Source organism: Lacrimispora struthionigena (assembly GCF_048627165.1).
Taxonomy (GTDB): Bacteria; Bacillota; Clostridia; order Lachnospirales; family Lachnospiraceae; genus Lacrimispora.
In genome coordinates, this window is sequence record NZ_JBMBWP010000002.1 from 2,817,501 (window position 1) to 2,875,171 (window position 57,671).

51 protein-coding genes, 3 tRNA genes, 1 rRNA gene and 2 pseudogenes (2 of these 57 cut by a window edge) are annotated in these 57,671 nt (G+C 36.9%); 49 read left to right on the top strand and 8 right to left on the bottom strand.

Annotation, left to right across the window (positions count from 1 at the left end; genetic code table 11):
• From ACOAOT_RS22165 to ACOAOT_RS22180, 4 genes are all read left to right on the top strand, one after another.
• A 23S ribosomal RNA gene (locus ACOAOT_RS22165) occupies positions 1-2,459 on the top strand (it extends 433 nt beyond the left edge of the window).
• Positions 2,460-2,551: 92 nt separating this feature from the next.
• Positions 2,552-2,624, top strand: a tRNA-Asn gene (locus ACOAOT_RS22170).
• Between the two features lie 48 nt (positions 2,625-2,672).
• Positions 2,673-2,744 (top strand) — tRNA-Glu (locus ACOAOT_RS22175).
• A 33-nt stretch (positions 2,745-2,777) separates the two neighbouring features.
• Positions 2,778-2,848: transfer RNA gene (locus tag ACOAOT_RS22180), tRNA-Cys, on the top strand.
• Positions 2,849-2,960: 112 nt separating this feature from the next.
• Here the strand turns inward: ACOAOT_RS22180 and ACOAOT_RS22185 are convergent.
• The gene (locus tag ACOAOT_RS22185) at positions 2,961-4,067 is read right to left on the bottom strand and encodes a tyrosine-type recombinase/integrase (protein WP_420218926.1); all 1,107 of its coding nucleotides are present in this window, start codon (positions 4,065-4,067) and stop codon (positions 2,961-2,963) included.
• 305 nt (positions 4,068-4,372) lie between these two features.
• Between ACOAOT_RS22185 and ACOAOT_RS22190 the strand changes: the two genes are divergently transcribed.
• On the top strand, positions 4,373-4,636 hold the full coding sequence (locus tag ACOAOT_RS22190; protein ID WP_420218927.1) for a hypothetical protein: 264 nt from the start codon (positions 4,373-4,375) through the stop codon (positions 4,634-4,636).
• Positions 4,637-5,061: 425 nt separating this feature from the next.
• Here ACOAOT_RS22190 and ACOAOT_RS22195 read toward each other — a convergent pair whose 3' ends face one another.
• Positions 5,062-6,267 (bottom strand): ATP-binding protein, encoded by a 1,206-nt coding sequence (locus ACOAOT_RS22195; protein WP_420218928.1) that lies wholly within the window; start codon positions 6,265-6,267, stop codon positions 5,062-5,064.
• A 902-nt stretch (positions 6,268-7,169) separates the two neighbouring features.
• Here ACOAOT_RS22195 and ACOAOT_RS22200 point away from each other — a divergent pair.
• The 3 genes and pseudogenes from ACOAOT_RS22200 to ACOAOT_RS22210 all read left to right on the top strand — a co-directional run bounded on the left by ACOAOT_RS22200 (position 7,170) and on the right by ACOAOT_RS22210 (position 9,441).
• Positions 7,170-7,577 (top strand): annotated as a pseudogene (locus ACOAOT_RS22200) (DUF4865 family protein).
• A gap of 545 nt (positions 7,578-8,122) precedes the next feature.
• Complete coding sequence (locus ACOAOT_RS22205; protein ID WP_420218929.1) at positions 8,123-8,983, top strand: ParA family protein; 861 nt, start codon at positions 8,123-8,125, stop codon at positions 8,981-8,983.
• Between the two features lie 2 nt (positions 8,984-8,985).
• A complete protein-coding gene (locus ACOAOT_RS22210) occupies positions 8,986-9,441 on the top strand; it encodes a hypothetical protein (RefSeq protein WP_420218930.1) in 456 nt (151 codons plus the stop codon).
• A 413-nt stretch (positions 9,442-9,854) separates the two neighbouring features.
• Here ACOAOT_RS22210 and ACOAOT_RS22215 read toward each other — a convergent pair whose 3' ends face one another.
• Positions 9,855-11,105, bottom strand: a complete 1,251-nt coding sequence (locus ACOAOT_RS22215) for a tyrosine-type recombinase/integrase (protein WP_420218932.1) — start codon at positions 11,103-11,105, stop codon at positions 9,855-9,857.
• A 189-nt stretch (positions 11,106-11,294) separates the two neighbouring features.
• Between ACOAOT_RS22215 and ACOAOT_RS22220 the strand changes: the two genes are divergently transcribed.
• Complete coding sequence (locus tag ACOAOT_RS22220) at positions 11,295-12,842, top strand: hypothetical protein (protein WP_420218933.1); 1,548 nt, start codon at positions 11,295-11,297, stop codon at positions 12,840-12,842.
• Positions 12,843-12,937: 95 nt separating this feature from the next.
• On the opposite strand, the gene ACOAOT_RS22225 is transcribed toward ACOAOT_RS22220, so the two are convergent.
• Entirely contained in the window at positions 12,938-15,097 is a 2,160-nt protein-coding gene (locus ACOAOT_RS22225) for a hypothetical protein (RefSeq protein ID WP_420218934.1), read from the bottom strand.
• A gap of 1,053 nt (positions 15,098-16,150) precedes the next feature.
• Positions 16,151-16,486 (bottom strand): helix-turn-helix domain-containing protein, encoded by a 336-nt coding sequence (locus ACOAOT_RS22230; RefSeq protein ID WP_420218935.1) that lies wholly within the window; start codon positions 16,484-16,486, stop codon positions 16,151-16,153.
• Between the two features lie 135 nt (positions 16,487-16,621).
• On the opposite strand from ACOAOT_RS22230, the gene ACOAOT_RS22235 reads away from it, so the two are divergent.
• The 24 genes and pseudogenes from ACOAOT_RS22235 to ACOAOT_RS22350 all read left to right on the top strand — a co-directional run bounded on the left by ACOAOT_RS22235 (position 16,622) and on the right by ACOAOT_RS22350 (position 38,684).
• A complete protein-coding gene (locus tag ACOAOT_RS22235; protein WP_420218936.1) occupies positions 16,622-16,942 on the top strand; it encodes a hypothetical protein in 321 nt (106 codons plus the stop codon).
• Positions 16,943-17,213: 271 nt separating this feature from the next.
• A complete protein-coding gene (locus ACOAOT_RS22240) occupies positions 17,214-18,431 on the top strand; it encodes a hypothetical protein (RefSeq protein ID WP_420218937.1) in 1,218 nt (405 codons plus the stop codon).
• Between the two features lie 249 nt (positions 18,432-18,680).
• On the top strand, positions 18,681-19,613 hold the full coding sequence (locus ACOAOT_RS22245; RefSeq protein WP_420218938.1) for a DUF932 domain-containing protein: 933 nt from the start codon (positions 18,681-18,683) through the stop codon (positions 19,611-19,613).
• A gap of 76 nt (positions 19,614-19,689) precedes the next feature.
• The gene (locus tag ACOAOT_RS22250) at positions 19,690-20,061 is read left to right on the top strand and encodes a hypothetical protein (protein ID WP_420218939.1); all 372 of its coding nucleotides are present in this window, start codon (positions 19,690-19,692) and stop codon (positions 20,059-20,061) included.
• Between the two features lie 69 nt (positions 20,062-20,130).
• Entirely contained in the window at positions 20,131-20,652 is a 522-nt protein-coding gene (locus tag ACOAOT_RS22255) for a JAB domain-containing protein (protein ID WP_420218940.1), read from the top strand.
• Positions 20,649-20,900: a hypothetical protein gene (locus ACOAOT_RS22260; protein WP_420218942.1), complete on the top strand. Its 252-nt coding sequence runs from the start codon at positions 20,649-20,651 to the stop codon at positions 20,898-20,900. Before ACOAOT_RS22255 ends, ACOAOT_RS22260 begins: the two co-directional genes overlap by 4 nt.
• Before the next feature lie 85 nt (positions 20,901-20,985).
• The gene (locus tag ACOAOT_RS22265) at positions 20,986-21,402 is read left to right on the top strand and encodes a nucleotidyltransferase family protein (RefSeq protein ID WP_420218943.1); all 417 of its coding nucleotides are present in this window, start codon (positions 20,986-20,988) and stop codon (positions 21,400-21,402) included.
• A gap of 315 nt (positions 21,403-21,717) precedes the next feature.
• Positions 21,718-22,107, top strand: coding sequence for a hypothetical protein (locus ACOAOT_RS22270; RefSeq protein ID WP_420218944.1), 390 nt, complete (start codon positions 21,718-21,720; stop codon positions 22,105-22,107).
• A 248-nt stretch (positions 22,108-22,355) separates the two neighbouring features.
• Entirely contained in the window at positions 22,356-23,201 is an 846-nt protein-coding gene (locus ACOAOT_RS22275; protein ID WP_420218945.1) for a MerR family transcriptional regulator, read from the top strand.
• A 188-nt stretch (positions 23,202-23,389) separates the two neighbouring features.
• Positions 23,390-23,575, top strand: a pseudogene (locus tag ACOAOT_RS22280) (JAB domain-containing protein); the annotation flags it as partial.
• A gap of 148 nt (positions 23,576-23,723) precedes the next feature.
• Positions 23,724-24,062 (top strand): nucleotidyltransferase domain-containing protein, encoded by a 339-nt coding sequence (locus ACOAOT_RS22285; RefSeq protein ID WP_054741259.1) that lies wholly within the window; start codon positions 23,724-23,726, stop codon positions 24,060-24,062.
• 348 nt (positions 24,063-24,410) lie between these two features.
• A complete protein-coding gene (locus tag ACOAOT_RS22290; protein ID WP_420218946.1) occupies positions 24,411-25,340 on the top strand; it encodes a YqaJ viral recombinase family nuclease in 930 nt (309 codons plus the stop codon).
• Between the two features lie 141 nt (positions 25,341-25,481).
• Positions 25,482-25,703, top strand: a complete 222-nt coding sequence (locus ACOAOT_RS22295; RefSeq protein WP_420218947.1) for a hypothetical protein — start codon at positions 25,482-25,484, stop codon at positions 25,701-25,703.
• Between the two features lie 274 nt (positions 25,704-25,977).
• Positions 25,978-26,787 carry a recombinase RecT gene (locus ACOAOT_RS22300; RefSeq protein ID WP_420218948.1) on the top strand — a complete coding sequence of 270 codons (810 nt, stop codon included), beginning with the start codon at positions 25,978-25,980 and terminating at the stop codon, positions 26,785-26,787.
• Between the two features lie 123 nt (positions 26,788-26,910).
• Positions 26,911-27,090: a hypothetical protein gene (locus tag ACOAOT_RS22305; RefSeq protein ID WP_420218949.1), complete on the top strand. Its 180-nt coding sequence runs from the start codon at positions 26,911-26,913 to the stop codon at positions 27,088-27,090.
• Positions 27,091-27,358: 268 nt separating this feature from the next.
• The gene (locus ACOAOT_RS22310) at positions 27,359-28,285 is read left to right on the top strand and encodes a DUF5688 family protein (RefSeq protein ID WP_420218950.1); all 927 of its coding nucleotides are present in this window, start codon (positions 27,359-27,361) and stop codon (positions 28,283-28,285) included.
• A gap of 193 nt (positions 28,286-28,478) precedes the next feature.
• Positions 28,479-30,032: a hypothetical protein gene (locus ACOAOT_RS22315; RefSeq protein WP_420218951.1), complete on the top strand. Its 1,554-nt coding sequence runs from the start codon at positions 28,479-28,481 to the stop codon at positions 30,030-30,032.
• A gap of 533 nt (positions 30,033-30,565) precedes the next feature.
• Entirely contained in the window at positions 30,566-30,775 is a 210-nt protein-coding gene (locus ACOAOT_RS22320; RefSeq protein ID WP_420218952.1) for a helix-turn-helix domain-containing protein, read from the top strand.
• Positions 30,776-30,789: 14 nt separating this feature from the next.
• Positions 30,790-31,983: a DNA cytosine methyltransferase gene (locus ACOAOT_RS22325; RefSeq protein WP_420218953.1), complete on the top strand. Its 1,194-nt coding sequence runs from the start codon at positions 30,790-30,792 to the stop codon at positions 31,981-31,983.
• Positions 31,973-32,710, top strand: coding sequence for a PmeII family type II restriction endonuclease (locus ACOAOT_RS22330; RefSeq protein ID WP_420218954.1), 738 nt, complete (start codon positions 31,973-31,975; stop codon positions 32,708-32,710). Before ACOAOT_RS22325 ends, ACOAOT_RS22330 begins: the two co-directional genes overlap by 11 nt.
• A 17-nt stretch (positions 32,711-32,727) precedes the next feature.
• Entirely contained in the window at positions 32,728-33,633 is a 906-nt protein-coding gene (locus tag ACOAOT_RS22335) for a HamA C-terminal domain-containing protein (RefSeq protein ID WP_420218955.1), read from the top strand.
• Entirely contained in the window at positions 33,603-35,903 is a 2,301-nt protein-coding gene (locus tag ACOAOT_RS22340; RefSeq protein ID WP_420218956.1) for a helicase-related protein, read from the top strand. The genes ACOAOT_RS22335 and ACOAOT_RS22340 overlap by 31 nt, the downstream gene beginning before the upstream one ends.
• A 79-nt stretch (positions 35,904-35,982) precedes the next feature.
• Positions 35,983-37,530, top strand: coding sequence for an ATP-binding protein (locus tag ACOAOT_RS22345; protein WP_420218957.1), 1,548 nt, complete (start codon positions 35,983-35,985; stop codon positions 37,528-37,530).
• Positions 37,531-37,901: 371 nt separating this feature from the next.
• Positions 37,902-38,684, top strand: coding sequence for a PHP domain-containing protein (locus tag ACOAOT_RS22350; RefSeq protein ID WP_420218958.1), 783 nt, complete (start codon positions 37,902-37,904; stop codon positions 38,682-38,684).
• A gap of 121 nt (positions 38,685-38,805) precedes the next feature.
• Here the strand turns inward: ACOAOT_RS22350 and ACOAOT_RS22355 are convergent, their stop codons facing one another.
• From ACOAOT_RS22355 to ACOAOT_RS22365, 3 genes are all read right to left on the bottom strand, one after another.
• Positions 38,806-39,354: an NADPH-dependent FMN reductase gene (locus tag ACOAOT_RS22355; RefSeq protein WP_420218959.1), complete on the bottom strand. Its 549-nt coding sequence runs from the start codon at positions 39,352-39,354 to the stop codon at positions 38,806-38,808.
• Positions 39,355-39,387: 33 nt separating this feature from the next.
• Positions 39,388-40,029: an NAD(P)-dependent oxidoreductase gene (locus ACOAOT_RS22360; RefSeq protein ID WP_420218960.1), complete on the bottom strand. Its 642-nt coding sequence runs from the start codon at positions 40,027-40,029 to the stop codon at positions 39,388-39,390.
• Between the two features lie 63 nt (positions 40,030-40,092).
• Positions 40,093-40,500 carry an Rrf2 family transcriptional regulator gene (locus ACOAOT_RS22365; RefSeq protein ID WP_420218961.1) on the bottom strand — a complete coding sequence of 136 codons (408 nt, stop codon included), beginning with the start codon at positions 40,498-40,500 and terminating at the stop codon, positions 40,093-40,095.
• A gap of 187 nt (positions 40,501-40,687) precedes the next feature.
• Between ACOAOT_RS22365 and ACOAOT_RS22370 the strand changes: the two genes are divergently transcribed.
• From ACOAOT_RS22370 to ACOAOT_RS22445, 16 genes are all read left to right on the top strand, one after another.
• Complete coding sequence (locus ACOAOT_RS22370; protein ID WP_420218962.1) at positions 40,688-41,389, top strand: hypothetical protein; 702 nt, start codon at positions 40,688-40,690, stop codon at positions 41,387-41,389.
• A 273-nt stretch (positions 41,390-41,662) separates the two neighbouring features.
• Entirely contained in the window at positions 41,663-42,772 is a 1,110-nt protein-coding gene (locus ACOAOT_RS22375; RefSeq protein WP_420218963.1) for a class I SAM-dependent methyltransferase, read from the top strand.
• Between the two features lie 79 nt (positions 42,773-42,851).
• Positions 42,852-43,043 (top strand): hypothetical protein, encoded by a 192-nt coding sequence (locus ACOAOT_RS22380; RefSeq protein WP_420218964.1) that lies wholly within the window; start codon positions 42,852-42,854, stop codon positions 43,041-43,043.
• Between the two features lie 285 nt (positions 43,044-43,328).
• Complete coding sequence (locus ACOAOT_RS22385; protein WP_420218965.1) at positions 43,329-45,005, top strand: peptide ABC transporter substrate-binding protein; 1,677 nt, start codon at positions 43,329-43,331, stop codon at positions 45,003-45,005.
• Between the two features lie 135 nt (positions 45,006-45,140).
• Complete coding sequence (locus tag ACOAOT_RS22390) at positions 45,141-46,079, top strand: ABC transporter permease (RefSeq protein WP_420218966.1); 939 nt, start codon at positions 45,141-45,143, stop codon at positions 46,077-46,079.
• A 2-nt stretch (positions 46,080-46,081) separates the two neighbouring features.
• The gene (locus ACOAOT_RS22395; protein ID WP_104437921.1) at positions 46,082-46,987 is read left to right on the top strand and encodes an ABC transporter permease; all 906 of its coding nucleotides are present in this window, start codon (positions 46,082-46,084) and stop codon (positions 46,985-46,987) included.
• 11 nt (positions 46,988-46,998) lie between these two features.
• Positions 46,999-47,988: an ABC transporter ATP-binding protein gene (locus ACOAOT_RS22400; protein ID WP_420218967.1), complete on the top strand. Its 990-nt coding sequence runs from the start codon at positions 46,999-47,001 to the stop codon at positions 47,986-47,988.
• A 12-nt stretch (positions 47,989-48,000) separates the two neighbouring features.
• The gene (locus ACOAOT_RS22405) at positions 48,001-48,969 is read left to right on the top strand and encodes an ABC transporter ATP-binding protein (protein WP_420218968.1); all 969 of its coding nucleotides are present in this window, start codon (positions 48,001-48,003) and stop codon (positions 48,967-48,969) included.
• Between the two features lie 38 nt (positions 48,970-49,007).
• A complete protein-coding gene (locus ACOAOT_RS22410; protein WP_420218969.1) occupies positions 49,008-49,775 on the top strand; it encodes a copper homeostasis protein CutC in 768 nt (255 codons plus the stop codon).
• Positions 49,754-50,515 (top strand): DeoR/GlpR family DNA-binding transcription regulator, encoded by a 762-nt coding sequence (locus tag ACOAOT_RS22415; RefSeq protein WP_420218970.1) that lies wholly within the window; start codon positions 49,754-49,756, stop codon positions 50,513-50,515. Before ACOAOT_RS22410 ends, ACOAOT_RS22415 begins: the two co-directional genes overlap by 22 nt.
• A 61-nt stretch (positions 50,516-50,576) precedes the next feature.
• Complete coding sequence (locus ACOAOT_RS22420; RefSeq protein WP_420218971.1) at positions 50,577-53,141, top strand: transglutaminase-like domain-containing protein; 2,565 nt, start codon at positions 50,577-50,579, stop codon at positions 53,139-53,141.
• A 189-nt stretch (positions 53,142-53,330) separates the two neighbouring features.
• Positions 53,331-53,639, top strand: coding sequence for a PTS fructose transporter subunit IIB (locus tag ACOAOT_RS22425; protein WP_104437915.1), 309 nt, complete (start codon positions 53,331-53,333; stop codon positions 53,637-53,639).
• 21 nt (positions 53,640-53,660) lie between these two features.
• Positions 53,661-54,767: a PTS fructose transporter subunit IIC gene (locus ACOAOT_RS22430; RefSeq protein WP_420218973.1), complete on the top strand. Its 1,107-nt coding sequence runs from the start codon at positions 53,661-53,663 to the stop codon at positions 54,765-54,767.
• 30 nt (positions 54,768-54,797) lie between these two features.
• On the top strand, positions 54,798-55,682 hold the full coding sequence (locus ACOAOT_RS22435; RefSeq protein ID WP_420218974.1) for a class II fructose-bisphosphate aldolase: 885 nt from the start codon (positions 54,798-54,800) through the stop codon (positions 55,680-55,682).
• Between the two features lie 16 nt (positions 55,683-55,698).
• On the top strand, positions 55,699-57,645 hold the full coding sequence (locus tag ACOAOT_RS22440; RefSeq protein ID WP_420218975.1) for a BglG family transcription antiterminator: 1,947 nt from the start codon (positions 55,699-55,701) through the stop codon (positions 57,643-57,645).
• A gap of 12 nt (positions 57,646-57,657) precedes the next feature.
• Positions 57,658-57,671 carry the beginning of a PTS sugar transporter subunit IIA gene (locus tag ACOAOT_RS22445; RefSeq protein ID WP_420218976.1) on the top strand. It continues 436 nt past the right edge of the window, so only the first 14 of its 450 coding nucleotides appear in the window; it begins with the start codon at positions 57,658-57,660; the stop codon falls past the right edge of the window.

Sequence of the window (57,671 nt, forward strand, 5' to 3'; positions counted from 1 at the left end):
GGAATTCGGGGGGACCACCCCCCAAGGCTAAATACTACTTAGTGACCGATAGCGCATAGTACTGTGAAGGAAAGGTGAAAAGGACCCCGGGAGGGGAGTGAAAGAGAACCTGAAACCTTGTGTTTACAAGCTGTGGAACCACGTTTAAAGTGGAACCGCGTACTTTTTGTAGAACGGTCCGGCGAGTTACCGTTACTGGCAAGGTTAAGCACTGAATGTGCGGAGCCGAAGGGAAACCAAGTCTTAATAGGGCGTTAAGTCAGTAAAGGTAGACCCGAAACCGGGTGATCTACCCATGTCCAGGTTGAAGCTGCCGTAAAAGGCGGTGGAGGACCGAACGCACATCCGTTGAAAAGGGTGGCGATGAGGTGTGGGTAGGGGAGAAATTCCAATCGAACCCGGAGATAGCTGGTTCTCCTCGAAATAGCTTTAGGGCTAGCCTCGTATTAGTCTGCCGGAGGTAGAGCACTGAATTTCCTAGGGGGCGTCAAAGCTTACCAAAGAATATCAAACTCCGAATGCCGGTCAGATGATGTACGGGAGTCAGACTGCACGAGATAAGTTGGGCAGTCAAAAGGGAAAGAGCCCAGACCACCAGCTAAGGTCCCAAAGTGCGTGTTAAGTGGAAAAGGATGTGAGATTTCAGAGACAACTAGGATGTTGGCTTAGAAGCAGCCACACATTCAAAGAGTGCGTAATAGCTCACTAGTCGAGAGGTCTTGCGCCGAAAATGTCCGGGGCTAAAACACGACACCGAAGCTGTGGAATGTATCGTATGATACATTGGTAGAGGAGCATTCTTAATGCGCAGAAGCATTACCGTAAGGAGATGTGGAGCGTTAAGAAGAGAGAATGCCGGAATGAGTAGCGAGATGGAAGTGAGAATCTTCCAGGCCGAATATCTAAGGTTTCCAGAGTAAAGCTGATCTGCTCTGGGTAAGTCGGGACCTAAGGCGAGGTCGAAAGACGTAGTCGATGGACAACAGGTTGAAATTCCTGTACCGCATATTATCAGAACTGTGGGGACACAGAACCGAGAGAGAACCCGGGAATGAAAAGACCGGGGCAAGCATTGGACTGGCTAAGATGGAAAATCCGCTTAGCAACAGGAAGGTGTGACGCGTACCGAACAAAAGTAGGGAAGTCTCTGTAGGGGCTGTCAAGAAAAGCCGCTATTGTGTAATATGTGCCCGTACCGTAAACCGACACAGGTGGATGAGGAGAGAATCCTAAGGCCGGCGGGAGAAGCATTGTTAAGGAACTCGGCAAAATGACCCCGTAACTTCGGGATAAGGGGTGCCTGAGAAATCAGGCCGCAGAGAATAGGCTCAAGCAACTGTTTAGCAAAAACACAGGTCTATGCAAAACCGAAAGGTGAGGTATATGGGCTGACGCCTGCCCGGTGCTGGAAGGTTACGAGGAGGGGTTAGCGGCAACGCGAAGCTCTGAATTTAAGCCCCAGTAAACGGCGGCCGTAACTATAACGGTCCTAAGGTAGCGAAATTCCTTGTCGGGTAAGTTCCGACCCGCACGAAAGGCGTAATGATTTGAGCGCTGTCTCGACAATGCACCCGGTGAAATTGAAATACCAGTGAAGATGCTGGTTACCTGCGCCAGGACGGAAAGACCCCATGGAGCTTTACTCCAGCTTGATACTGGGATTCGGTGCTGCATGTACAGGATAGGTGGGAGGCAATGAAGATAGGACGCCAGTCTTATCAGAGCCGATGTTGGGATACCACCCTTGCGGTATTGGATTTCTAACCTGCAGCCATAACCTGGCTGGGGGACAATGTCAGGCGGGGAGTTTGACTGGGGCGGTCGCCTCCGAAAGAGTATCGGAGGCGCTCAAAGGTTCCCTCAGAATGGTCGGAAACCATTCGAAGAGTGCAAAGGCATAAGGGAGCTTGACTGCGACACCGACGGGTGGAGCAGGTAGGAAACTAGGACTTAGTGATCCGGTGGTATAAAGTGGGATTGCCATCGCTCAACGGATAAAAGCTACCCTGGGGATAACAGGCTTATCACTCCCAAGAGTTCACATCGACGGAGTGGTTTGGCACCTCGATGTCGGCTCATCGCATCCTGGGGCTGTAGTAGGTCCCAAGGGTTGGGCTGTTCGCCCATTAAAGCGGTACGCGAGCTGGGTTCAGAACGTCGTGAGACAGTTCGGTCCCTATCCGGCGTGGGCGTAGGATATTTGAGAGGAGCTGTCCTTAGTACGAGAGGACCGGGATGGACTGACCTCTGGTGTATCTGTTGGTGATCAACACCATGGCAGAGTAGCCAAGTCGGGAAGGGATAAACGCTGAAGGCATCTAAGCGTGAAGCCCCCCTCAAGATGAGATATCCCATCGCAAGAGTAAGACCCCTTGAAGACGACGAGGTAGATAGGGCAGAGGTGGAAGCATGGTAACATGTGCAGCTGACTGTCACTAATAGGTCGAGGGCTTAACCAGGTTGGTTTAGGTAAGAGGAAGAACGGATGAATGATATATAACAATGTGTGGTTTTGAGGGTATATGCCTCAAGGATTGCAGCAATGCAATATTCCTCGATAGCTCAGTCGGTAGAGCAAACGGCTGTTAACCGTTGGGTCGTAGGTTCAAGTCCTACTCGGGGAGTTCGTGATACTCAGCTAGATAGACTATGAGGAAACGAAATTTAAGTAAGGCCCCATGGTCAAGCGGTTAAGACATCGCCCTTTCACGGCGGTAACACGAGTTCGAATCTCGTTGGGGTCACTGAATGTAAGTAGTTCAGTTTTATAATTTAATGGCGACATAGCCAAGTGGTAAGGCGTGGGTCTGCAACACCCTGATCACCAGTTCAAATCTGGTTGTCGCCTCTATAATTAAAGCCTCAGAAACCTGATAAAATAAGGGTTTCTGGGGTTTTTACTTTGTGTATTTGGTGTTTGCGCTTGTTTGCGTGGGCATTTTTGGTACTTTTGAGGGCTGTTAATCCAGGATTGCCCTCATTTTTGATGCTGTTTCTTCCTGGGAAGTAATGTTGCGGAGATAGTGGTGGGTCATGGTGAGGTTGGTGTGACCCAGGAGCTTCTGGAGTTCCGTGTCTTCCATTCCGTTTTTGTACATGATGGAAGCGGTGGAGAAACGGAGTTTGTGGGAGGAGCGGTATTCTATGCCTAATTCTTCACAGCATTTCTTTAAGCGGCGGTTAAAGGTTACAGTTGCCAGAGGTTGGTCGTTGCGGATGAAGATGTATTCGCTGTCCGGATTCAACGTTCGAATTTGTAAAAGTATTTCTTTGGCCTTTGGTGTTAATGGCATGTAACGCTTCCCCTCGCCAGCATGGCCTTTTATATCGTCGATTATCTCATTTCTGTCATCTACAAAGCGCTGGACATGTAGGGAATCTCCTGAAATGTCATCCCATCTTAACCCTTTCAATTCGCCTATGCGCAGAATGAGATAAAAATCCAGCTTTATTGCTAATGAATAAAAATCATTGCCCAAGTGATTTATAATTTGTAGACGTTCTTCCTCGGTGTATGGGGTGATTTTAGTATTTTCTGCCTTATAGCTGAATTGTTTATAGTTGATATCTCGAAGACAATTTCGCTCTATAATATCGTTTTCTACTGCAAGATACAGGATTCCATTCATAATACTTTTTAGGTCATTAAAACGCTTTCTCGTAATCTGCCGACCTTTTGTTATATTCCGAAAATAGATAATCAGATCCTTTGCTGACAGATCCTTTAAGGGAATTAAAGTGATATCCTGATCCTTCAATAAAGAAGTCCACATAAAGCGGTTTTCTTTGATTGTCTTTTTACTTACACTTGTCTCATTCTCTCTCCACTCCATCCAGGTTTCAAAGTATGTGCCCATGGTGGCAGCATTATCCCCAAAGAAATAATTATATAGCTTATCAATTAATCCTTCGTAGGAGTTGCTACTTATTGATTTTCTGTTGATGATAAAATACATTCGTCCATCATCAGGCCGGGTTTTGATTTTTGATAATTCACAAACTCTTTTTAACTGCTTTTCTTTTGTTTTTATATTTATAATAATTATGGGTGCCGGTGAAATTATCATAGCACCGCGCTTTAAAATGTGCAATCCGCTTTTTATAAGTAAAAATAAATATTTGGTAAAGAGTCTTTGCTTAATAACTGTTTACATTGTAAAATTTGTGCATTTTAAAGCAAATTAGTTGCTCATCTTACAGAAGGTCTTGATAAAGGATACAAGGAGTTTAGAAATGGAGAGACAAGATACGGGTATGATATTTATGATTCGACTATTACGTTATATTATCCTGAAGGATATAGATTCACCTATAATCCGCGTACAGATGATTTTGCTATTTTTTATGGGTACACGAAGATGAGTATTTGGAGATGAAAGAAAAATATGCTGGTCTGGATGAGTTGATCAAAATTCTTCAGTCACAGCCTAAGCATGAAGGCGCTTTGGGATTTATGGGAATGATGATTGCTGGAATAGGGCTTATAACTTATTTTTATCCTGATATGTTTTACGCTATTCGTTCAAGACGAAAGTTTTATATTCCCTCTGAGAGAGAATATCCAGTCATAAAAAATATGTCTATACTTTTTGTTATAGCTAACTTTATTTTACTGATTTTATATATGATTGGTTAATTCCTTTGAAAAAGGAGCTAATATCAGACCGTATTCAATACAGGTTCTTGTCGCAATATCATTGATCAAAAATTAGTACCAGCTGGTTCGTAAAGAGAAATGTCGGTCAAAATGTCGGTTAAGGAGTCTGTCAAGAGAAAGTGGTTTTACACGAGTTGATTAGGAAACTGATAGATGAGAATAATGAAGTTAAAAAACAGCGTTGATTTAAAAAAAATTCCTTGTGAAATTGTTGGAAAGATATTTCAGGGTAAATGACTCAGTTCATGACGTAGAATTACGGGAAGCATATTATTACCTATTTCACAGCAATGTTCTAAATATATTTTTTATGTCAAGAAAAATGGTTAATAATGCATTTTTCTTGACATAAAAATTTAAAACTTATAGAGTGTTGTTTTTTTATATTTTTAAATGGTAAAGTCTTATCGAAGAAGCCAATCCAGAACATTAATTTGCTTGATTCCATTATGGGAAGTAAGTGGGGTAAAATCCATAGTTAAAAGATATTTTGGATTGTGATCCCTTATAGCATCTAATGGGGATAGCTCACGCTCCAGTGTGGAGCCGCCGGCGTCGATTACGGTGTAAGCTACCTGATAATATTCTTCTCCTTGACTTCCAAATGCAATAAAGTCGACTTCTGCCTGATTAACTTTACCTACATGAACCTCGAAGCCTCGCCGCAGTAATTCCAAATAAACAATATTCTCAAGAATATGTCCGACATCTGCTCGTTTGGTACCTAAGAGATAATATCTTAAGCCAATGTCTGATAAATAGTATTTAGCCCCTGTAGCAAGATGCTGTTTCCCTTTTACATCATATCGGTTTGCTTTGTACAAAATGAAGCTGTCAACTAATGCAGTCAGATATGTTTCAATAGTATGGACTGATATTTTACGGCCTGCAGAAGTCATGGTATTGCTTATTTTTGTGTAAGAGCATAAGTTTCCAATATTATTGAACATATAGCGGATCACGTTATCCAGCATATTTACATCTGAAATACGGCAACGGGCAACAATGTCTTTCAATACAACGGAGGTGTAAACACCTTCCAGATAAGAACGGATTTCCTGTCTGCTGTTTAGATTCAGAATATAGGGAAAAGAACCGTTTTGGATATAGTTTTGGTATTTTATAATCAAGTCTGTTTTATCGTCAAAAGCAGACAAGTATTCTTTAAAGGAAAGTGGGAGCATTTTTATTTCTACATACCGACCTGAAAGTAAGGTTGCTAGTTCGCCTGAAAGCAGAAAGGCATTTGATCCAGTGATATACACATCGCAATTTTTTATAATAAATAAACCAACCACTGCTTTTTGGAACTCAGGAACATTTTGTACCTCATCGATGAAGATATAATTCATATGGTCCGGTGCCAACTGCTGTTTGATCAACTGGTATAGCTGCATGTAGTCTTTTATATCATGGTAATCGGGGCCCTCTAAGTTCAAGCGTATAATCTGGTTTTCTGACACGCCATTTTGCATTAAATAGCTGCAGTATAAATCAAACAGGGTTGATTTTCCACAGCGTCGAATACCAGTCACTACTTTAATCAACTGTTTTTCGCGAAAGTTGATTAGCTGGTTTATATATTCGGGGCGTTCTATGGTTTCTTGCATGCTCAATACCTCCAATCTACTAAATTGTATATCATAAATTGCAGAGAATAACAAGTTTGTGAAATACATTGCACAAAAAATAAAAAAATATATAAAATGTGTAGTTAAAATTTTGTACAGGTTTTAAATATGTACTCGTAGTATTGATTTTGCTGTATCTTTTATATTTACGTAGATTCACATATCTGGGTAATGGAGAAAATGTATCATAAGAGACTTTAGGCATACAAGAAGATTGGTTATTAAATTTGTCTGACTCTGATGGGTAAAAATCAGAGTACAAATGCGATATATGACTATGAATCCTATGGGGCAACCTATGAAAGAGATATTTTTATTGGTGTAATAGCTTTTCTAAACTATTTTTTTCTTTTTTACTTCTACAGTATCCGTAAACAGAAAGACTGGTAGGTGTAAGAGAGGAGAGGGCTTCCAGACGGTGGTTTTCTTTAATCAGCGTCTCCGGAAGCAGAGCAAGTGCTCTTTTGATAAAAGTAGTGATATCATTAAGTCCCGAGTATCTACCTCGATTATTGATATTTTATTTTCTTCCTGGTTTAAGAGTTGAAGGGTTAAGATACGAAGGGGACAGAGTTTATCCCAGTTTACAATTACTGGTAAATTTTCAGGTGAAGTGAAATCGAAACTGGAAGATCCGGTCCATATGAGGGACACTGAGTTTCGAATTTCAAAGACTCCTTTTTCAGGAATAAGTCTGGTATGAGTAATGATTGCTTCATAGGTCTGATTGTTAAACTACCGGTTTAATTTTTTAATAGGATCTGTATGCATCGTATACTGGCTGTTTATTTCATATAGCTGGGGAAAGTACAAGCGGGAAAGAAGTTGCGTAGAACCAATATGAATATCTGTATTTTCTGACTGAAATTCCTGGTATAGAAATTCAAGAAAAAGGGGTTGATGGTTTTGAACATGTCTATGCACCTCTGTATTTATGGGAGCAGGAAGAGAGCATAAATAAGTTCCTGTTTGTAGGGCTTTATGACCATATTATAGAATCCTTTGGTTGGCAGCATGTCAATATCGGAATTCCATTATTTACGGATTATTGAGTTAATTTCTTGAATTCACGCTATGTATTGGAAAAGACAGGAAATATTGAGCCAGAATTGTCTTTAGGTAATATGCAGGATACAATCAAAAGAGTTGCAGAGGAGGAAAGGGAGATTACAGGACAGGTCTGTATTTATAATCCGGATAAATGGAGATATAGTTTGTTTTCATTCCGGAAAGAACGCCCTCAATATCTAGGAAATCAGAGTATTTATCAGATCCTTCATATCTCATAAGGTGGAAGTATTAGAGAGGAAATATTAAAAAAGGATTAATTAGACATAACAAATGTTTTCATTAAAACTTTAAGTAAATAAAAAAACTACAATTAAATGACAGTTCTCTTAATATCAGGCATTGTTTATTTATTATATAATGTACTGGCAATTCTAACGGATTTAAATAAGATGCTTTGCTGCTTATGGATTTTCTTTATATAATAAAATTCTTATTTTCAACATCAAGTCTAGATTTAATATTCGTTAAATCGAAGATTCTTTTTAATTGTTTTTTTTTAGTCTTATATTCATGGTATATAAGTAAGTATGCCGGTGAACCTATCATATAATTTGTCTTTTTAATAGGCGAATTGCAATATGGATATAAAGTAGAATAATGGCTGAAAAAAGGGTTACCTTTTTCTACTTCCTCTTATAGATTTTGAGGTAGTTTTATGATGTACAGCCAAATTGACCCGATCCTGTTGAAATAATCTTGTCTTTCATAATAATTACCTGTATAATACTTTATATATTAAAATTTTATACAGGGGGATAAAGTTATGGGTTATAAAGTATTTTTTGGAAACTACAAAGGTGGTGTGGGAAAAACAACCAGTACATATAATATAGCTGTTGAACTAGCAAAAAATTTTAATAAAAAAATTCTTCTTATTGACCTTGATCCACAATCATCATTAAGCGAGGTATGCATGACGGCGTTTGGAATGCAGTTGGATGAATTGGACAGAAGTGAAACGTTAAATTTTATTTATATGGTATACATGCAAGCGAAAAAAATTGGGAATATTAATTTTACTGTAAATAGTGCTGATATAATTAAAACAGCTAATTCTATTGACTTTATACCTAATAGTCTATTCTCCAAACTGGGTGGTTTAGATAAAATAAGTATGGAAATAGGTAAGAGCATAGAGAACTTGTTAGTTTTACGTGATTTCATAGAAGAAAATAGCCTAAATGAAAAGTATGATTTTATATTCTTTGATTGCCCTCCAAGTAATAATGTAATAACCCAAAGTGCTTTTTTATATTCTGATTATTATATTATACCAACTATAATGGATCCTTTGAGTTCAAAGGGAGTTAAGCATTACATTTCTGTCATAAAAAATATATACAAAAGTTACTGTGAGGATAGTGAGTTTGCAGATGTCTTATCACTTCTTTTTGGAAAGCAACCTCAATTAATTGGTATATTTGAAACTATGCGCAAAGGGAATACGAATACAACTGCACATAGAAATTCTATGAAATCAGCTGGTTATTTATTTAAAGCTGAAATCAAAGACAGAAGAGATGTAGCTGATACAATGGGTAATGGTGATGAGACAAATTATTATGAGTATATTCATCTGGCAAGAGAATTTTTAGAGCGTGTTAAAGAATTGGAGGATAAGTAATTATGGATAGGTTACAAGCAGTAAAAGTTTTAGAGAAATATAAAGGAGTTAGCCGCCTTCTTGGTTTACAAGAAGATGAATCAGTTTTAGATGATTTAGTGAATTTTATCACAGAGAATTATACTAAGTCATTTACCAGTGATAATGATATGAAAAAAAGCAAATTTGGTGATAAAGATTTCCAAGCTATCACAGCAAATGATGATATAGATTTATCAATTTACGATATTGATGAGCAGATATTATTGAATAGAGAAAACCTTTGGGATTTCTGGTATTCGCTTGATGATGACAAGAAGAATAAGTTTACGATTTTTGAATTAAATATTATTTTATATTTTATTTCAAATCAGTATAACAAATACCAGAAGAAGGACAAGAAAAGAATAATATCAATAATTAACAATGTGGTTAAAGATAAAAGAATGGATAATTCCTATAGTAATATCATAGTTTAGAAAAATGCATATTCATAGCTATTTCTTTATATTGAAGATCGGTGGTACATTCTCATTCTGACATTGTTGTTTGTTTTTGATATGCTGAAAGTATTAAATCAGAGACAATGGAAAACTTATGTTAACGCAGAATTCAGATATATCATTTGCAGATATTTAAGATGAGTGGCTTAGTACTTCAAGATTATCTTTTAAGGTTAATTATATATATGCTGGGAGACTTAACATAGGTTCGGTTCATGGCAATTTGACCCAGGATAGACTGTTTTTGGGTAGGTGTAATGGAAGGGCTGGATCTGCGACTTATCATGCTCTGCATGACAAGCCTCTGTGGTTTTATTAGCCATATAATAAATATATTGTGTTTTGTATTGTAAGATTATGGGAGAAATCCCAAATTGGAGTGAGGACTATTAGCCGAGAATAGTCCTCATTTTTTCAGCTGTATTATCGATTTCAATAATACTTTTTAAGTAATGGTGACTCATAATTAATGTAGAATGACCTAGCAGCTTTTGAAGCTCTGTATCTTTTACACCATTTTTATACATAATGGATGCCGTTGAAAATCTTAATTTATGAGAAGATCGATATTCAATGCCAAGCTCATCACAACACTTTTTTAAATGGCGATTAAAAGTACATGTAGATAGTGGCTGTCCATTTCGAATAAAGATATAATCACTGTCAGGGTTCAGTCGCCTTACAATATCTAGGATTTCTTTTGCTGTTGGTGTAAGAGGCATCAATCGTTTGCCTTCTTTGGCATGCCCCTTAATATCTTCAACAATTTGATTATCATTATCTACAAATCGTTGGATACGGATATAGTCATTGCAAATGTCACTCCATTTTAACCCTTTAAGTTCTCCGATACGCAATACCAGATGAAAATCAAACTTTATAGCGAGAGAATAAAAATCCTCATCGTCTAAGTGATTAATAATAAGCAGGCGTTCTTCCTCCGTATAAGGTTTTATGACTGTATTCTCCGATTTATATGCAAATTGTCTGTAGTTAATATCCTGCAGGCAGTTATGTTCAATGATCCCCCTTTCAACACAGAGATATAGCATAGAATTCATTATGCTTTTTAAATCATTAAAACGTTTTCGGGTCAACTCCCGGTCCTTTGTAATTCTGCGGAAGTAATTTATGTAATCTTGAACCTTTATGCTTGATAAAGGTATCTTAGTAATGTCATCATCCTTAAGAAGGGCATTCCAGAGGAAATAATTCTCTTTGATGGTTTTCTTTGATACGCTTGTCTCTTCATCACGCCATTTCTGCCAATCAGGAAAGAAGGTCTCAAGTGTGGTTTGCTTTAATCCAAAAAAGTATTCATAAAGCTTATCAATTAAACCAACATAGCTGTTGCTGGTTATTGGCTTACGTTTTATGATGAGATAGATCCTGCCATCATCAGATCGTATTTTGATTTTGGACAAATCGCATACATTTGCAACCTTTTCTTCTTTATCTGAAAAATTTACAATTAATCTAGCACGTGTTGCGGTTGATAACGATCCACTATGACCGCTCATTTGAATTAATTGGCTAATGGCTACATCACCTGCATTGGTAATAGGCTCTGACGGACTGGCAGTCAGACTCATTACAATTGCTTCATTCTGTTCTTTAAATTTGTTTACTTTACTGGACAATCCGTCTTCACCTCCTTCTTAGCTATTATATATAATTAAAAATAATAACTTTTTATTATGGAGTTTAAAAATATTTAACTAAGCATCTTTATAAAGAAATATAACATAATTTTTTTTACATAAGTTGTGATAAAAATGCTTGATTTTCCTTTATAAATCTCACATAATTAAAAAAAGGAGGTAGTTTTGATGGATTGTACTGATATTAAAAGCATATTTGAAAGAGATGTTACTGAATATACATGGTATTGTTTTTGCTGGCATAATTCTGCCTGGATGGATTTGAGCGAATATTGTAATATAGCAAAAAATAATAACCATCTATTGCGTACATATTTAAGTAAATGGGATTATTTTAATGAGAGAAATAATCTATGTCGTATGATAAAAAATATAGAAAATGATGATTCAGGGATACCAAAAAATAAAAAACTTCTTGATGAATATAAATCAAAATTAATGAAAATAAATGCAATACAGTTTACTTTTAATGCATTTTCTATAAATGTAAGTTCATTTAATAAGCAATTATTTAAAAAGTATAATGTACAAAAGAAAAAGAAGGGGAAGCGAATTTTATTAAATGATATTTTACAAGAGAAAAATAATTCTACAAGTTCTGAATATATAGGCATATCAGTTAGTAATGCTATTCCTGCAAAGATATACGATAAAGTACTATCATTGAATTATATACTAAAGATCCCACTGGATAAAAAAGTTAAAGATGATACAGTTACTAATTGGTTAAAATGGCTTATATTTGAAAGTCCTGATTTATCTGATGTGGAGGAAGTATTATATTTTTGGATAATTGATTACATTTTTAAAATTAGTTTAGTAATAGATATATCAAAATCATATAACACTATACTTGCCTTAATTAAAAAAGATGAATCTTTGAATAAGATACAGAAAGAAAGTTTTATCAAAGATATAAATGATAACGAAGAATATATTCTAAAACAGTTTACTAAATTTGCTCAATTACCATTTGGAAGAACTGTAGAATATTACGCTCAATATGAAGCTAAGAAGCTGTTTGAGGATTTAAAATCAGAGTATTTGAAATCAACCATACAAAAGATAGAAATATCTAATATTACGGGTGACATATTTTTAAACTTTAGTAATGAAATAGACGGAATAATTGATTATATTAAAAACTCTTATGAAGCAAGTGATATTAAAATAACTAACGAAGTAGGATTTGATACACTGAGTACTCTTGAGAAAATTTTAAAACAAATTGACATAGTCTATAATTCAATTATACACAGCCATGTTAATCACAATAAGATAATTAATAGTAATGATGTGAGGATTGCTATAGGTAAACTTGAGTCGGAAGTTATAAAAGAACTTAATTCAGTATCTATAATAAAAGATCAATTAATAAAAGAGATAGAAAACTTAAAAACTGAAATACTAAATAATGTTGATTTTTGCCAAAAAACACATAACCCAACAAATAAATTATATGATATTTTTAATAAAAGTAAGAAGGCTTGTTGTAATATTATTTTTAGTATGCACTCAATGGAATTAGCTATAGGGTTAAAAGAAATAATGAATAAAAATTACAATGATGAGTCAATATTATTGAAAGAAAAAGTACAAAACTACTTCGGCATATCAGTAAAAAATGAAAAATTATTAGAAAAAAATGATGTAAAAATCTTTACTTATTTATATAATTATATTAATAAATGGGGGTTGTTTATGCCAATCATTTAGCTTGGTATAATATTATTAAAGTAGGGATAATCTATTTAAGAGCCGGAGATGAATTTGATATTTTAAATCCACTTTCTGGCTCTCTTCTGTAAATATTATCTCTCTTCAAAGAATTTTTTGTGAAGATAATAGTACCTTGTTGTTGAACTACAGATTTGTTTATTAAGTTTATGCGTAAATCGTTTTTTCTCTCCTTCCAGTTTAGACAGTATAAAGTGGGCTCCGTCAAGTATATTACTGAGACCTTTGATTGAATTACAATAAAAGTTTTGATCTTTATTTCTAAAGTATGTTTTTAGTATTCTCAATAGTGTATCAGGATATATAATATAATAATCCTCAAGGATTAGTATACCATTTTGTGTAAAACCATTAAGATTATCAGGATAATATCTACATAGCTCCCCTGTAATTACCGCATTTTTTATAGCTTCCATGATCCTTTCAGGTATGGTTTCTGTTTTTAGATTCTCATCATTAAGGAGTAGAACGGAGTGTACAATGTTATACATTTCGTCCTTTATGTTATTCATAAGATTTCTATCCATTATGGAGAGATTAGATATATAATCTATAAAAATGTCAATAACAGTTTCATAGATTGCCTTGTATTCCTGGAACCTGGGCGTGTAGTATAGGTTATTGTATTTATCCCGTTTTTCTGTGACTGTTATATTTATATACGATATCACCTCCTGTACATTTGGTGTTATATAATTAATAAAATGGTACAGAGCCGTAGAGACAATGTATGGGGACTGTTGGTATCGTGTTAAGAGATCCGTATTAATATCGGACCTTTTTAAATCAAGTTGAATCAGTCTGGCCAGAGAAGATTGCATACCATCTAACATTTCTCCAGTTATAATAACACTTGATTTAACCGGATAGGCTGCATCTTTTGTATCAGGACTATATGCTGTCATTCTATGCTTAACTACTCTATCTCCTACAGCACGAATTACCTGTTCTAGCTTATTTAATAGCGTACTCATCTCTGCTTTATTTAACTTAGGAGCCAGATCGTCAAGGATAATGGCAGCATCCGAAATTTCCGATAGTTTTTCTTCAATACCGCAGGCTGTAGATGAAAAACTTAACGTAGGACTACTAAGATCGTTACGATCGTATACTTTTGTAAACATTAAGGCTAGGGTAGTTTTCATACTCTGAGTTTGTCCTAGAATAAAAATACCTTTTTTGTTAGGGTAACCAGCTAATTCAAATAAAGTATTCATGCATCCTAATAATGTTTCAAGCATAAGGATACATGGAACGGTGTGATTATTGGTTATTTTAAGCATATTCACGTATTTTAAAACAGCATCAGCCTCTATCATATCTTTATCATATAAAAATAAGTTTTTACTACTTCCCGTAATAGGTATATCAAAGCCTATGGCGCCTTTATCTGTTAAGTAAACCAGTTGACCATTATCCAAACGAGTCCATCCATTTGTTTCATAGTGATAAAGTTTTGGATAGTTCTCTTTGGTAATTAATTTCTGGAGATACTGTCTAACTTTTGCACCACAACCCTGCTCTATTTGCGCCTTTGCATGAGATCCTTTAGTTATCCAGGTTAATTTTTCTAGAAGACTGTCTTCAATACTGGCGGAGAATGTACCTTTAGTAGTTTGTATATTGATTTTATAAATGGAATGCGTATTACGATTTCCTTGTGTATTCGCTTTTCCATATACAATCAGTTGCTGTATTATTTCTAATGAAAAGTTAGCAATAATACTTTTATCCATTATATTATTCTCGTCATAGTAAATATAATACAAGTTTTCATTTTCAAAAATAAAGTAAGGAGAGTTACTTTTGGGTTTCCTTGTTATAAAAACCGCATTTGTATTGATATCTGTTATATTTGAGTTATCCTCTTTATTTCGGCTTTGTAAATTTAATAATAACTTTTCAGGACAGTTAACATTATCAATATTTAAAGACATACGGCATGCTGCATCATATAAATTCTGTATCACTTGATTAGTTTTTTTGATTTCTAGATATTCATCTACGTAATCTTGTGATAGACTATTACCATTGTCGTCATAAAATGTGACTGGTTCTATGCTTATTGCTTGAACTGCCGGCTTATCAGTCTCTATTATAGCAGATATGTAACTGTCACATGGCACGAGTGCGTGAGGCAAATTTGAATGTTGTGGGTTGTCTTCAAATTCCTCTTTTGCTTTTTTTGTCTGTTGAGAAAAACGATAAAAAATTTTTTCAAATTGTGATTCCATAAACATCCTCCTCGTATTTTTTATTTAGGTATCTTACTTACAGACTCTCCGATTTAAAAAAACGATCTGTAGTTGTAAAAGGATTGTACCTTATTTCATTTAAAGAAGGTTGTGATAAAACACTAATTTTTTATGGATAATTTATCACTATATTTTTGCAAAACACTGATTTTGATTATTAAGCAGTAATGACATCAAGATATAACTGTGTATGCTTGATTAGATTTGCTAATGGCTCCATGGGTTCACGTAGCAGATTTAACTTTAGATTGGCTAAATACCACCACTTGAAGATTGATTAAGCTGCCAGGCTTAGTAAAGAATCAATCACGTAAATAGAAGGAGCTCAAAAACGTACTTGTATAGCCACTAATGCAAAATATGTGGTTTCCGTAATTTGCCTGTATTTTAAACTAGACGGATAGCTAAGCACTTACCTTTAATAGGTGTAGATATCCTGAAGTTAAATATATAGACTGCGCAAATTAAGGACTGAATATTCCCACCGTGAATACCCCTGTTGTCCATACTATGTAAACTGCATTTAGGAATCTATTTAATACATGTTTAGACATTGCTGAGTTATATTTTACGACCCAAAAATCCCTAAGACCCACATATAATAGTAGTGGTTAAATGCTTGTATAATCTATATTTATATAGTGTGGGTATTTGGGTTTTATGGGTTTAAGTTTTAAAGAAAGATGTATTTAGGCAGATTAATATATTTAGCAAGAAGCTATTTTAATCTAGTATGAATATACGTTTGAGTAGTGCGCATCTTTCGGATGAATATTCCGGCAATGATTACCGGTTTCCTAAAGCAAGAATATTCATTCGGAGTTACTGTATACCCATTTCCAATTAAATAGAGCATGTTTTCCGTAAAGAGTGCATTTTCACATTGGAATACTCATAGTATTAGGAAAGTATAATATGAAGGTCAAATCCCGTATTTTAAAGGGACTGTCATAAAATCAATGTCGAAGTGTATAAGCATTGATTTTAGACAGTCCCTTTCGTGAATAAAGGATGATTTTTAACATGTGACTATCAAAGACGATCAGCAACAAGAGCAAGAGCCTTGATCGTTTTTATATATTTTTCATATTGAGTAGAACCACTTTTTTTGGCTTCATATAAAATATTAAGTAGTACCTCATCAGAGTTTAAGGTACTATCGCTTAAGAGATAGTCAGCGCTAGTAGAAAACGCGTTGCAAATAGAAGAAAAGGTCTCTAAAGACATAATTTTAATTCCTCGTTCTATATTACTATAAAACGAGGGAGAAATTCCGCAACGTTCTGCAGCAGCTTCTTGAGAAAGTCCTAATTCTTCCCTGCATTTTCTGATTTTTTTACCTATTTCACAATAATCAAGTTCTTTCAAGAGCCACCTCCATAAAATTTAATTTTATTGTACAAAGAGGAAAACAAAAAGACGATATTCCAAAAGAATAAATATTGCCCATAAGAATTATGTGAGGTATAATAAATAGAAATACAACAAAGGAGAAAAGGTATTATGCAGTGGATTAATGAATCAAAAATTGTTTATAATGAAAAAGATTTAAAGGATGCAGTAAAGGAAAGATATGCGGATATAAGAGTAAGAGGTACATATGCACAAAAGGCATATGAAAAATTTAGTAAAGATTCAAAAATACAAACATTGTCAAAGGTTGCTTTATTTGGAGGATTACTTTTTTGGCCTTTATTTATAGCTGGATTAGCTGGGAGTGCAATTTCTGTAGATTTTTCAAGGTATACAATGACTTCAATAACGAGTACTGAAATCATTTTGAAACTTATGGAAAAATATAAAAAGAATAAATTTAAAAGATAAAAGTTGACTATAAGTAATACTAAATCATAAAATAAACAGTTCGTAATATAGACACCTCAAGCTTAGATACCAAGGTGTCTTTATGTTCCCAAACTAAAGGTTAATTTACTAAATTATATTTATTAATTATGAAATACGTATCTTATATGTAATTTAAAGAGGAATTATATACTACCCGTTTTATAAAAAGTACAAAAATACAATTATATATTATAGCTTTGATGATAAGGAGAAAAAGTCATCTAAAAATTACAATATAAAGGAGAAGAAGATGAACGAAGGAAAAAGGGATGTAACAAACAATGGTGAGAAAGCAGAAAAAACGGAGAGTACAGGATCAGCAAGAGAGGAGCAGCCGGGTGGGCAATCGGAGCATGGTAAAAACGTTTCTAAATTGGAACAGAAAATTATGGATATAAATCTGGAGGAAGCAGATAAAAAGATGGATGATTTTTTTGGCAAAGTCTCAGACTTCATCGGAAAAATATTTAGAGTTGATTTTAATACAGCAGAAGGAAAAAAGAAAGCAAAACAAAGGTTAGGAATTATATTTAGCGCGATAGCCACTATATTTCTTGGCTTATATTTAAATGGAAATCTTACTAATGAAGGGAAAGAATATGTAAATATGATTAAGACTGGATCTATAGATGCTTATGATAAAGTAACATATGATGAATCATTTGAAATGATCTTTAAGAATACAAAGTGGGAATATATTGGAGAGGATGATAATAAAAATCCGGTTGTTGAGTTTAATGGTACAAGTATAAATAATAATCTGCCTGTATGTATCCAATTTGGTATTAATGTAAATGATAAGACATTTGTACCGGTATATATGGATATCAATGGGAAGGTAATAAACTTTTCTCAAGCTCAAAATGAAATACTTGGCATATTCGAATATGTATATGCACAAAAGGGATTTCAGACTCAGAAGTCTTACAACAGCAATGAGGGAGGATTTGAAGGGCTCTACGATCAGATTTTCAGTGGGGTGGAAGAAGCCATGGTAGATTCCTATGTAAATGCAGCTAACAATAATAGCGAGCAGGTAAAGGTTCCAGAAACCATTACTCAGACAGAACCAGAGACCAAAGAATATGTTCCTAATGGTACATACACAGATGCATATAATTTTGCTGCATTTGATGAAACCAATCGATCTGCATGGTATTCATATGATGCAGACTGTTTTATGAGTGCATATGTGAGTGAAGGTGATCCGATTATTGAATTTTCGAATAGCGTCACAGATGATCATTCAACAGTGATTTATTACGCATTGCCAGTAAGTATGCAATTAAAAGATAATGGTGGTTTTGAATATTTAGGTGAAGTGCATGAAGCAGATAGCAAGGATTTTGTTGGGGATATTCATGTTGTTTGGGAATCTGGAATGGACTATAACAAGCCTTATGTGGAGATAAAAAATGGTAATAATAATTTCCGCCATTCCATTGATGGTGTCTATGAGATTCAATAAGAGATTAAAATAAACATTTTTCAATTAGATATTATAACCATGAGAATTGCATATTTCAGGAGGTAAACTTCATGTACAAAGAAATTCTCTCAGCAATCCTAAAGGTTATTGTATCAATTATTGACAGTCTGATTCAAGATGAATGACCAGTAGGAAAGACCCCTCAGGCACAAAAAGCCTGGGGGATTTTTACGTTCCTAAGCCATAGGGAACAGGAAATAATTAATTTATCATAAGGAGGAATGGATAATGGCAGCAGAAGTAGAAAACATGTTTTACACAAGGGAGAAGCCCTGGCACGGACTTGGAACAATGGTACAGGAAGCGCCGACGTCAGCGGATGCTCTGATATTAGCAGGGCTAGACTGGAGCGTCATTCAGAAACCAATTCAAACGGTAGAAGGGTATCCTATTCCGGGATTCCGGGCCAATATTCGAGATTTTGATAATAAGATTCTTGGCGTAGTGACAAACCGTTATAAGGTGGTTCAGAACCGTGATGCATTTGCTTTCACAGATGAATTATTAGGCGAAGGGGTCACATATGAAACAGCTGGAAGTCTGCAGGAGGGACGGCGCACCTGGATGCTGGCAAAACTGCCACACCGATATATCATTTCTGGCGATGAGATTATACCATATCTTGTTTTAATGAACAGTCATGACGGGTCTGGCTCCATAAAAGCTGCAATGACACCAATCCGTGTTGTCTGCAATAATACGTTAAATCTTGCTTTATCTACGGCAAAGCGTTTCTGGTCTACAAACCATACGGGTGACATTGGTGGCAAGTTGGAGGAGGCCCGGTATACATTACTCTATGCAGATAAATATATGGGAGAGCTGGGCAAGACAATTGATCATCTGCAGAAGGTAAAGCTTTCGGAGCGCCAGGTCTATGAATATATTGATTCCCTATTCCCATTGTTTGACAATCCTACGGAACAGCAAAAAAAGAATCTGTTACGGCTAAAGGATGATCTAAAGCAGAGATATTTTGACGCACCGGATTTAAGTCATATAGGTAAGAATGGATATCGTTTTATTAATGCTGTATCTGATTTTGCCACTCACTCTAAACCTTTGAGGGAAAGTGCAAATTACAAGGAAAGTCTGTTTGCACGTACAATTGATGGAAATGCCATGATTGACAGGGCGTATGATTTGGTGAGGAGTGCTTAGTTATAGGAGCAGTGGGAGCATCTGTGACAGTGATCTGTTACAGAGAGCTCCTGTTTTTTATATAAGGAGGAAAGGAATGGTTGTAGAAAATGAACAGGATTTAGGTAAGGCAATTGATAACCAGGAAGATAACATAAAAGTGAAAGGAAAGTTAGCACCAAGAATTAAAAGGATCTGGTATATGGATCGGCTGATCTGGTGCTTATGCCTTACCTGTCTGGCAGTTGCAATAACAGCAATACTTGCAGTACCTGCTACATGTGGGATATCAACAGCACTTACAATGTTGGCTGGATCACCCGCTGCAGTTTTTATGGGGACACCCGCAGCCACTACTGCAGTACTTACAGCGGCAGCAGGAAGCGGTATTGCAACTTTGAAACGTCTTCGTTATGGATATAGGCTAGAGACTATAAACAATGAGTATGTAGTATTGCGAAGGAGGTAATAGAATCTGGTTATATATAGCGAAGGAAATATTGAAACCATATAGTTGAAAATTAAGGAGGGAAATTACATGGATAAAAAAAGTCAGGATGAAGTACTAAGAGAAGTAATGAAGCGTCCGGTTTTAAAAAAGAAGGTAGGTATCATCCGCCTTCAGATGGTAAGAGAGAGCCGATCGTTGTATGGAATGAAACGTTTTTCGGAGCCTAAAGAAGCTGTAGAAACGGTAATGCCTTTGCTTGAAATGGCAGATAGGGAAATAGTCCTTGTTATGTCACTTAATATTAAGCTGGAACCTATAGCTGTGGAGATTGTGGCAGTGGGAGCTTTAAATACCTGTTACGTTGATGGCCGTGATATATTCAAACATGCAGTTCTTAGTAATGCAGCATTTATCACCTGTTTTCACAACCACCCTTCTGGTACACCGGAACCAAGTGTCCAGGATAAGCAAATAACGCGCCGACTGGAGAAGGCGGGAGGGATTTTGGGAATTCCATTAATTGATCATATTATTATTGGAGAATATGGATTTTATAGCTTTCGAGAACATGGGTATATTCAATCAATAATTCCAAATGATGTTGCATGAAATACGTTATGGATATTAAAAATCAGGATTGGCCCAATTTAAAAATGTGTAGAGATTATCCTATTTTGCAAAAATCATTTACGATAAAGGAGATGGATCTATATGAAAGGCAATTAAAAGAATATATCGATATGGATGAAATTAAGGATACGTACTTATCTGATGTCCCACGAATTGTATGCTGGTATGAAGGGCTTATCAATACGGAAATGTTACTAATGGAAATGAAAGACTATGTTTTTCTATGAAATGATTCTGTTTTAGAATTGAAGTATGTGCATTGCTTGGATATAATAAAAGTAAGTGAAAATCTGTGAAGGGAGAAATATGTAAATGTCTGTTTCAGAAAGATTGAAAGTAGTAGAAGATTTTGCAGCTGCTATAAGACAAAAGTATCCACAGACAGATCGGTATAATGTCCTGATATTTGGCAGCTTTCTTACGGAACGCTATACAGATGAATCTGACATAGACATAGGTATTTTCTCTATGATACCCGGACTTACCTTTCGCCTATACTCCTTTACAAAAGATTATTTTGATCAATTACATATTGACAGTGATGTAGTACGTATGAAACTGTCTGAATTTCAATATATTAATATTTCCATTGTGACGGGACAGAAATTTGCTGTAACGGATTATTGCCCTGAAATGTTAATTGATTATACAAAAAAGATGATTACACGCTATGGAGATAATCCTCAAGAGATGATTGTGAAACAGATGCGTCAGGAGGCGCCATTCTAGAAAATTAATTGATGAAGTTGCCGCTTTTGCTGACAGAAATGAGATTGTCCATGTATATGAGAATTTTAAAGGAAACATGGAAGCTGTACTGGAAAGTGTTAAGAACTACAGGGATGAGAATTAAATAATCATATTTTATGGAGTTATTGCGAGAAAGAAAATATCTTGCAAAAGTAGTAGAAAATAATAGTTATATAGATAGGAAGTATCTTGTTTAAACACGGTTCTTTCTGAGCTTTGGGTATAAACGATTAAAAGCAGATTCCTTATGAAGCACTTCTGACATCATTGTGTTTTCTTAATGCAGTAGAGCCAATGAGAATAGCAAAAATAAAATTGAGCTCGATTGATGTGGAGAGAAATATCATCCATATGAAAGCAATTCCAGATATTTATCTTATGCCAATTGAAATAGTTTTACTTAAAGAGTACCTTTTGCAAAGAGTGGATTTTCCAAACCAGGAAACAAATAGTCACTTATTTATTAGAAGAAATAGAGGTGATTACATTCCTGATAAGCCAGTAACGAAAACATTTATTACGAAATCTGTACAGTTATTTAGCGGATTTGGGCCACAAACATTAAGGATTACCTGTCTTCAGGAGATGGCAGCAATGAATGGTCCAAATTTCTTAAGGGAAGCATATGGAATATCAGCAACACATGCTGGCAGGTATGGTTCTTATGAAGAATATTTGGTCTAAGAGTCATTGAATGATATACGATTGAAATAGGGAGATTATCTTGGGGTGGAAAAACTTGTTCGATTACTAAAATTGATGGAAGTATACTTACCTTCTTCGAATAACTCAGATTGAAATTTGTAACGCAGATAATTTATATAATCTACAAAAAATTGAAAATATCTATTGACTCTTGGGTCACCCAAGGGAGTAAGCTATTTATTGACGGCAGGGGTGCACACCTGTAAAGTCTGTTAGGAGATGATATTATGTTCAAAATTGGTGAGTTTTCAAAGCTTTGCGGCTTATCGGTTGACACTCTTTACCATTATGAAAAACTTAAAATTCTTGTACCAATGACAGTTGATAAACTCACTGGTTATCGTTATTATGATGCTTCGCAGATGATGACTGTTAATAAAATATTAGCATTAAAGGACGCTGGGTTCGTATTGGAAGAAATTGATAATATAATGAATGGTGATGTTTCTGTTCCGATGCTAATTGAAATGCTCGAGAGTAAAGCAGTTTTTCTTGAGACCACTTTGTCCAATGAATACAACAGACTTGAACGTCTCCATACCAATATATTTTTAATAAAGAATGGAGGCATTTCACAGATGAATGAAGTAAGTATAAAAAAGGTTGAACCAATTCTTGTTGCATCAATACGCAAGGTTTTTGACAAAGAGGAATTCAATGAAAACTTAGAAAAAATGTGGACGAGTGTAAATGAGTACATTGATAAAAAAGGGGTAAAGCGAACAATTCCATGCCTTATGCTTTACAACTCAGGCTGGTGGGATTTACGGCAATTGAATGTCATGTATGATGAAAAAAACCTTGATGTTGAGGTAGCTGAACCAATTACAAAATCCTTTGAGGGCAATAAAGAAGTACATGTTTATGAACTTCCGAGAGTAGAAAAAATGGCGTGTATTGTTCACAACGGTCCATTTTCAACTATTGGTAAAACAATTGATACCCTCTTTGAATGGCTGAAGAACAATAACTATGTTGCTGATGGCGCAGTCAGAGAAATCTACCATAAAGGTGAATGGGCTACAGATAATCCAGATGAGTATATAACTGAACTCCAGATACCTATAAAGTAACGAACAGTATAATCTGTAGAGTAATACCTGTCAGTATGTAGAGTTAATGATATATCAATTTAAATGAAATAATAAAAGACAGACTAGCTAATATAGTAGTCTGTTTTTTTGTGTCAAAAAAGGGGGTGATCCAATTTGGAAACAGTAATGTTAATAAATTAACTGAACTTGTCGCAATAGAACATGAACATTTCCACCCTTCCGGAGAGCCGAAGCCAAGTCGGGAAGATTCTCATATCACAGGTCGGATCAAGGAAGCTGGGGTATTGCTGGGAATCGAATTGCTTGACCATATTGTGATTGGCTCAGAGGGCAGATATGTAAGCTTTCGGGAAGAAGGGATTGAGCCTTTTGGGATTGGGGGTGCGGCATGAATGTAGAGAAACACATTTTATTAGCTTTTATTTTGTATGATATATCCTCTAAAAGAGTTGTAAGCAGTTAACTGTCAGGGTATAATAGGAAGAGAAATGTTTTGTATGCTTCAATGATTTCATATTATCTAAGAGAGAATGTGGTGTTATGCCTGATCAGATGCAGAACTTACTTTTACAGTATGTAAAAGAGGTACAGAGAATATATGGAAGAGAGTTAAAATCAGTTATTTTGTATGGCTCCTATGCCCGTGGTGATTTTCATGCAAGTTCGGACATCGATATTATGATTCTGGTGAATGCCGATGAGAGTGTCATAAAGGAGAAAGGCCGTATGCTCTCGGATATCACATTTGACTTTAATTTGGATCATGATATGCTGATTATGCCAATCGTAAAAAATATCAGCCATTTTCAGTATTGGTTACAGGCAGATCCCTTTTATCAAAATATAAAAAAAGAAGGGATTGAACTGTATGTTGCATAATAAAACAAACTGGCTTTTAAAAGACATAAAGATACAATCGCATATTTTAATAAGGAATATGTAAAAACAGAAAAATTCCCCAGGGTGCTTGGAAGATAGATCAGCAGATCACAGGAAATTCGCCATGCCAGTGATTATGATGAGTTTTATATCGCATCAAGATAAGAAGCTCAGGAGCAAATAGATGCAGCGGAATCATTTTTGAATGCGGTAGAACAATATTCGAAAAGTTAAGATATGATATGGATTAGGGAGTACAGTTCATGTACTCTCTATAATTTTGGGCAAATTGGGTAAGGGAAGCTTTGTTGCATGATAATTAACGCCCGAAGAAAGGAAGATGTCATAATGAAAAAATTAATTTCAACAAACGGCTTATCTCATGAAGGTTGGCTGAAATACAGAAAACAGGGAATTGGCGGCTCTGATGCAGGTGCAATCTGCGGCCTTAATCCCTATGTCAGCCCTATGAGTGTTTTCTATGAAAAAACAAGATTAGAAGTAGAAGATTATGATAATGAATCCATGAGACAGGGGCGGGATTTGGAGGAATATGTTGCCCGGCGTTTTATGGAAGAGACAGGCTTAAAAGTAAGGCGGTCTAATGCCATGTATCAGAATGAAGAATATCCGTTTATGCTGGCAAATGTTGACCGCCTTATTTCAGGGGAAAATATGGGGCTTGAATGCAAAACTGCCAGTCCCTATAATGCAGATAAATGGATCGGAGATTCTGTTCCTGCCCATTATGAAATCCAATGTCATCATTATATGGCGGTGACCGGGGCGAAGGCCTGGTATCTGGCTGTAGTAATATTGGGAAGGGAATTTAAGTATAAGAAGATTGAACGTGATGAGGAGTTGATTCAAAATCTGATTGCCATAGAAAAAGAATTCTGGGAGGGGCATGTTTTGCCAGGAAATATGCCCCTCCCAGATGGCAGTGATATTTCAAATGAGGTTATTAACCGGTATTTTCCAACGGCTCTTAAAAAGACGATTCCACTTCCGTCCCATTTAAATGAGCAGTTAAAAAGAAGGGAAGAAATCATTCTTTTGGCAAAGAAATTGACACAGGAGCAGAATCAGATTGAACAGCAGCTTAAGCTTTATATGGGCGAATACGAAATGGCATTTAATGAGCACTATAAAGTTTCCTGGAGCAATGTGGATACGGTACGCATTGACAGTAAGCGGTTAAAAGAGGAACGACCGGATCTTTACCGGAACTTTGCCAAGAGCAGCCAATCGAGGCGATTTACGGTCAGAGCTGCGTAATTGCTTGAAGTTTAAAGTTGTAGAGGCTCAAGTTTAGCATTTAACATGATGCTTGTTTTGCTCAATGAATAAATGCAAATTGTACATGTATCGTTATCACGTTATAATAATGTAATAAAATCATGACGAGGAGGACGCACAGTGGAAGCAACCAGATCTTCATCTGATTTACAAAATAAGTATTTGGAGATATCAGCCTTAACGCGGGAATCCCAAGAACCAGTTTTTACTACGGTAAATGGTCGAGAGGATACCGTTTTGATGAGCCATGTCCAGTATGAAAAAATAAAACTGAACTGGAATTGTGGAAAATATTGGCGGAAGCTCAGGCTGATGTGGATAACGAGAGCACTACTCCCATAAAGGATATATTTTCGGATATCCTAAAAAATCTTTTAGTTAGGAAATCTCATGACCTGTAATCAAATAAGAATATAAAGATGGACAGTCAGGCAAATGATTTGGGTTTTTATAAGATGGAAGAGCGGAATCAAACAGAATTCTATATTCAGTCGTTGATTCCAGACGTAATTATGCTAATTAATATTTTGAGTGTTGATGAGAGGGATCGTCTTGCTGGATGCAGGATGGTCCTTTTTTAAATGATTTAATAAACTAAAATGAAAGGAATGAGAAAATGTCAGATGTAAAGCAGGAATTAGAAAAGAGGGCAGCAGGCGGCGGAGGTCAAAGTCAATTCGTCAGGCTGACAAAAAATATGACAATTGTTGATATGGTTAAGGCCCTTGAACCGGAAATTAAACGGGCGCTTCCCAGTATTCTTACGCCAGAACGATTTACGCGTATGGCATTGTCTGCAATAAACAATACTCCTAAGCTGGGAGAATGTACTCCTATGAGCTTTATTGCAGCTTTGATGAATGCGGCTCAGCTAGGGCTGGAGCCAAATACGCCTCTGGGACAGGCATATTTAATTCCATATAAAAGCAAAGGGGTATTGGAGTGTCAGTTTCAGCTGGGGTATCGAGGACTGATTGATCTGGCATATCGCAATGATAGAATGCAGAGTATTGAGGCACAGGTGGTCTATGAAAATGATGAATTTTCTTATGAGTTGGGACTTCATCCGTCGTTGACTCATCGGCCATCTTTTGATGAGCCGGGAGAGATCCGGGCTTTCTATGCAATTTTCCGGCTGGATAACGGTGGGTTTCGCTTTGAAGTTATGAGCAAAAGCTATGTAGATGCTTATGCCACTCGCTATTCCAAGGCTTTTACCTCGGATTTCAGTCCATGGAAAAGTAATTATGAGGGGATGGCGAAAAAGACGGTGATTAAGCAGCTGTTAAAATATGCACCCATTAAGTCAGATTTTCAAAAAGCAATAACCTTGGATGAAACGGTGAAAACCCAGCTTTCTATTGATATGAGCGAGATCCGGAATGAGTGTTTGCCGGAAACATTGGAAAGCGGTGAGGTGGAATAAAAAAGAGAATTCGGAGTAATGGATACATTAAAAAAAAGGCACTGGCTAAATGTTTGTGCACTTGTTGCATTCCGCCATGTTTCTACAATATAATGGATTTACTTATAAGAAAGGGGTTATGATATGCCAACGAATGAGACCTTGAAAATGTTATACAATGAATGCCTGAAATTAGATCTGAATGAGGCTACACAGTTAATCCTTGAGGCAGAAACGGAAGAGGAACAGGAATTTTATTCCATAGTCAGTGACTTTGTTCTCCAACAGAGGCAGAGAAAGGTAATTAGGGAGAATCGGTTTTGATAAAAAGATATTTTAAAGTTATGAAAAAGAAGAACCATTACGATGAAAGATAAGGATTTCAGTAATAAATTTTTGCTGAATGGATTTTGAATTAGAGTTGGACTATAGCCTCTTTATACTTATTTAACAAAGAATGGGCTGAGAGTCTCATTAATTTGCTTATGTAGTGACGATAGCAACAGCAGAAGAATAAATTGATTTTGCGAAGGAAGCATCAAGCAGATGCTTCTTTTTATGTGTATAAAATTAACCAATGGAGGAATAGCAAATGGATTACAATCAGTTTTTGGAGGAAATCAGAACAGCAGTACAGGAAAGATTAGGGAGCAATTATGAAATCCGCATTCAGAAGATAACGAAAAATAACGGAATTGTCCTGGATGGGCTGATTATCGGTAAGGCAAGTAAAAGTATCGCTCCCACAATTTACTTAAATTCATATTATATGCATTATACCCATGGTATGTCCCTGGAGGAAATTCTGGAAGATATTATATCTGCGTATAAAGAGAGCAATGACGTATCTTTTGGTGATACGAGAGAATTTTTGAATTTTAATAAACTAAGGGACAAGGTAGCTTTTAAGCTGATCCAGAGGGAAAAAAATCAGGAACTTTTAAAGGAGGTTCCATATATTGAATTTCTGGATCTTGCAGTGGTATTCTATCTGATTCTGGATGAGCATAAAGGAGGACAAATGACAGCTTTGATTCATAACTCTCATATGGAGACTTGGGTAGTGGAGAAAGAAGAACTGTATTGTCTGGCAATGAAAAATACCCCCATATTGTTACCGTCGGAAATTAAAACAATGAAAGAGATTATGTGTGATATATTGAAAGGACATTTAGAGGAATTGGAAATGGGAGAGATGGTAGATGATTTGCTTGATTTTGATTCGCAGAAGCCAGCCTTATATGTCCTTTCGAATATAAAACAGATTAACGGCGCTGGGTGCATTTTATACGACGGGTGTTTGAAGAATTTTGCTGATTCTCAGAATTCCGATATTGTTATATTGCCGTCCAGCCTGCATGAAACTATTTTGGTTCCTGATAATGGGAATTTAGATTATGAGGAACTGCAGAAAACAGTTGGTCAGATAAATAAAAGTGAAGTGCCAAAGGAGGATGTGTTGTCGGATAGGATTTATAAGTACTCTCGTCAAGATTGTAGTATAAGTCTTTTGAAATAAATACTAATTCCTGTGTTATGTATCGCTCCTATGGCAGAAGATCATAGGAGCAAAACACAAAAATTATTTTTTTTATTAAACAAGCTTATTATTAAATAAAAAATCTGTTATAATAATTATTGTTAGACTATCATAAGTCTATAGGAAAGGAAGGTATGTTACTTGAGTTTTTAATAACATACAAATTTCAAATATGAATTTAATTGATAATGGTTTAGATTCTTTTAAAAAAGCTTTTAATAAGTTATGTTCACTGGATTCTCATTCTGAAAAAGTGGAATATATTCTTAAAGATATTATATTAGATTTTCATCACTCATTTGAAGTTCTTTTTAAGGCTTTATTATATGAGAAAGATCCAACTTTACTTTATTCAGATCTGGAAAGATATTATGATAGTAAATTTAATAGTTTAATTAAAACTAATGGTAAACAATCACAGGATATACATACAATAACTTTCATGCAAGCTTTTAAAAGAGTGATTGTTTGTAATAATATAAAAATAGATAATTTCTGCTATCAAAACGTAATAAAGTTTAATGAGCTAAGAAATTCATTAACTCATTATGAAACAATAATAAAGCATCTACAAGTACGCGCATTAATAGCAAATGTGTTGTTTAATATATTGCCAATATTGGAGTCTATTAATGAATTTAAGAATTATATAGAAGAAAAATCAGTTTTTGATAACTTGAAAAAAATTTATTTTATCAGAGACGAGTGGGTTATAAACAATATAATATATTTATTAAATTACAAAAACCAAGATCAAACAAATATTGTTGAGAATTCTAATTATAAAAGATTATTGTTAGATATTGGTTATTCTAATATTGATAAATTAGATGTTAATTATATATCAGAAAATGAATATGTATTAAGTCAGTTTGAAACAGAATTTTATGAAATTGGAATTTCAGGTTATTATAATAATAAGGTCGATATAGACAACCCGTATATAATGGAATTAATAAAGACAAAAATTAACATTATTGAATTATCTACAAATGAAATAATTAAAGAAAAAATAGCTAACGATTTAGCTATGTTATTATCTGTATATAGTGGTAATATATATGATTTCAATAATATTAATATTAACGAAGTATACGATTTGTTTTATATATTAAGTGCCTATAAAAAACTTACCATTGGCTTTAATTTGCAGAAAATAGAAAAAATAAATAAAAAATGGGAAGATGTTTTTAATAAAGAAAATAAATATAAAAAAATTGCAAACATAGAAAATTTATATGAATTTAACAAAACAAGTTTTGGCATGCATAACTTTTATAATTTATCAGCAGATGGTAAATATAAATTTACTATAAAAATAAATGACTATTTAGAGACTATGAAAGATCTATTTAATAAGAATAGCATACTACTTTCTTCTGATTCTGAATTTGCAAAATATGTATCAGCAAAAGTAATCGATACAGTAGAAAGATACCTTTGCTATGATACAATTGAATTTTTTTGTTCTAATTTAATGGGAAAGTGGGGAAATAATGGAACAATTGAAAGAATTGATGAAATCAACTTTTGTGATGTAAAAGCTATTTGTAATATTATAAATCTTAAAGAGTTCACCATCTGGGGTGAAATGGAATTAGGTACAGAATACTATTTTGATCATGAGTATTATTCGGATGGTTATCTTTATAAATATATAAGTTTAAAAGTTTATATAGATGACGATGAAAAGATATATTTAAGTCAAATGGAGATTTTAAATTAATATATTTTAATTAAATGTCATGAAACAATATATAGGATGATTATAAAGGAACAATTTTAAATATTAATAAATTAATATTATCGTAATCTGGTTTGTAATGCTACTATTTAGAATAGGTTAGCTTATCGAACTCCGCGTGGGTTGAAAGCCTCACGTACAGAGTGGGGGAAAGGTAGAGATAAATTTTAAAGCCTTACTTAATGCTATTTATATTTGTTCCTGATAATAGGAAGTTAGAGTGGAGTTGAGAAAAAAGATTGGTGAGATAAAAGAAAGTTGCTCCTATGGTTGAAGCCCTAGGGGCAATTTTAATATGATTTATTTTTTTAATCTTGTAAAACTATTAAAATTATTAATTATGACAGATTGTATTGATATTATGGTGCACTAAAAATAATGTAAAATAAGCGGGAATTATGTAGAGCATAAATACAAAGAACCTTAATTATTGTACTATGGGTAATAGATTGACATTTTAAACTTTTAGTTTTATAATTTATAATATAATTTTTCAAATGTAAAGGTGTATTTAGATGACAATATCAGAACAAATTAAGGTATTATGTGTTCGTTCAAATATTAGTGTATCAGAGTTAGCGCGGAGAGTTGGTACTACTCCGCAAAATTTTAATGCAAAAATGAAACGAGAAAGTTTTACTATTTCCGAATTGGAAATGATTGCATGCGTAGTCGGAAGCAAATTTGAGCGCAGATTTATACTTGAAAATGGTGACAAAATATAATAGGAGGACGTTTTATGCAGATTTTAAAATATAAAGATTCGCCCTCTAACAGAGATGTAATTTCGCTGTTTTCAGGGGCCATGGGATTAGATATAGGTTTAACGAAAGCGGGTCTTTCTGTCAAAGTAGGTCAGGACTTTGAAAATTCGTGTGTGACAACTATGAAAGCGAATGGACATAATGTCTTAGGCGGAGATATCAGGGAAATACAACCACAGCAAATGCTGGATATTGCTGGTTTAAAACCGGGAGAACCATTTCTAATATGTGGTGGACCACCGTGTCAGCCTTTCTCTACTGCAGGAAAAAGACTTGGAATAAATGATCCACGTGGCAGCTTATTTATGGACTTTATTCGTATGATAGACGCAATCAGGCCTCGATTTTTTATTATGGAAAATGTAAAAGGATTGATGTCCGCGCCTCTCAAAAATATTCCTCTTTCTCAAAGGGATGATAAAAATATAATGGCTGAAAGTAAAGGAACTGTGTTGGATGTTGTTTTATCGGAGTTTGACAAGCTCGGATATAAGACTGTTTATGGGGTTTTGGATGCTGTGAATTATGGTGTTCCACAGTTTAGAGAAAGATTTGTGCTAATAGGAAGCAGAGACAACGAAGATATCTTTTTGCCATTCCCAACAAATTTTCAAATGCATCAAGATCCGGACTATCGTTGGAGATCTTTAAGGAGTGCAATTGCAGATTTGGAATACGATCCGGGAGAGTGTGCTTCTTTTAGCACAGACAGAATGGATTTTTTGAAGTTAGTCCCTGAAGGTGGCAATTGGAGAAATCTTCCTAATCACTTAATTGAAGAGGCCATGGGTGGTGCTTATCATTCGGGTGGTGGTAAAGTTGGATTTTATCGTCGATTGTCTTATGATCAACCGTCACCGACTCTCGTTACTTCTCCTGTTCAGAAGGCATCTATGTTATGCCATCCAACACAAAATCGGCCATTGAGTGTTAGAGAATATGCGCGGATTCAGCAATTTCCAGATGATTGGCAAATTACGGGGACAATGGTTGCAAAATATAGGCAGATAGGAAATGCTGTCCCTGTTGGCCTGGCTAAGGCATTAGGCAAGGCAATTATTTCTGTAGCGGATGGTAATGCTGTGATTAAAACAAAAAGAATACGTGGAACTGATATTCATAATAGAATTAAAAATGCTATGGAAATGGGGGGAAATCATGCCTATTAATGATACTTATAATGAAGAGGCTGTTGTTCAGGCAATTGCAACTGCATTGGATGAATTCTATACTGCATTAATTAACAAGGTGGATAAATTAAATATCAAGACGGTGATAAAACGTAAAAATCCATATTTATTCAGGGCCAAGGCAATGAATGGTGCTGCTCAGATAGTAGATGCTATTCTGGCAGCGTTTGTTTCTTCTTCAGAAGAAACCATCTTTGGTAATGTGTTTTTTGAACCTATTGCAACGGCAGCTGTGCAAGGGCAAAAAGCATTGGCAGAGGGTGTAGACATTATGGTGGAACGAGAAAATACCATTTACGCTATTGCAGTTAAATCAGGAACGAGCGTTTTTAATGCAGACAGTCGCAAAAAACAGGAACAGAATTTTATGGCAGCCAGCAAATTAGCTCAGCAGGCTAAGAAGAGATTTGTCCCGATTATAGGATATGGTTATGGAAAGAAAAAAGCTTCTAAAAGAGGTTTGCCTAAATTTTATGAGGAACTTGCTGGTAAAGACTTTTGGACAGAACTAACTGGAGATGAGGATTTCTACATAAAACTTATTCGCTATATGGCTGATTTACCCGAAAAGTATGTTGCCAACTTTGATGAATCTTATCAGAAGGCTGCAAACCGTCTGGTAAAAGAATTTACAAATGAGTTTTGTAATGAAGACGGAAGTATAGATTGGGAAAAGCTTGTGGAGTTTAATTCTGGGAGTAAGTAATATGAGGTGAAAATGGTATGAGGGACGCACTAAAGGATGCTGTTAAAAATGCTATTTGTATCGAATGCACACTGCCACACATTGAGAGTGGAGTTGGTAGGTCGTGTCTTTCCACCCATAATGATATTTGTTTTAATAATGATAATCCTCAAGATATTGCCAAGATAATATATAATGGTATAGTGGAATTTGCCGTAAATGAGTATGAAATCAATTATGATGATTTAGAAAAAGAACAACTTAAAGTACTCAAACGACGTATTCGGTACAATTCCGATGATACGACCACGACGAAATTAAAATATGGATTTTATGGGGAGGTATTATTAGATCTAATTTTAAGATGCTTTCTAAAAACAAATGTTTTACTTGCCAGAGGGTATCTTTATTCCCCTATAGAAAATAGTGAAGTAAAGGGGTTTGATGCATTCCATTTAATAGATAAAGATGGTAAATTAGATTTATGGCTTGGAGAAGCAAAGTTTTATATCAATTTTAGAAAACCTTTATCGGATGTACTTAAAAAATTACAAATATCGTTATCTGACGAATATGTAAATAGGAACTTGCTTGCTATTATAGATTTACAAAATCGGTTCACGACCCAAAATATCCGATTAAACGTAATCCTTGATGACTGGCAGGAAGACCCCAACATCAATTTAGCTCAAGAAATGAAAAAACATAAAATCAGAATTACATATCCCATTTTTATTGCGTATGAGAAAAATGCAACAGACAAATATCATGAAAGCGTTAAAAAATGTATAGATCATATTGCTGCTGAATTTTCGCGGTTAAAAATATTAATACCTGCCAGCTTTGAATATCGTCTTTTTTTTATTTTTCTTCCTTTGTCAGAAGTGAAGAAGATTAAGGAGAGTGTCATAGAATGGATAGAATCACAAGAACCTCTGATATAATTAAATCATACTATCAATATAAAAAGACAAAAGATGCGGCGAAATTTGTAAAACAGGTCTGCGGTTATTTTGATTATATAAAGGATCAGAAATTAAGCCAAAGTGATTTGAATTTTCTTATTTTTTTAGCAAATGAATCAGGTATTCCCCAGTATTACGACTTGTTAAAAGAAAAATATACTAATTTGGAGATAGAAGATGAGAATATTAATCTGCTCTCCCTAGGAGCTTTACTTCATGATGCAAGTTTGGTTTTGGGAGATGGCAAACTACATAGATATCAGAAGTATGTTTTATATAGCTTTAATTTACATATTAAGAATCGATTTGTGCTTACGGCTCCAACTTCTTTTGGTAAGACTTTTTTGGTCTATGAAATTGTCCAGAAGATGAATTATCAAAACATACTGTTAATATTTCCTTCTATTAGTTTATTGTCTGAAAACTATTCGAGAATCCGCCAGTCACCAGCTTTTAGTAATTACAAAATTCATTCGCTAAGTGAGGAAGAGTATAATTGCAATGAGAATAATATTTTTATATTTACTCCAGAACGCTATCTGTCTTTTATGGATAAAAACATAAATTTAAAATTTGATTTTTCTTTTATCGATGAAGTTTATAAAATTGATAATAGCTATATTATTGATCAGGAAACAACTGGTGAAAATGAACGAGATACTGCTTATAGATTAGCATTGGAGTTTATATGTCACATGTCAGAGGATATGTTATTGGCGGGTCCTTATATGTCTTTACCAGAGCAAAAGGATAATGAATTGGCTTCTTTTATGAACTTTGCTATGGATAATGGTTTTACTTTTTTAAAATTTAATAATTTTGAAATAGTTGACAAAACTTATCAAACTATCAAAGGGCAAAGACAATATACTATCGGAGATTCTATTGTTACAATAGGAGCTATAAATAAGACTGAGAAAATAGCCCGGATAATTGAAGCAGTTAGCAAGCCGTCAGAAAACACCATTATTTATTGCGGTAGCAAATCTCAAACGGAGAGTTATGCAAAGGCATTACTTGAAAAACAAGAGCTAATATTGTTATTTCAAAAAAGATGTGCAGAATCGACCTCTCATATTTATACTTCTTTTTTGTCCCACTTAGTAATCACCTTTGGTGAAGATTGGATTGTTTATAAAGCTCTAAATGCACGAATAGGAATTCATCACAGTTTAATTCCTAAATATATTCAAAAGGAAATAATAAGTTTATTTAATGCAGGTGCATTAATTTGCCTGTTTTCAACCACCACTATAACAGAAGGGGTTAATACTACAGCAAAAAATATTATTATAACATCAAATAAAAAGGGAATTAAAACATTAAAACAATTCGATGCAAAAAACATTGCAGGTAGGGCAGGGCGCTTTGGTCAACATTATCTTGGGAGAGTAATAGATTTGAATAACAACTTTGAAAATATTGCTAAAGGTGATCAGGATATTATTGAACACAAGAATTACGATATAAATTCTAATAAAACGGATGTTGACTATCAAATTACAAAGGAACAGTATTTGACAGAGATTGATAAAAGAGACAGAGATTCTATACAGAACCAAATAGATTTACTGGGTATTCCTACCTCGGTTTTCAATTCTTTCAGAATTGTTGGGCCGAAAGATAAACTAATATTATATTCTAAGATAATGAGTCTAAGCACATCCCAGTTAAATATGATAAATAATGTGCCGGTATCATTAGCGAAAAGTAATGCTGCCAATCTGAACTGGAACGGTTTTCAACTGATTATGGATATTGTTTTACCTATAGTAAAAGAAGATAAATTAAAAAATTTGATAATTGTTAAGACTGGGGAGCAACAAGTATATTCTCTAATTACGGTACTGTTACAATCTTATCTACAAGGTGGATTTCTGTCCATGGTGGATTATTATACGAATAGAGAATATTCACCGATGACAAAAGATGGAGCCATACGTAAAGTTGCTGATTACGTATATAATGTTTTTAAGTATCACCTGGTTAAATATTTGGGTATATTTGACATATTCTATAGGTATAGAATGTCAATTTTAAGAGATATGGATATGGAAAATGTACCGGGGTTAGGATTATTGCTCCAGAAACTCGAATATAATGCGCTTAATCCGATAGCTAGAAGATTAAGTGATTTTGGAGTTCCATTTAATATCGTTAGATATTATGATGATGGAGCTATAAAAAATAAAAATTTTGATGAATATGAGCATTATGTAGACGAAAGCATACAATCTTTATTAGATTGATGTTAGTAAGCTTACTATTAGAATTAAGGACAGGCCGTATAACGGAGAGGGGAAATGTGTTGAAAAGAAGGAGGATATAATGGAATTAATCTTATCAGATTCTTTTGAAGATGTAAAATATGAGTTGAATAATCAATTGGAAAAGATGATGGAATTTGTTGTACCAGTACAAAACTCAGAAAAAGAGATTGCTTTTATTGCTAAAAGCATTCGCAATGCAGGAAAGCTTTTATTAATGCATGGTATTCCCGGCGTTGGGAAATCTACATTTATACAATCATTAAAGTGGAGATCTCATATGCCTATTCGGGAAGTTATTAATCTCGACGCCGCGGAACTTTCTATGCAGAAATCAAAATTATCACAGGTAATAGAAGAAATTAAGGATATAGTTGATAATCATAATATTTCAGTAAATTCAAATGGAGTATTTACAATAGTTATAGACTATTTAGAATCAATTCAAAATGAAACTGCAGAAAGTAAGAAAGCGTTTTTTAGAGATTTAAACGGTTTGTTAAGAAAGCATCCTATTTTTATCATTTGGCCAATTACTGAAAAGCAAGATGTTGATGATATTATTAACTACTCGAAAGCAGTTTCCGGAACATTGTTTTATAGAGATAAAGAAGTTCTTACTTTTACAGGACCAGAAAAAAACGAATTTCCATCTGTTCTAAAGAATACAATTTCAGTACTTAATACTGGGTATACTTATAGCGATTTTCAATTGACAGAATCTGATTTTATCGAAGTGTTAGAGGAATTAATAAATAAAGGAGATAGTTTTACACTACGCGATTATATTATACAGATTAGGCAATTGTGGTTTAAAAAAACAGACGGTATTGCAAAAATTATTGAGAGTATACCTAAACCTACAGAAATATGGTTTATATTTAGTATGCCGGAAGCAGAACAAGTAGTCGCACAGTTTGTTAGAAAGTCACAGAATATTGAAGAGTGCTGGGATGCATATCACGCAAAGTTAGATGAGTATATACATGATAATCAAAAGGCAGAATATTGGAATTCTAATAGATTACAATTAGCTTTATCAGGGGCCTTTAAAACAAAAATTATGTATTTACAAACAAATGCTTTGGTATCTTCTCTTGCAGCATATGGAAATCAGTATAGTGTTGATGGTAAGATTAATTGGGATGAAGTTTCCATACCTAAGACTTGGAAACAAAAATCGAAAGCAAAAAGTTTCTTGGAGGCAACTCCTATAGTGAAGCAATTAAATGGACAAAGGACAACATTGGGTGCTAGCAGAGGAAAATCTAATAGTGCTATAGAGGTGGCAAGAACAGCGTACGATGAAATCAATAAGGTAGCATCTGGCTATAATCTAAATAGAGATGGAAGCGATAAACCATTTAATAAAACTTTAGCAGCTGCATTTAGTGATTTATTACCTAACTTAAAAGTTGAATCAGAGCGAAGACATCCATGGCTAAACAATATATATCCTGATATTACTATAGAACTTGAGGATAGATTAGTTTGTCTAGAGTTTCATTATACTAAGAAAAAAGTACCATCAGCTATAGCAGATTATGTATTGAAAAAATTGGATGTATACATGAGGCAGATAGAAAGTAGGTATCCCAAACTATTTTGAAAAATACTTTGCTCTGTGTTTTACATAATAGAATAATGAAGAATAAAGGGTGTAATATTTTATAAGTATTTGATAATGCAAACCTTTTTGTTTGCCCCCCGCTTGCGCAAACCCATCCCGGCACGCCAAACCCTCCTTTTTCCTACGTTTTTTGGGCGATCTCCAGTTCAAATCTGGTTGTCGCCTCTCAAAGAATGGTCTCTAAACCTTTAAAGATAAGGGTTTAGAGATTTTTTTGTTGCTCGGAAAATTTGGTCCAAGCTAGTCTAAAACACAGTTGACTTTGTTATATTGATAATATAGATTTAGTTTATAAATTAGATTTCGTAAAGGTGTTTGCTCTAACAAAATATAGATAAGGGAGTGGTAGTATGGTGGACGGTCATATTCATATTGAACGAGGAGAATATACGTATGAATGGATAAATCAATTTGTTAAGAAAGCAGTTGAGAAGCGTTTAGACGAGATTTGGCTTCTTGAGCATTGTTATCGGTTTGAAGAATTTGTCCCTATGTACGATTCTGTTTGTGCTTATAGCAATTATATTGATACATGGTTTCATAGAAAAGCAGGAGTACTGAAACTGGGAAATTATATGTCACTTATCAAACAAATTAGAAATATTCAATTCCCTGTTAAGATTAAGTTTGGTCTTGAGATATGCTATTTTAAAGAATTTGAAGACTTAGTTGTAAAATTAACTAAAGATAAAGATTTTGATTTTATGTTAGGTAGCGTTCATTTTGTTGATAATTTTGCCTTTGACCATAAGGCGGAGCATTGGAATGGAATTAATGTGGATAAAATATATCATAGATATTTTGAAACATCTGTTTCGCTTGCTCAAAGTGGAATATATGATGGTATAGCTCATCCTGATTCGATTAAACTTTTTGGACATAAGCCATCATATTCTCTAACGGAATATTATACCAATTTAGCAAAAGAGCTTTCTAAAAATGATATGTACGCTGAACAAAATAGTGGAGTATATCGACGTTGTCCTAATACGGCTACATTAGGTATGGATAAAGAAATGCTAAAGATAATGAGAAATAATAATGTCAAAATCATTACTGTATCGGATGCACATTGCCCTGAAGATGTTGGTGATAGAATACTAGAACTTAACAATTGTATAAAAAATATTTAGCTGGAAAACAGGTGAACCAGTATTAGAGAATGAAAACCTTCCTTGGGGCTGTAGTCAACTTATATCTGTGGTTAAACAACAACAGAGGGAAACAGCCACGACTGTTTCCCTCCTGTGTAATTTAAGATAATTTTTCGATCCAAGCAGCAAAAGCAGCTAAAAAACCGTTTAAAAATTCTTTGGTACCTTCGTTATTAATCTCTCCGTTTTCATCAATTAATGTATGAAAAGAACCAATATACGCTTCTGGTTGAGCGAGGGTTAAAACATTTAGAAAAGCCAGTACCTGTCTTAAATGATGATTTGCGCCAAAACCGCCGATGCCGCCTGGGGACTGGCTGATTACGGCACCTGGCTTGCCGCTCCAGACATTTTCACCATAAGGTCTGGAACCTATGTCAAGAGCATTTTTCAGTGCTGCAGGAATAGAGCGGTTATGCTCTGGTGTAATGAACAGTACGGCGTCTAAATCCTTTACTTCATTTCTAAACACGGTGTATTCGTTTAAATCTTCGCCATCATAATCCTGATTATAAAGAGGAAGTTTTCCTATATCAATGATTTTAAATGCATAACCTTCCGGCGCGTTATTTTTCATATAGTCAGCAATGCTTCCGGAAAATGAATTTTTTCTCAAACTACCATTAATAATTCCAATTGTCTTACTCATAAAATAGACCTCCATTTCAAATTTGTTTTCTATTTATTGGTTACATACGGTAAATCTGGTACGAATAAATTGTGGATTTTCTACTTCATCCAAAATGGCAACAGCCATGGTTCCACTTGTTACAACTGATTTGCCTTTGGAGGAGGTCAGCAGATGATCCTTTCCTATAACAGGTACCGTCGCTTCTCCTGGGACAAATTCCGCCGATGGGGATACGCCTACCCAGTTTACATTTTCAATGCTTCTCAAGAAGTTAAGGGTTTTATATGCCTCCACTGGAATGGAAATCCAGGATGCAACGTCAGGTAATGTCTTCAACGTGTCTAGAAACAACTTGTTGTTTTCATCTAAAAGACTGGCTGCACCGAGAATAAAAAACAGTCTGGGCTTTTCCGTTTCACGGAAAATATTTACCAGCTTTGCAGCCAGATCCAGGTGTAAATACGCTTTAGCGGGAGCTGTAGCAAAGGCATTTATTATGACATCAAAGCCCTCGAGATCTGATCTTGTTAGATTGAAGACATCTTTATCGATTACTTTTACTCCGTCTCCCAGTAAAGATACTGCCTTATCTTTATTACGAACAATTGCAGTCACTTCGTGTCCGCGTAATACACTTTCTTTGTAGAGCGCAGTGCCGGCCATACCGGTTGCACCTATTATTGCAATTTTCATAGTTATTCACATCCTTTCTTTTTCTTACAGTCTCAGATTGTATTGAGACGAGTCAGCGTTGTTCTATATAAATTCTTTTATAATGTCAGCCAGGCTAATGGCAGATAACTTTTCCTCTGTTGCTGTTTGTATGTTGTCGTATAAATGTTTCAATGTGACTTCTATCTTTGCCCCTACTGGACAGTTTGGATTGGTGTTGCTATGAATGCTAAACAAATCCTGATGGTCTTCTGTTGCTAAAAAGATATCCAGAAGTGAAATATCTTTTGCTTCTCTGGCAAGACCTGTTACACCAAGTTTCGTACTCGTTTTAATTAACTTTGCTTTCTTTAAACGGCTCATTAAACGTCTGACAAGGGCGGGATTGGTGTTGATGCTGGAAGCGATGTACTCAGACGTGACGGGCTCCCCCTCCATCAGTACAATTACACTCATTATATGAATGCTTACAGATAATTTAGTTGAATACATAAGCACCTCCTTTTGTAACTATTTTAGTTACAAATATGCATTTTGTCAAGTACTTATTTCCTTTTTTTCTAGTATGTTTGTTCCGAACGGCTGTGGAAATTTTTCCACTTGATATTATTTGTATTAATTGTAACTTATTAATTTGTATTATATAATAGATCTGATTAATATAAATGGAGGGATATGTATGAAAAAGTTTATAGTTATGGTGTCTTTGGTATTTTCTGTTTTGGGTTCCATTGTGAGTTATGCGGATGAATGGAAGCAGGATTCAAACGGCTGGCAATATGTGTACAATGATGGTACAGTATTAAGAGACAACTGGTTTAAAGACCCTGAGACGGGTGAATGTTATCATTTTGATTCAAATGGGTATATGCAGACTGGGATTGTTAATATAGAAGGTAAGGATCACTATTTTAAAGATACTGGAGCGCTCCTGGTAAATGGGTTAATACCAGATGGACGTATGGCTGATCGAAACGGAGAAATTATCAATGATGTCAATGATGGAGTGACGTTTCTGGTAGCGTGGCTTCCTGATGTAAAGGTTGGAAATAGCAAAATTGTCTCTGTTGGCATAAAGAATATAAGTAATAAACCAGTTACAGTTAATAACAGATGTTATATAACAACTAATGAGAAAACCACGATGTTATCTCTTTATAATCCCGATACCCATGGCTTTTATGATGAGAGAACCATTAATTCCAATGAGATGGTTAATATGAGTTTTGTAGATCCTAATTTTAATGAGTTTTATACGGATGAAAGCAGCAAGATTATGTTTCCGACTCAGACTGACGGTAAACAGATTTTATGTTATGTCAGTGAACACGTGGCTGTTATTATGCATAAATCTCAGGATGAGCTTAATAAAGCTAATTAGTTTATTTAGAAAGGTTTCTCCTTTGCAAAAACAAAGCAGAAACCCTTCTTTTATTTTTGCGATTTGTAAATGGTGGGGCGGGGTGTGTATGTATGATATTATATCAGAAACCCACTCTGTTATCAGATATAGTAAAGTTTTAATTAGGAGATTTGGAATTTATGTAATAAACTTTTTCTCACTCTATAAGGGAATAAATTCTTATAATGCGTTATTTTAAAATTAAGATTTCGGTGTTAATATTAAAAATAATAAGTCCAGGGGGTATTGTGTATGAAGCTAATGATTGCAGAGCTTAGAAAAAATAAAGCACTAAGTCAACAAGAATTGGCAACTGTTATGGGGGTGGCACATCAGACTGTGAGCAAATGGGAAAACAACATTACATTTCCCGATATAACGCTTTTACCTCAGCTGGCTCAATACTTTGATGTTTCAGTTGATGAATTGTTGGGATTAAAACCGTTACCGTCTCAAACTTATATTCCTTGTGAAGCGGGGACTAAGGATTACTGGAGTGGACGTCTGAAATATTTGAAAAACACGCGGGATTTTCTGTGGAATAAAGACTACCTTCAATTTTTGATCGAAAGAGTCTGGAAGATTAATTACCCGATTAATGTTCTGGACTGTGGGTGCGGTTATGGTTTTTTAGGTACTATGCTTATGCCCCATCTGCCAAAAGGTAGTACTTATACGGGCATTGATTACTGCGAGAGCCTGATCAATGAGGGGAAAAGGACTCTTAAAACCGGAGAATATGATGTTCAATTTGTATGTGATGATGTGTTAACCTATGAATCTGAAATAAAATATGATTTTGTCATTTCACAGGCAGTATTAAGACATATTGATAATTCACATTTATTTCTTAATAAGATGATTTCATTCACGAAAGATGGAGGTCTCGTTGTATGTGCAGAGGTTAACAGAGAATTGGAAAATGTGGGTCTCTATATTCATGGTATGGATTATGATTATTTATGTCAATATCCAGGATTTAGAGAAATGTGGAATACTCAGTTAAAACGCCAGGGGAGAGATTATTCTATTGCTCTGAAAATACCTAAGATGATGAGGAATCTTGGACTAAGGGATGTAGATATTAGAATGAGTGATAAGGTTAACTTCATTTCACCGGAACATGCTGATTATGCTGATGAGGTAGCAGCATTTATTGAAGCTCATAAGTTCTGTGAGCATAAGACAAGTGAACAGCAGACTCTGGTGGTTGAACGGTTTATGAATCATGGAATGGATAGAAAAGATGCAGAGTACTATTGCAACAAGCAAAATAAAATTACAGAGTTTATAGGCAGGAATCAAGAATTTCTGACTTTGACCCAGTTTTATGGGTTGCTAATTTCGTATGGTACAAAATAATTATGAATTATGACTCTTATTATAAAAAATGCTGCAAATGGGATAATATATTTTAAAAGTATAGAATGGAGTAATAATAATGAAGGAATACACAAGTGAAGAACTGACAGAAGCACTTCGAGCTATAAATTCCATAATAAGCAAATGTGAAAAAGCACAGGATAAATTTACTGAGGGGAATACTCATCATACACTTCTTAGAAATCGTTTAAAGGCGATGTATATCTCAAAAGAATTGATTATGGATGCTATCTCAAAAAATAATAATTAAGCATAATCTACCATGTGTAATGGAATATATAGAATGGCAGTATGATAGAACTTAGATTAGTTAAGGGTTTCTCCACCGCGAAAGCAAAGCAGAAACTCTTTTTTTATTGCTCAGACTTTGAAAAACAAGTATTTTAGTTAAGAATTGAAACAATTTAAAACAAGATAAAATAATAAAAAATCTATTGACACAACCACTAGGTATCTGTATAATTTAAATAATTTTATAGGCAAATTGCTATAAATTAAGACGAAACAATAAAAGTAATACAAAAGGAGAGGAAATATGAAAAAAAGAGTATTAGCATTGGGTACTGCTGCGTGTCTGGTAATTGGAGCTCTTTCTGGTTGTGCATTTACTGGAAGCACCGGTGGAACAACTGCTGGTGAGTCTTCCCAGAGTGCAGGTGCAAGTGAATCTGTTTCTGACAAAACCACGGCTCCAGCAGCTGGTGATCAGGTTCTTAGCGTTTATGCAAATGCAGAAATCAAGACGTTGGTACAGTGGGCAGCCTCAGACAGCCAGTCCTCCATGGTAAATAACAACGCATTTGAGGGTCTGCTTCGTCTGGATGAGAAAAATGAGGCCCAGCCTGCACTTGCAAAAAGTTATGATGTTTCAGATGATAAACTTACATACACCTTCCATTTAAGAGATGGTTTGCAGTGGAGCGACGGAACTCCTTTAACTGCCAGTGATTTCGTGTTCTCATGGTTAAAGCAGATGAGCGCAGATGCGACTAACGGCTACAGCTTTATTATGACAGATTACATTGTAAATGGTGCTGAATATAATGAGGGGAAAGTTAGTGCGGAGGAAGTCGGTGTAAAAGCTGTTGACGACAAGACATTCCAGGTGACCATTAAAGCGCCCACTCCTTATTTTGCACGTTTAACTGTGCTCTGCCAGTTCTTCCCGTTAAATGAGGCATATGTTACCTCAAAGGGTGATCAGTATGGTTTAAGTGCAGATAACATGATCTACTGCGGACCTTATACAATTACCAGTTACGATCCGGCAGTTGGTGCTACCCTTAAAAAGAATGACAAGTACTGGGATGCCGCAAACGTTAAGATTGAAAATGCACAGGTAAGAGTTATGAAAGATGCTTCGGCAGCTTTAAATGCTTATCTGGCTAATGAGCTGAGCCAGGTGGCACTGGATTCTTCCAATGTGGCGGCTTACCAGAATAATCCGGAATTCAAATCCGAAAGCGAGTTCAGAACCGAATATCTTCAGTTCTCTTTAAGCAATCCGGTTATGAAAAACAAAAACATTCGTAAGGCAGTTTCTGCAGCAATTGACCGTGATACTCTGGCTAAGGTGATCCTTGCAGATGGTTCTTCCTCCAGCAACGGTCTTGTAGCAGAGGGTATGTATGGAGACGGAAGTAAGACCTTCCGTGAGCTTAACGGAAATTTATGCCCGTTTAATGCAGAAGAAGCGAAAAAGTATTGGGAAGAGGGATGTAAGGAGTTGGGTGAAACTCCAAAGCTGACACTTCTGGTGCGTGATGATTCTGTGACAAAAGCAGTTGCGACTTACATTCAGAGTGAGTTAAATAAGAATTTAGGTATTGATATTACAATCGATACGAAGACGGTTCAGGCTAGAAATGAATTAATGGATAACGATAATTATATGTTTGCTTCCACTGCATGGGGCGCTGACTATGATGATGCCATGACTTATCTTGATTTATGGACCAATGGCACTCCTTACCGCGGTTCCTATCAGAACGAGAATTACAATAAGCTGATCAACGATGCAAGAGTTGAGACTGATGATGCGAAGCGTCTGAATATGCTGCTGCAGGCGGAGAAACTTCTGGTTGATGAAGACGTGATTGTTGCTCCTTTGTATCACAGAGGATCCGCTACACTGACTAAATCAAATGTAAAAGGACTGGTTAACCACCCATTTGGACCAGATGTTGAATTTAAGTACGCTTACTTTGAATAATCCGCGGCGGGCAGAGGTTTGCCCTGGCAGCTAGTATGCGGGAAATGAGAAGAGCCGCCCCTTCTTTTTCAAAATTGGAGAAGGACGGCTCTTTTTGGAATCTTATGAAAATAGGAATGCAAAGGAGGATACGGCATGATAAAATATATCTGCAAGCGTCTGATTTATCTGGTGCTGACATTATGGGTCATTGTAACGGCGACATTTTTTCTGATGAAAAAGCTTCCCGGCTCTCCTTTTGATGCGGAACGTTTCAATATGATGTCTGCGCAGCAGCAGCATGTTATTTTAGAGCAGTATGGATTAAATGAATCTCTGCCAAAACAGTATATAAAGTATATGGGAAATATTCTTCATGGGGATTTCGGAACTTCTTTTACCTATACGGGACAAAAGGTATCCACTGTAATTGGAGGAAGAATTGGTCCCTCGGCATTGATCGGAATTCAGGCAGTATTGATCGGTTTGGCACTGGGGCTTGTGCTGGGAATTATTGCGGCGTGGAAACATAACAGCGGAATTGACTACTTTACCATGATTGTAGCTGTGCTGGGAGTTTCTGTTCCCAATTTTGTGGCAGCGGCTTTGCTTCAGTATTATGTGGCTTTAAAATGGGGGATTCTTCCGGTTGGCTTCTGGACGGACTGGAGATGCTCCGTTCTTCCTTCTGTTGCCCTGTCCTTTTCTGCTACGGCTATGGTTGCCAGGTTTATCAGGACGGAGATGTTGGAAGTATTGGAACAGGATTATATTATTACTGCTAAGGCTAAGGGACTGAGCCCTATGAAAGTACTGATGCGGCATGCTGTGAGAAACTCCATCATTCCTGTGGTAACGATTCTTGGACCGATTGTTGTTAATCTTCTGACGGGATCTCTGGCAGTAGAAAATATTTATACCATTCCGGGTATTGGCAGCTTATTTGTGGACAGCATTAAGGCCAATGATTATTCAACCATTATGGGAATCACTATTTTTTACAGCGCTTTCTACATTTTTGTGGTACTGATCGTTGACATCGCGTATTCCATGATTGATCCAAGAATACGCCTGGCAGCAGGAAAGGAGGCGTGAGTATGGATGAGTTATTTGTAAGGGTTCATGTGGATGAATCCGAAAAGGAACATATCGCCCACCCCAATTTGACCGCATTTCAGGAAGGGTGGCTTCGCTTGAAAAAAAATAAAGCGGCGGTTGCAAGTTTGTTTACCTTAATAGCGATTGGGCTTTTGGCATTACTGGCGCCGGTGTTTTCCGCTTATTCTTATAAAGAAACGAATTATGATATTATTTACCAGATTCCTTCCGCTGCGCATTTGTTTGGAACAGATCAGTTCGGGCGGGATCTGTGGGTCAGAACCTGGATGGGAACCCGTATATCACTGCTGATTGCATTTGTGGCTGCATTTTTGGATCTGACGGTTGGTGTGGTTTATGGAGCGGTTTCTGCTCTTATCGGCGGAAAAGTGGATGCAGTTATGCAGAGGTTTATTGAAATACTGGTGGGAATTCCCCATCTGATTATTGTGATTCTTTTGATGATGATTATGCCGGCCGGGATTTGGACCATTGTGGTGGCTCTTTCCATTACCGGATGGGTGAATATGGCACGTCTGGTCCGGGCGGAGATTTTGAAGCTGAAAAACCAGGAGTTTGTGCTGGCAGCCCGCGTTTTGGGGACAAGTACTTCCAGGATTATATGGAAACATCTGATACCCAATACGGTTGGGGTAATTGTTATTAATGCCATGTTCACGATTCCATCTGCCATATTTACTGAGGCGTTTTTAAGCTTTATTGGTATTGGTATGCAGGAGCCAAAGGCTTCTCTGGGAGTTTTGATCAATAACGGATACCAGGTGCTTCGTAATTTTCCCCATGTACTGATTTTCCCTGCCATCGTGATTGTGCTTATTATGGTATGTTTCAGTATTCTTGGTGATGGTCTGCGTGATGCACTGGACCCCAGAATGAGAAAGTAGGTGAATCGTCAGTGAGCAGATTATTAGAAGTGAATCAGTTACGGGTACAGATAGAGACACAGCACGGTACGGTTCAGGCGGTCCGGGGAGTCAGTTTTCATCTGGATGAACAGGAGACTCTTGCCATCGTAGGAGAATCTGGTTCCGGCAAATCTATTTCCGTAAAAAGTATTATGGGACTGCTTCCTAAGAATGGAAAGATCGTTGAAGGTAGTATTCTCCTGGAGGGAAAGGATCTTGCGAAATACAGCGAACGGCAGATGCAGTCAGTTAGAGGATCGGATATATCCATGATATTTCAGGATCCTATGACCTCTTTAAATCCGACTATGACCATTGGTAAGCAGATCGTTGAGGTTTTAAAAGAACACCGGAAAGATCTGTCAAAGGCACAGATGAAAGAACGTGCTCTTGAACTCATCTCTCTGGTTGGTATTTCAAATCCGGAAGCCAGGTTTGATCAGTATCCTCATCAGCTTTCCGGAGGAATGAGACAGAGAGTTGTGATAGCAGTGGCTCTGGCTTGTGATCCCAGGATTTTGATTGCCGATGAACCTACTACGGCGCTGGATGTGACGATTCAGGCTCAGATACTGGACCTGATGAGAGATTTGCAGAAAAAAATTAAGACCTCTATTATTATTATCACTCACAATTTAGGTGTTGTGGCTAATATTGCAGACCGTGTGGCTGTTATGTATGGAGGACAGCTGGTGGAAACTGCTGATGTGAGAGATTTATTTTATGAAACCGCTCACCCGTATACGAAGGGGCTTCTGGCTTCTATACCAAAGGCTTCAGAAAAGGGTAGTGAGCTGACGGCAATTCCGGGAACACCTCCGGATTTGATGGAACCGCCAAAAGGCTGTCCATTTGCGGCCAGATGTACGAAGACCATGGAGGTCTGCAGGCAGTATCCTCCTGAGGATATGCTTTGTGGCGATAACCATCATGTGCGCTGCTGGCTGCTTGATGAGCGGGCGAAGGCTCTCAGGGAATAGGAGGAAATCAGAATGTCGGCGGATAAGAAACCTTTATTAGAAGTAAAACATTTGAAAAAATATTTTCATGTGGGAAAAAACCAGACCTTAAAAGCGGTGAGAGATATCAGCCTGGATATTTATAAAGGAGAGACACTGGGGCTGGTGGGCGAGAGCGGATGCGGAAAGTCTACTTTTGGACGGACGGTAATCCAGCTGTATGAGCCGACGGAAGGAACGGTGGTTTATGATGGACAGGTAATTAATAACAGCCTGTCACAGGTGGAGCGTCATACATTTACAAGGAAAATGCAGATGATTTTTCAGGATCCTTATGCTTCCCTAAATCCACGTATGAAGGTTATGGATATTATTGCAGAGGGAATGGATGCTCACGGAATCTTTAAGGGACAGGAACGGAAAAAGAAGGTAATTGAGCTTTTAGAAACAGTAGGGCTTTCCGAAGAGCATGCAAACCGTTTCCCTCATGAATTTTCTGGCGGACAGAGGCAGAGAGTTGGGATCGCCAGGGCCTTGGCTGTTGATCCGGAGTTTATAATCTGTGATGAACCCATATCTGCTCTTGATGTTTCCATTCAGGCTCAGGTAATTAATCTGCTGAAAGAACTGCAGAAGAAGAGAAACCTTACATACCTCTTTATTGCTCACGATCTTTCCATGGTGAAACACATCAGTGACCGGATTGGCGTTATGTATCTGGGAAGTATGGTGGAACTGGCGGACAGCGAAACTTTGTTTGATGATCCGGTTCATCCTTATACACAGGCATTGCTTTCTGCAATCCCAATCCCTGACCCGGATGTGGAGAAGAACCGGAGCAGAATTATGCTGGAAGGAAGTCTTCCTGATCCCATCAGTCTGACGCAGGGGTGTCTCTTTGCCGGACGATGCCCTTATGCGGAAGAATTCTGTAGCAAAAATACACCGGAGATGAAAGAAGTAAGACCGGGACATTTTGCAGCCTGTCATAGAGTGAAATAACAGGATGGCAATGAAAATTAGATTGTTAGGAGAAAATGATGAAAGACTATATCTTGGAGGTCTGTGTGGATTCTGTGGAGTCTGCAATAGCGGCAGTACGGGGAGGAGCCCAAAGACTGGAGCTCTGTGCGAATCTGGTGATTGGAGGAACTACTCCTTCAGTAAGCCAGTTTAAGCAAATACGCAAAGCCTGTGATATTCCCATAAATGTACTGATAAGGCCCCGGTATGGCGACTTTTTGTATACAGATTATGAGTTTCAGATGATTGCTGAGGATGCCCAGATGTTTCGGGAGCTTGGTGCAGATGGTATCGTGGCAGGCTTTTTAAAACCGGATGGAAATCTTGATGTGGAACGGTTGAAGGTGTTGAAGGAAAAGGTGGGGAACGGCAGTATGACTCTGCACCGTGCTTTCGATGTATGCCGTGATCCATATAAAAGCCTTGAGGAAGCCATAGAAGCGGGAGCAGATACTATACTGACCTCAGGGCAGCAGAATACCTGTTTTGAGGGAAGAGAGCTTTTGGGGGAACTGATCCGTAGGGCGGAAGGCAGAATTGATATTATGGCTGGCAGCGGGGTGAATGTGAGTACAATGGCCTGTCTCATGGATGAGATAGGCGCCAGGATTTTTCATATGTCAGGTAAGGAGATCGTGGACAGCGGAATGATTTACCGGAAAGAAAATGTAAGCATGGGAATTCCGGGAATCGGAGAATACGATATCTTCCGCACACGGGAGGAAGAGATACGCCAGGCAAAAAAATTAATGGAGGAAAAAGCATGTTTACGGAAGAACGTTTAGACAGGATATTACAGATTCTTCAGACAGAGGGTATGGTGAAGGTAAAGGATTTAAGCGCCCTTTTTCAGGTGACTGAGGATTGTATACGAAAGGATTTAAAAAGCCTGGAAAATGCCGGAAAGCTGAAACGAACCTATGGGGGAGCTTTATTGTCCCAGGATTATCCATTAAAACGGGATGTAATTGACCGAAGGGATACGAATATTGAGAAAAAGATGTTAATTGCTCAAAAAGCGTTTGATCTCATAAGCGGAAATGAAACTATTTTTCTGGATATATCTACTACAAATATTATGGTTGCGGATCTGCTTGCCAAGTCCCATAAGCGGGTGACTGTAGTGACAAATATGATTGACATAATGCAGACACTGGCAGTGAATCCCAGTATTGTCGCCATTGGAACCGGAGGGATTATGTACCACACGGTGAATGGATTTATGGGCGCGGCTGCCATTGAAATCATTAAGCAGTATAGTTTCGACCGGGCATTTATCGGGACCTGTGGCCTGGATCTTACGGATAATTCCATTACTACTCTGGGGGTAGAGGATGGGCTGACAAAGAAAGCTGCCATTGCCAGCAGCAGGCATAAGTATCTGGTAATGGAAAAGGATAAATTTTATTTTAATGATTCTTATAAATTTGCCCATTTTGATGACATCGATGGAATTATTACTGATTCAAATCCAGATGAAGCTACGTGCAAAAGGCTTTATTCAGCCGGGGTCACCATACTTTAATCGTACGATATAGTCTAAATGGAAAAATACAATGAGATGATTAAGCGGAGGAAAATTTGTAATGTTTACAGAACATTTGCAGAGGTATGCCCAGGAAAAATATGAACTCAGGCTTCCCTATTTAAAAGATTTAAAAGAGGAAGTTGAGAAAGCCATGGAAGGCTGTAGCTTTGAAGAACAGGTGCTCATGAAATTTTTGTATGGTACGATGCCGCTTAGGGATGCCGGAGAATATGATTTTAACGTATTCCTGGGATTTGTTAGGCATTCTCTTATGGTTTATGAGCAGATGGAATGGTGCCGGGAGATTCCGGAAGATATCTTTTTGCATCATATATTGTATTACCGGGTTAATACGGAGAATATTGAAGACTGCCGCCAGTTTTTTTATGATAAGTTAATTGACCGGGTCAAAGGACTTTCTGTAAAAGATGCAGTGCTGGAAATCAATTACTGGTGTGCGGAAAATGGAACTTATGAGTCGTCCGATAACAGGACCATTTCTCCGGTAACCGTTTATAAATCAGGTAAAGGCAGATGCGGGGAAGAGTCCACCTTTGCGGTTACGGCTTTCCGGAGTGTGGGAATACCGGCGAGACAGGTATATACACCCAGATGGGCTCATTGTGATGATAATCATGCATGGGTTGAGGTGTTTGTGGATGGAAAATGGCATTTTCTGGGGGCGTGTGAGCCAGAGGAAGTACTTAATAAGGGCTGGTTTACCAATGCATCTTCCAGGGCATTGCTGGTGCATACCAGAACCTTTTCTGATTATTCTGGTGATTCAGTAAAGGAGTGTCTGGGTCAGGAGGATTTGCTGGTTTATTATAATGAAACCGCCACCTATGCCCGGACTAAACTTTATGAAATACAGGTGCTTGACGATGAGAGCAATCCTGTAGAAAACGCTTCGGTTTCTATTGAAATACTTAATATGGCGGAATATTGCAGCGTGGCTTCCCTGCTGACGGACAATCAGGGTAAGGTGACAATTACCATTGGTCTGGGCGATGTACATGTCTGGGCAGGTAAAGGAAAACTTAGCTGCGAAGCATGGATTTCAATAGAAGATGAGGATCATACAGTGCTGTATCTGAGGGATGAGAACAGAAAATCCTCCCAGGAAATCTGGGTTGATACAGATGTCAGAGCCCCTAAGGATTATCCGATGCATTCGTTTAAACTTACCAGAGAGCAAAAAGAAAGAAACAGAGACAGGATTAACAAGGCGAATCAGGTGAGGGAAGAAAGGATTGCAGGGTACTTTAGAGAAGATGGTTTTGCAAGTCCAGAGCAGAATCATATTTTACGGTTATCGGCTGGTAATTTTGATGAAATTAACAGGTTTATGAATCGGGATAATAACCCGGATCGGGAAGTTATGCTGGAAAGTCTGACTATTAAGGATTATAAAGATGCCAGTCCGGAGATCCTGGAAAGTCATTTAATTGGAGCGGCTCGGTACCGTAAGACATGGGAAGATAACAATAAACTGGATGTTTATGCAAAGTATATACTCTGCCCCAGAATATTATTGGAAGAGATGACGGACTACCGGGGATTTATAGATGGATTCTTCGGTGAGAGCCAAAAGGAAGAATTCCGAACCAATCCCAGGGCTGTCTGGCGGTACGTGAAGCAAAATATAGGTTTTCAACCCAAGCTTGATTACAAGACTATAACGTCTACACCGGTTGGAAGTCTTAAGCTTTTACAGGGCAATTCCCTTAGTCAGAAAATATTATTTGTAGCAATCTGCCGTACTTTGGGCATTCCCGCAAGGATTAACCCTGTGAATCTGGAAGCTGAGATATATGAGAACGATTGTTTTGTATCTGTGACCGGAGAGAAAGTAGGAGTAAAGTCACAGACTGGAGAAAATGGAAAACTGTTATTGCACGCAGATCTGGACATTGTACCGGTTTATTATCAGACGTGGACCATTGGTATGAAAAAAGATGGAAAGTTTGTAACTTTGGATTATACTGGGTTAAAGTTTCAAGAAGGCTTATTGAGTCTTGACTTAGCACCTGGAGAATACCGCCTTATTACGTCCGTCCGTCTTCCAAGCGGAAACCAAAATGCCAGTGAATATTTATTTGAGCTGAAAGCGGAAGAAGTAAAGACGGTCAACATGCGTCTGCGTACTGGAAGTATGGAGGATATGCTGGTTGACTATGTAATGAATGATTTTGAAGTGAACTTGAAAGATAATATGAGCGAACATACGGTTTTTGCATCGGTACTTATGGCTGAGACGGCCAATATACTGGCTGTCTTATCTGAGGGGCAGGAACCCACCGAGCACGTTCTTAATGAAATGCTGGAGCAAAAGGATTCCTTAAATGCTTTGGAGGCCCAGATTATTTTTCTGCTGCAAGGAGAAGCATCTTTAAAAAATTTAACCATGCAAAAGGTTCTCAAGGCAATTCCCGGAATCAAGGTGGGGTACTTTAACTTTGATGAGGGGGTAGAACCGTTGGCTCGTAAAATGTATGTGGACCCTGAAAAGCTTCCGCTTTTAATTGTCACGAATCCGGGGTTAAATGCAATTTATGCATGCAGCGGTTACAATGTGGGGAGTGTGGCACTGATGGAGAAGCTTCTGTGCTTAAGTAAGTAAATACATGTTTGTAAAGAAAAAGGCCGTCCTGAAGGATGGTTCTTTTTTGTTGGAGAAAATAGCATAACCAACGTTAATCTGGTTAAGGCTTTACTAAAAAGTTACCACAATTGAGGGCATAAGTTCTTTTACACCGGTTAAATAAAGGATGATATTATCATTACAAACAAAAGAACAGGAGGCAGGAAAGTGAAGATAGTAGGAATAACAGCATGTATTGCAGGAATTGCTCATACTTACATTGCAAAAGAGAAGCTGGAGGGTGCTGCCAGAGAAATGGGGGATGAAATTAAGATAGAGACACAGGGATCTATCGGAATTGAGAATGCACTTACACCTGAGGACATCGCCGAAGCAGATGTGGTTATCATTGCTGCAGATATTGGGATTACCAAAGACCGTTTTAAGGGGAAACCAGTGATTGAGATTCCCATCAGTCTTGTTATGAAATCTGCGAAAGGTGTAATAAAGAAAACACACGAAAAATTAGAGAAATAAGTGCAAAAGGAGAGGGTAAAAATGAATAGTAAAAAGAATAACATTCAGCGTCATGTTATGACGGGTATATCCTACATGATACCATTTGTTGTTGCAGGCGGTTTGTTGTGCGCACTGGCTAAGGCTTTGGGAGGATACGATATTGGAAATGCGGTAGAGGCTGGGGCAACCCCTTTTAGTAATTTAAACCCGTTTACATGGCTGGGATTCTGGTGGGGTGTTAATAAGATCGGTACATTTGCAATGGATTTTGCTGTTGCAGTTATGACAGCAGGTGTTGCGTATTCGATCTCCGGACGTCCCGGAATTATGCCTGGTCTGGTTATCGGTTATTGTTCATCACAGTCTAAGGCAGGCTTTTTGGGCGGATTACTGATGTCCTTCATTATCGGTTCCTTTATTAACTGGATGAAAAAGTGGAGAGTTCCGAAATGGAGTCAGGGCCTTATGCCAGTAATGCTGATTCCTCTTATTTCAACTTTGGTGTGCGGTATGATATTCCTTTGTGTATTCTCAATACCAATGTCGTTCCTGATGACAAAATTTCAGGCATGGATTATCACATTAAATGGTGGAGCAAAGGGCATAATTGGTGGTGTTATTGGATTTTGTATGGGATTCGATCTGGGCGGTCCTGTGAATAAAACAGCTTCTATGGCAGCAAATGCATTGTTGGCAGACAAGATTATGGGACCGGCAGCAGCAAAAATTATTGGTGGTATGACACCCCCAATCGGGGCATTTATCTCTACTCTCATTGCAAAGAAAAAGTTTAGTGCAGACCAGCGGGAGGCAGGAAAAGCGGCATTTCCAATGGGATTATGTTTTATTACAGAAGGTGTTTTGCCATTTGCAGCATCAGACCCTCTGCGTTTTATACCGGCATCTGTAATTGGTTCCGCTGTTGCAGGAGCAATTGCCGTAGGATTTGGTTGTGAAAGCCCTGCAGCAGCAGGCGGAATCTTTGTTGTTCCCATGATGAAGAATCCGATTGTATTTATTATAGCTCTTATTATAGGTTCTGTACTTACCGGTGTTATTTACGCATTTATCAAGAAACCTTTAGATGAACAGGATACAAGTATAAAAGAAGATGAAGATTTCGATTTTAATATCGAAATACAATAGACGTAAAAGTAAAATGGAGGAATAAGTATAATGTTAACTTCAATGAAAACAATTCTGGATCATGCCCATAAACATCATTATGCGGTAATGGCCATGAACAGTATTAATATGGAGATGGTGAGAGGTGCAATTACTGCAGCTCAGGAAGCCTATTCCCCCATGATTATCCAGTTTGGATGCGGACAGATGAAAAATCATGCACATGCGGAGGAAATGCTTCCCATGATCAGGGAGCTTGCAGAGAGGGTATCGGTTCCCATTGCATTAAATCTTGATCATGCCACAGATTATCAGATTATAGCAGACTGTATCAACCGGGGATTTACCAATATCATGTTTGATGGTTCGTCCTTAACTTATGAAGATAATATTGAAAGAACCGCAGTGGTAGTGGCAATGGCACATGCAGTGGGGTGTTCCGTAGAGGGAGAATTGGGACATGTTGGTATGGCGGTGGATTCTGACGATACCAATCTGGATCTTTATACGAATCCCCATCAGGCGCTGGATTTTGTAAATAGAACTGGTGTTGACGCACTGGCCGTAGCGGTGGGTACCGCCCATGGGGACTACCCCAAAGGTAAGATTCCAAAACTTGACTTTGACCGGTTAAAATTATTAAAGGAAACTGTTGATGTACCCCTGGTACTTCACGGCGGGTCCGGTTCTGGAGAAGAAAATTTGAAAAAGGCCATTGAATGCGGAATTAATAAAGTAAATGTAGCTACTGACGCATTTTCCACAGGCAAAAAGGCAATGATGGCGGCTCTTGAACGGGAGCCTGATATGGACTATATGCATATGTGTATGGAAGCGGAAAAAGGAATAAAAGAATTTGTAATGAATTATATGAAGATTCTTGGTTCTGCAAACCGATATAAGTTCTTAGATGCCATTGCAACGGGAAATGAATAAATAAAATGGAGAATAAATGAGTAACGCAGGTGAGAAGGCATACTTAAATAAAATACTGAAAGCTCTTTTGGACAATGAAAATATCCCGGTTTCCAGACTGGCTGATCTGCTGGGAGTCTCGGTAAAAACTGCCAGAACCAGAGTGGACCAGGTGGATGAATGGCTGCAGCAAAAGGAACTGGGGCATATAGAGAAGAAACCGGGTCTTGGTGTTTGTCTGTATACTACAAGGCGTACGGAGCTGCTTGCAATGGGGTATTCTGAGAGCACGGAAATAACTGAGGATATGTCAAGGAACAATCAGATGATTGGAATGCTTTTAAAGTATGCCATGGATAAGCCGGTTACTCTCTGGCAGCTGGCGGAACGCATGTATATGAGTGCGCCTACGGTGTCTGTTCTAGTAAAGTCTGTGGAAGGCTGGTTTCAAAAATATAATATAAAGATTGTGACTGTGCGGGGCAGAGGGATCGTGCTTCAGGGTGATGAAAAAACCTACAGGCAGGCCTTAGTAAATTATATGGTTTATATAATGCCGGAAATCACGGATGCCCTATTTGAGACTTATGCAGCCGGGGTAAATTATGCAAGGGTAAAGAGTATTATTGTGGATATGGAAAATGCATGGAGAATACAGTTTGCTGAGAATTCATTCCGGACTGCCTGGATTATGGTGTGTCTGTCCATCAAGAGAGCTGCCCATCCTCTAAAACAAGACGAGAGTGAGACGGAAGACAGCTTAAGGGATTTTGCAGAATATCTGTTTGCAAAATCAATTTATGATAAGGTGAAATCAGAATTTTCCATTCAGGGGATGGATGAGGATACTCTGCTGCTTACCTCCATGCTGCTGTCTGCCAGAAAGATTGGAAATGACGGTACAGAAAATATGCGCACAAACCCCAGTTATTTCAATCAGCTGCTGCAGCAGTTTGTGGGAGAAGTGATCAGCACAATTGCCAATGTTTTAAATGATGATTTATCCGAAGATAAAGTGCTGTATGATGGATTGCTCATGCATATGCGTTCTGCTATTTTCAGAATGAAGTATGGTGAGGAGCATCCCGATAATATCAGTAAATTTGTAAAAATAGAGTACAAACAGGTGTATCTGGCAACATGGTCAACAAGCTCTCTTTTTGAATCGTATTACGGGGTGCAGATCACCGAGGATGAAATATCAAACATTGCGCTGTATATCCAGTCAGCCCTTGTCCGGAAAACCATACCCATGAAAGCATTATTGGTCAGTAATTCAGGAATGGGACCTTCCCAGCTTATGATTGATTTGATAAAAAAGAATATTCCTGAGATTATTTTCGTAAAAGCAATCAGTGAACATGATTTTAAGCCGTTTATGTGTGATCGCTATGATGTGGTTTTTACAAATATAAATTTAAAACACAGTCATGACAGAATGATAAGCATTGGACAGGCCCCCACGGATAAAGACATATTTTCTATCAGAGAAGCGGTGACCCGAATTCGAAACAGTAAAGGAAATATGCGCTTTCGGGCATCCAGTATCTGCCATCAGCTGTTTCGAGCAGGTTATATGCTGGTTCACCCCGCTGTTAACAATAAAGATGAACTCCTTCGGCTTATGGTGAACCAGCTGCTGGAATCTGGTGATGTATCTGAGGATTATTTAAAAAATGTAATGGACAGGGAGAAAGCAACAACAACTGCTGTTGGGGGAGGCGTGGCAATTCCACACGGTAATAACCAGGCGGTCAATGAATCCAGAGTGGTAGTGGCAGTTTTGGAGAAGCCCATCGGGTGGCATGAGGATATGGTAGATGTGGTATTTCTCCTGGCGCTTAAAATGGATACTGATCTGCAAAAGGCATGTACCCAGCAGTTCTATAAGGATTTTATTTCCCTGACTGAAAATGATGAGTTCATGAAACAGATACGTCAGGTGAAGACTGGACTGGATTTATACCAGTACTTTATTAAGTAGAGGAGTGAAAATATGGCTGTGAAGGC

Coding starts and splice junctions, on each gene's coding strand:
- ACOAOT_RS22305 (WP_420218949.1), top strand. CDS start 26,911: ATGCCAACGAATGAGACCTTGAAAATGTTATACAATGAATGCCTGAAA.
- ACOAOT_RS22385 (WP_420218965.1), top strand. CDS start 43,329: ATGAAAAAAAGAGTATTAGCATTGGGTACTGCTGCGTGTCTGGTAATT.
- ACOAOT_RS22420 (WP_420218971.1), top strand. CDS start 50,577: ATGTTTACAGAACATTTGCAGAGGTATGCCCAGGAAAAATATGAACTC.
- ACOAOT_RS22275 (WP_420218945.1), top strand. CDS start 22,356: ATGTTCAAAATTGGTGAGTTTTCAAAGCTTTGCGGCTTATCGGTTGAC.
- ACOAOT_RS22435 (WP_420218974.1), top strand. CDS start 54,798: ATGTTAACTTCAATGAAAACAATTCTGGATCATGCCCATAAACATCAT.
- ACOAOT_RS22225 (WP_420218934.1), bottom strand. CDS start 15,097: ATGGAATCACAATTTGAAAAAATTTTTTATCGTTTTTCTCAACAGACA.
- ACOAOT_RS22270 (WP_420218944.1), top strand. CDS start 21,718: ATGAGAATAGCAAAAATAAAATTGAGCTCGATTGATGTGGAGAGAAAT.
- ACOAOT_RS22250 (WP_420218939.1), top strand. CDS start 19,690: ATGGTTGTAGAAAATGAACAGGATTTAGGTAAGGCAATTGATAACCAG.
- ACOAOT_RS22405 (WP_420218968.1), top strand. CDS start 48,001: ATGTCGGCGGATAAGAAACCTTTATTAGAAGTAAAACATTTGAAAAAA.
- ACOAOT_RS22300 (WP_420218948.1), top strand. CDS start 25,978: ATGTCAGATGTAAAGCAGGAATTAGAAAAGAGGGCAGCAGGCGGCGGA.
- ACOAOT_RS22345 (WP_420218957.1), top strand. CDS start 35,983: ATGGAATTAATCTTATCAGATTCTTTTGAAGATGTAAAATATGAGTTG.
- ACOAOT_RS22340 (WP_420218956.1), top strand. CDS start 33,603: ATGGATAGAATCACAAGAACCTCTGATATAATTAAATCATACTATCAA.
- ACOAOT_RS22360 (WP_420218960.1), bottom strand. CDS start 40,029: ATGAAAATTGCAATAATAGGTGCAACCGGTATGGCCGGCACTGCGCTC.
- ACOAOT_RS22335 (WP_420218955.1), top strand. CDS start 32,728: ATGAGGGACGCACTAAAGGATGCTGTTAAAAATGCTATTTGTATCGAA.
- ACOAOT_RS22285 (WP_054741259.1), top strand. CDS start 23,724: ATGCCTGATCAGATGCAGAACTTACTTTTACAGTATGTAAAAGAGGTA.
- ACOAOT_RS22190 (WP_420218927.1), top strand. CDS start 4,373: ATGAAAGAAAAATATGCTGGTCTGGATGAGTTGATCAAAATTCTTCAG.
- ACOAOT_RS22320 (WP_420218952.1), top strand. CDS start 30,566: ATGACAATATCAGAACAAATTAAGGTATTATGTGTTCGTTCAAATATT.
- ACOAOT_RS22185 (WP_420218926.1), bottom strand. CDS start 4,067: ATGATAATTTCACCGGCACCCATAATTATTATAAATATAAAAACAAAA.
- ACOAOT_RS22195 (WP_420218928.1), bottom strand. CDS start 6,267: ATGCAAGAAACCATAGAACGCCCCGAATATATAAACCAGCTAATCAAC.
- ACOAOT_RS22290 (WP_420218946.1), top strand. CDS start 24,411: ATGAAAAAATTAATTTCAACAAACGGCTTATCTCATGAAGGTTGGCTG.
- ACOAOT_RS22430 (WP_420218973.1), top strand. CDS start 53,661: ATGAATAGTAAAAAGAATAACATTCAGCGTCATGTTATGACGGGTATA.
- ACOAOT_RS22265 (WP_420218943.1), top strand. CDS start 20,986: ATGTCTGTTTCAGAAAGATTGAAAGTAGTAGAAGATTTTGCAGCTGCT.
- ACOAOT_RS22390 (WP_420218966.1), top strand. CDS start 45,141: ATGATAAAATATATCTGCAAGCGTCTGATTTATCTGGTGCTGACATTA.
- ACOAOT_RS22365 (WP_420218961.1), bottom strand. CDS start 40,500: ATGTATTCAACTAAATTATCTGTAAGCATTCATATAATGAGTGTAATT.
- ACOAOT_RS22370 (WP_420218962.1), top strand. CDS start 40,688: ATGAAAAAGTTTATAGTTATGGTGTCTTTGGTATTTTCTGTTTTGGGT.
- ACOAOT_RS22310 (WP_420218950.1), top strand. CDS start 27,359: ATGGATTACAATCAGTTTTTGGAGGAAATCAGAACAGCAGTACAGGAA.
- ACOAOT_RS22350 (WP_420218958.1), top strand. CDS start 37,902: ATGGTGGACGGTCATATTCATATTGAACGAGGAGAATATACGTATGAA.
- ACOAOT_RS22255 (WP_420218940.1), top strand. CDS start 20,131: ATGGATAAAAAAAGTCAGGATGAAGTACTAAGAGAAGTAATGAAGCGT.
- ACOAOT_RS22415 (WP_420218970.1), top strand. CDS start 49,754: ATGTTTACGGAAGAACGTTTAGACAGGATATTACAGATTCTTCAGACA.
- ACOAOT_RS22220 (WP_420218933.1), top strand. CDS start 11,295: ATGGATTGTACTGATATTAAAAGCATATTTGAAAGAGATGTTACTGAA.
- ACOAOT_RS22260 (WP_420218942.1), top strand. CDS start 20,649: ATGAAATACGTTATGGATATTAAAAATCAGGATTGGCCCAATTTAAAA.
- ACOAOT_RS22410 (WP_420218969.1), top strand. CDS start 49,008: ATGAAAGACTATATCTTGGAGGTCTGTGTGGATTCTGTGGAGTCTGCA.
- ACOAOT_RS22235 (WP_420218936.1), top strand. CDS start 16,622: ATGCAGTGGATTAATGAATCAAAAATTGTTTATAATGAAAAAGATTTA.
- ACOAOT_RS22245 (WP_420218938.1), top strand. CDS start 18,681: ATGGCAGCAGAAGTAGAAAACATGTTTTACACAAGGGAGAAGCCCTGG.
- ACOAOT_RS22375 (WP_420218963.1), top strand. CDS start 41,663: ATGAAGCTAATGATTGCAGAGCTTAGAAAAAATAAAGCACTAAGTCAA.
- ACOAOT_RS22325 (WP_420218953.1), top strand. CDS start 30,790: ATGCAGATTTTAAAATATAAAGATTCGCCCTCTAACAGAGATGTAATT.
- ACOAOT_RS22205 (WP_420218929.1), top strand. CDS start 8,123: ATGGGTTATAAAGTATTTTTTGGAAACTACAAAGGTGGTGTGGGAAAA.
- ACOAOT_RS22395 (WP_104437921.1), top strand. CDS start 46,082: ATGGATGAGTTATTTGTAAGGGTTCATGTGGATGAATCCGAAAAGGAA.
- ACOAOT_RS22240 (WP_420218937.1), top strand. CDS start 17,214: ATGAACGAAGGAAAAAGGGATGTAACAAACAATGGTGAGAAAGCAGAA.
- ACOAOT_RS22330 (WP_420218954.1), top strand. CDS start 31,973: ATGCCTATTAATGATACTTATAATGAAGAGGCTGTTGTTCAGGCAATT.
- ACOAOT_RS22315 (WP_420218951.1), top strand. CDS start 28,479: ATGAATTTAATTGATAATGGTTTAGATTCTTTTAAAAAAGCTTTTAAT.
- ACOAOT_RS22440 (WP_420218975.1), top strand. CDS start 55,699: ATGAGTAACGCAGGTGAGAAGGCATACTTAAATAAAATACTGAAAGCT.
- ACOAOT_RS22210 (WP_420218930.1), top strand. CDS start 8,986: ATGGATAGGTTACAAGCAGTAAAAGTTTTAGAGAAATATAAAGGAGTT.
- ACOAOT_RS22355 (WP_420218959.1), bottom strand. CDS start 39,354: ATGAGTAAGACAATTGGAATTATTAATGGTAGTTTGAGAAAAAATTCA.
- ACOAOT_RS22380 (WP_420218964.1), top strand. CDS start 42,852: ATGAAGGAATACACAAGTGAAGAACTGACAGAAGCACTTCGAGCTATA.